At 48.4% G+C, this 57,671-nt stretch carries 44 protein-coding genes (1 of these 44 running past the window's edge); 17 read left to right on the top strand and 27 right to left on the bottom strand.

Features of this window, described 5'->3' with window-relative positions; genetic code table 11:
* The 3 genes from VGN67_RS21150 to VGN67_RS21140 all read right to left on the bottom strand — a co-directional run.
* Positions 1-576 carry the 5' portion of a hydroxypyruvate isomerase family protein gene (locus tag VGN67_RS21150; RefSeq protein WP_327488907.1) on the bottom strand. Its footprint begins 315 nt before the window's first position, so the window shows 576 of its 891 coding nt (coding positions 1-576); the start codon lies at positions 574-576; the stop codon falls past the left edge of the window.
* Between the two features lie 71 nt (positions 577-647).
* Positions 648-2,090 carry a DUF1501 domain-containing protein gene (locus VGN67_RS21145; protein WP_327488906.1) on the bottom strand — a complete coding sequence of 481 codons (1,443 nt, stop codon included), beginning with the start codon at positions 2,088-2,090 and terminating at the stop codon, positions 648-650.
* A 49-nt stretch (positions 2,091-2,139) separates the two neighbouring features.
* A complete protein-coding gene (locus tag VGN67_RS21140; protein WP_327488905.1) occupies positions 2,140-4,644 on the bottom strand; it encodes a DUF1549 domain-containing protein in 2,505 nt (834 codons plus the stop codon).
* A gap of 107 nt (positions 4,645-4,751) precedes the next feature.
* Between VGN67_RS21140 and VGN67_RS21135 the strand changes: the two genes are divergently transcribed.
* Positions 4,752-5,969, top strand: a complete 1,218-nt coding sequence (locus tag VGN67_RS21135; protein WP_327488904.1) for an RtcB family protein — start codon at positions 4,752-4,754, stop codon at positions 5,967-5,969.
* A 70-nt stretch (positions 5,970-6,039) separates the two neighbouring features.
* Here VGN67_RS21135 and VGN67_RS21130 read toward each other — a convergent pair whose 3' ends face one another.
* Positions 6,040-6,825, bottom strand: coding sequence for a hypothetical protein (locus VGN67_RS21130; RefSeq protein WP_327488903.1), 786 nt, complete (start codon positions 6,823-6,825; stop codon positions 6,040-6,042).
* A gap of 231 nt (positions 6,826-7,056) precedes the next feature.
* Here VGN67_RS21130 and VGN67_RS21125 point away from each other — a divergent pair, with 231 nt between their 5' ends.
* Positions 7,057-8,064, top strand: coding sequence for a hypothetical protein (locus VGN67_RS21125; protein ID WP_327488902.1), 1,008 nt, complete (start codon positions 7,057-7,059; stop codon positions 8,062-8,064).
* Between the two features lie 191 nt (positions 8,065-8,255).
* On the top strand, positions 8,256-8,540 hold the full coding sequence (locus VGN67_RS21120) for a hypothetical protein (protein WP_327488901.1): 285 nt from the start codon (positions 8,256-8,258) through the stop codon (positions 8,538-8,540).
* A gap of 57 nt (positions 8,541-8,597) precedes the next feature.
* On the opposite strand, the gene VGN67_RS21115 is transcribed toward VGN67_RS21120, so the two are convergent.
* From VGN67_RS21115 to denD, 4 genes are all read right to left on the bottom strand, one after another.
* Positions 8,598-9,617: an LLM class flavin-dependent oxidoreductase gene (locus VGN67_RS21115; protein WP_327488900.1), complete on the bottom strand. Its 1,020-nt coding sequence runs from the start codon at positions 9,615-9,617 to the stop codon at positions 8,598-8,600.
* 82 nt (positions 9,618-9,699) lie between these two features.
* Positions 9,700-10,560, bottom strand: a complete 861-nt coding sequence (locus tag VGN67_RS21110) for an aldo/keto reductase (protein ID WP_327488899.1) — start codon at positions 10,558-10,560, stop codon at positions 9,700-9,702.
* A gap of 103 nt (positions 10,561-10,663) precedes the next feature.
* Positions 10,664-12,133 (bottom strand): gluconate:H+ symporter, encoded by a 1,470-nt coding sequence (locus tag VGN67_RS21105; RefSeq protein WP_327488898.1) that lies wholly within the window; start codon positions 12,131-12,133, stop codon positions 10,664-10,666.
* Positions 12,130-13,086 carry a D-erythronate dehydrogenase gene (denD, locus tag VGN67_RS21100; RefSeq protein WP_327488897.1) on the bottom strand — a complete coding sequence of 319 codons (957 nt, stop codon included), beginning with the start codon at positions 13,084-13,086 and terminating at the stop codon, positions 12,130-12,132. Before denD ends, VGN67_RS21105 begins: the two co-directional genes overlap by 4 nt.
* Before the next feature lie 271 nt (positions 13,087-13,357).
* Here denD and VGN67_RS21095 point away from each other — a divergent pair, with 271 nt between their 5' ends.
* Entirely contained in the window at positions 13,358-14,518 is a 1,161-nt protein-coding gene (locus VGN67_RS21095; RefSeq protein WP_327488896.1) for an MFS transporter, read from the top strand.
* Between the two features lie 22 nt (positions 14,519-14,540).
* Here the strand turns inward: VGN67_RS21095 and VGN67_RS21090 are convergent, their stop codons facing one another.
* From VGN67_RS21090 to VGN67_RS21060, 7 genes are all read right to left on the bottom strand, one after another.
* Positions 14,541-15,761, bottom strand: coding sequence for an acyltransferase family protein (locus VGN67_RS21090; protein ID WP_327488895.1), 1,221 nt, complete (start codon positions 15,759-15,761; stop codon positions 14,541-14,543).
* A 134-nt stretch (positions 15,762-15,895) separates the two neighbouring features.
* Positions 15,896-17,917, bottom strand: coding sequence for a heavy metal translocating P-type ATPase (locus VGN67_RS21085; RefSeq protein WP_327488894.1), 2,022 nt, complete (start codon positions 17,915-17,917; stop codon positions 15,896-15,898).
* A gap of 20 nt (positions 17,918-17,937) precedes the next feature.
* Positions 17,938-18,555, bottom strand: a complete 618-nt coding sequence (locus tag VGN67_RS21080) for a hypothetical protein (protein WP_327488893.1) — start codon at positions 18,553-18,555, stop codon at positions 17,938-17,940.
* Positions 18,556-18,600: 45 nt separating this feature from the next.
* On the bottom strand, positions 18,601-19,929 hold the full coding sequence (locus tag VGN67_RS21075; RefSeq protein WP_327488892.1) for an NAD(P)/FAD-dependent oxidoreductase: 1,329 nt from the start codon (positions 19,927-19,929) through the stop codon (positions 18,601-18,603).
* Between the two features lie 535 nt (positions 19,930-20,464).
* A complete protein-coding gene (locus VGN67_RS21070; RefSeq protein ID WP_327488891.1) occupies positions 20,465-22,564 on the bottom strand; it encodes a right-handed parallel beta-helix repeat-containing protein in 2,100 nt (699 codons plus the stop codon).
* A gap of 245 nt (positions 22,565-22,809) precedes the next feature.
* A complete protein-coding gene (locus VGN67_RS21065; protein WP_327488890.1) occupies positions 22,810-24,219 on the bottom strand; it encodes an alkaline phosphatase PhoX in 1,410 nt (469 codons plus the stop codon).
* Positions 24,220-24,442: 223 nt separating this feature from the next.
* The gene (locus VGN67_RS21060) at positions 24,443-24,913 is read right to left on the bottom strand and encodes a response regulator (protein ID WP_327488889.1); all 471 of its coding nucleotides are present in this window, start codon (positions 24,911-24,913) and stop codon (positions 24,443-24,445) included.
* A 417-nt stretch (positions 24,914-25,330) separates the two neighbouring features.
* Here VGN67_RS21060 and VGN67_RS21055 point away from each other — a divergent pair, with 417 nt between their 5' ends.
* From VGN67_RS21055 to VGN67_RS21045, 3 genes are all read left to right on the top strand, one after another.
* Positions 25,331-25,903, top strand: a complete 573-nt coding sequence (locus VGN67_RS21055; protein WP_327488888.1) for a hypothetical protein — start codon at positions 25,331-25,333, stop codon at positions 25,901-25,903.
* Positions 25,904-25,954: 51 nt separating this feature from the next.
* A complete protein-coding gene (locus tag VGN67_RS21050; protein WP_327488887.1) occupies positions 25,955-27,487 on the top strand; it encodes an MDR family MFS transporter in 1,533 nt (510 codons plus the stop codon).
* Between the two features lie 293 nt (positions 27,488-27,780).
* The gene (locus VGN67_RS21045) at positions 27,781-28,908 is read left to right on the top strand and encodes a mechanosensitive ion channel family protein (RefSeq protein WP_327488886.1); all 1,128 of its coding nucleotides are present in this window, start codon (positions 27,781-27,783) and stop codon (positions 28,906-28,908) included.
* 54 nt (positions 28,909-28,962) lie between these two features.
* Here the strand turns inward: VGN67_RS21045 and VGN67_RS21040 are convergent, their stop codons facing one another.
* Positions 28,963-29,418, bottom strand: coding sequence for a DUF1801 domain-containing protein (locus VGN67_RS21040; protein WP_327488885.1), 456 nt, complete (start codon positions 29,416-29,418; stop codon positions 28,963-28,965).
* Between the two features lie 240 nt (positions 29,419-29,658).
* On the opposite strand from VGN67_RS21040, the gene VGN67_RS21035 reads away from it, so the two are divergent.
* From VGN67_RS21035 to VGN67_RS21025, 3 genes are all read left to right on the top strand, one after another.
* A complete protein-coding gene (locus VGN67_RS21035; protein ID WP_327488884.1) occupies positions 29,659-29,997 on the top strand; it encodes a PadR family transcriptional regulator in 339 nt (112 codons plus the stop codon).
* Positions 29,994-32,660, top strand: coding sequence for an ABC transporter permease (locus VGN67_RS21030; protein WP_327488883.1), 2,667 nt, complete (start codon positions 29,994-29,996; stop codon positions 32,658-32,660). The genes VGN67_RS21035 and VGN67_RS21030 overlap by 4 nt, the downstream gene beginning before the upstream one ends.
* A gap of 518 nt (positions 32,661-33,178) precedes the next feature.
* Positions 33,179-33,655 carry a hypothetical protein gene (locus VGN67_RS21025; protein ID WP_327488882.1) on the top strand — a complete coding sequence of 159 codons (477 nt, stop codon included), beginning with the start codon at positions 33,179-33,181 and terminating at the stop codon, positions 33,653-33,655.
* 305 nt (positions 33,656-33,960) lie between these two features.
* On the opposite strand, the gene VGN67_RS21020 is transcribed toward VGN67_RS21025, so the two are convergent.
* The gene (locus tag VGN67_RS21020; RefSeq protein WP_327488881.1) at positions 33,961-34,746 is read right to left on the bottom strand and encodes an SDR family oxidoreductase; all 786 of its coding nucleotides are present in this window, start codon (positions 34,744-34,746) and stop codon (positions 33,961-33,963) included.
* 232 nt (positions 34,747-34,978) lie between these two features.
* Between VGN67_RS21020 and VGN67_RS21015 the strand changes: the two genes are divergently transcribed.
* The 3 genes from VGN67_RS21015 (at position 34,979) to VGN67_RS21005 (ending at position 38,904) form a co-directional block, all read left to right on the top strand.
* Entirely contained in the window at positions 34,979-35,128 is a 150-nt protein-coding gene (locus VGN67_RS21015) for a hypothetical protein (RefSeq protein ID WP_327488880.1), read from the top strand.
* A gap of 568 nt (positions 35,129-35,696) precedes the next feature.
* Positions 35,697-37,982, top strand: coding sequence for a sensor histidine kinase (locus tag VGN67_RS21010; RefSeq protein ID WP_327488879.1), 2,286 nt, complete (start codon positions 35,697-35,699; stop codon positions 37,980-37,982).
* A 253-nt stretch (positions 37,983-38,235) separates the two neighbouring features.
* Entirely contained in the window at positions 38,236-38,904 is a 669-nt protein-coding gene (locus tag VGN67_RS21005; RefSeq protein ID WP_327488878.1) for a hypothetical protein, read from the top strand.
* Between the two features lie 69 nt (positions 38,905-38,973).
* Here the strand turns inward: VGN67_RS21005 and VGN67_RS21000 are convergent, their stop codons facing one another.
* From VGN67_RS21000 to VGN67_RS20990, 3 genes are all read right to left on the bottom strand, one after another.
* Positions 38,974-39,900, bottom strand: a complete 927-nt coding sequence (locus tag VGN67_RS21000; protein WP_327488877.1) for a replication initiation protein — start codon at positions 39,898-39,900, stop codon at positions 38,974-38,976.
* A 1,182-nt stretch (positions 39,901-41,082) separates the two neighbouring features.
* Positions 41,083-42,033 carry a hypothetical protein gene (locus VGN67_RS20995; RefSeq protein ID WP_327488876.1) on the bottom strand — a complete coding sequence of 317 codons (951 nt, stop codon included), beginning with the start codon at positions 42,031-42,033 and terminating at the stop codon, positions 41,083-41,085.
* Between the two features lie 58 nt (positions 42,034-42,091).
* A complete protein-coding gene (locus tag VGN67_RS20990) occupies positions 42,092-43,051 on the bottom strand; it encodes a ParA family protein (RefSeq protein ID WP_327488875.1) in 960 nt (319 codons plus the stop codon).
* A 190-nt stretch (positions 43,052-43,241) separates the two neighbouring features.
* On the opposite strand from VGN67_RS20990, the gene VGN67_RS20985 reads away from it, so the two are divergent.
* Positions 43,242-44,003: an NUDIX hydrolase gene (locus VGN67_RS20985; protein WP_327488874.1), complete on the top strand. Its 762-nt coding sequence runs from the start codon at positions 43,242-43,244 to the stop codon at positions 44,001-44,003.
* Between the two features lie 72 nt (positions 44,004-44,075).
* Here VGN67_RS20985 and VGN67_RS20980 read toward each other — a convergent pair whose 3' ends face one another.
* The 3 genes from VGN67_RS20980 to VGN67_RS20970 all read right to left on the bottom strand — a co-directional run bounded on the left by VGN67_RS20980 (position 44,076) and on the right by VGN67_RS20970 (position 47,414).
* Positions 44,076-44,603, bottom strand: a complete 528-nt coding sequence (locus VGN67_RS20980; protein ID WP_327488873.1) for a YceI family protein — start codon at positions 44,601-44,603, stop codon at positions 44,076-44,078.
* Between the two features lie 63 nt (positions 44,604-44,666).
* Complete coding sequence (locus tag VGN67_RS20975) at positions 44,667-46,013, bottom strand: NAD(P)/FAD-dependent oxidoreductase (RefSeq protein ID WP_327488872.1); 1,347 nt, start codon at positions 46,011-46,013, stop codon at positions 44,667-44,669.
* A gap of 231 nt (positions 46,014-46,244) precedes the next feature.
* Positions 46,245-47,414, bottom strand: a complete 1,170-nt coding sequence (locus VGN67_RS20970) for a HAMP domain-containing sensor histidine kinase (RefSeq protein ID WP_327488871.1) — start codon at positions 47,412-47,414, stop codon at positions 46,245-46,247.
* Between the two features lie 381 nt (positions 47,415-47,795).
* Between VGN67_RS20970 and VGN67_RS20965 the strand changes: the two genes are divergently transcribed.
* Positions 47,796-48,242, top strand: a complete 447-nt coding sequence (locus tag VGN67_RS20965) for a response regulator (RefSeq protein WP_327488870.1) — start codon at positions 47,796-47,798, stop codon at positions 48,240-48,242.
* A gap of 75 nt (positions 48,243-48,317) precedes the next feature.
* Here VGN67_RS20965 and VGN67_RS20960 read toward each other — a convergent pair whose 3' ends face one another.
* From VGN67_RS20960 to VGN67_RS20950, 3 genes are all read right to left on the bottom strand, one after another.
* Positions 48,318-50,588, bottom strand: coding sequence for an NADP-dependent malic enzyme (locus VGN67_RS20960; RefSeq protein WP_327488869.1), 2,271 nt, complete (start codon positions 50,586-50,588; stop codon positions 48,318-48,320).
* 150 nt (positions 50,589-50,738) lie between these two features.
* Complete coding sequence (locus VGN67_RS20955) at positions 50,739-52,256, bottom strand: sodium:solute symporter (protein ID WP_327488868.1); 1,518 nt, start codon at positions 52,254-52,256, stop codon at positions 50,739-50,741.
* A gap of 42 nt (positions 52,257-52,298) precedes the next feature.
* Complete coding sequence (locus tag VGN67_RS20950; protein ID WP_327488867.1) at positions 52,299-53,240, bottom strand: dihydrodipicolinate synthase family protein; 942 nt, start codon at positions 53,238-53,240, stop codon at positions 52,299-52,301.
* Positions 53,241-53,489: 249 nt separating this feature from the next.
* Between VGN67_RS20950 and VGN67_RS20945 the strand changes: the two genes are divergently transcribed.
* A complete protein-coding gene (locus VGN67_RS20945; protein WP_327488866.1) occupies positions 53,490-55,913 on the top strand; it encodes an ABC transporter permease in 2,424 nt (807 codons plus the stop codon).
* A 13-nt stretch (positions 55,914-55,926) separates the two neighbouring features.
* Here VGN67_RS20945 and VGN67_RS20940 read toward each other — a convergent pair whose 3' ends face one another.
* Complete coding sequence (locus VGN67_RS20940; protein ID WP_327488865.1) at positions 55,927-57,024, bottom strand: acyltransferase family protein; 1,098 nt, start codon at positions 57,022-57,024, stop codon at positions 55,927-55,929.
* Between the two features lie 84 nt (positions 57,025-57,108).
* Here VGN67_RS20940 and VGN67_RS20935 point away from each other — a divergent pair.
* Positions 57,109-57,671: carbohydate-binding domain-containing protein (locus tag VGN67_RS20935; RefSeq protein WP_327488864.1), on the top strand; the 563-nt coding region annotated here is incomplete at its 3' end.

Genomic DNA, 57,671 nt, shown 5'->3' with positions numbered 1-57,671 from the left:
GGCTGTTTTGTCGCACATATAGTCCGGATGGTTCACCTTGCTATTGAGCAGTTCCATAATCACGGTTACCTTATGTTTTTCCGCTGAGGGCATTAGGCGTTTCAGGCCAATGGCGGCGTTTTCAAGTCCTTTTTCATCCGCCATGCCATTCCGGTTTCCCGAAAAACAAATGACGGTATTGTAACCCGCCTCGACCAGTTTGGGGAAGAGCGCTTCGTAGCTCTCCACCAGGGCATCGTGGTACTGCGGGTCGTTGAAGCCCTTGGATATACCCATGCCGGCTCCGTTAGGCAGAGCGCAGGTTAGGTCGTATTTCTTAAGCGTAGGCCACTCTTTGGGGCCAAGTAGTTCAACGGATGAAATACCCATGGCTTTAGCCTCCCGGCAAAAATCATCCAGCGGTATTTTATTATAGCACCAATGGCACACGGAGTGATTAATTTTTCCTTTCAGTTCCGGGCTAAGGAGGTTGTCAGGGGCGGCGAAAGCTTTCGACAGTGTAAGGGGGGCCGAAAGTACAGCAGCACTCCCCACAATGTTTTTCAAAGCCGAGCGGCGGGATGTGTTTGGTTTCATGTCTATTGGTTAAAAATTAAAAGTAGCTTTCAGCTAAGGTACTATTAGTAAAGCAGGTACCTGTGGTAATCTCATGATAATAATTCAAGGACGGCTTCACCCTTTCCGTCGGGGGTTGAATAAAACGGACGTTTTTCAACTTCATAATGCGTATCCGGGGCTATACCCAGCGCGTGGTAAATGGTCTGATGTATCTGGTCAATCTTAATAGGTTTTTCAATGGTCTTGCAGGGCCGTTCGTCGGCGGTTTTACCGTATACATACCCTTTTTTTACGCCTCCCCCAAACATCAGGACCGAGCAGCCATCGGTAAAATGGCGGTGCATACCGTAAAATTTAGGGTCAGTCAGAATATCGGGTTGATTTACCTGTTCAAGTACCTTGGCGCCGGGCCTTCCTTCCACCATCATGTCCCGGCTGAACTCACTGGCCAGTATGACCATGGTCCGGTCGAGGTGCCCCGTTTTATCCAGGTCCTTTATCAGCTGCGCAATGGGTCCGTCAATCATTTTTTTCATTCCTTCCAGCCGGGTATGCCCGTTTTCGTGGGTATCCCAGCCCATAAAAGGCTCGTATTCGGTAGTCACGCTGATAAAACGGGCACCCTGCTCGGTCAGGCGACGGGCCAGCAGACACCCCAGCCCAAAGCGGCCGGTATTGTAAATATCGTAGCTTTCGCGGGGTTCGGTACTTAAGTCAAAGGCTTTGGCTTCGGGCGAATTCAGCAGCATATAGGCCTGCTCCATGGAGCGCTTCAGCGATTCCTTCTGGTAATCGCTGCCGTACTCACCGACCGGACTGTTGCTGACGAGTTCTTGGTAAAGTTGGTTTCGACGTTCAAAGCGCCGGGCATCCATTCCAACCGGCGGACGTACACTTTCAAGTCCGGAACTCGGGTCTGGAATCAGGAAGGGGCCAAATTCATTCCCCAAAAAACCCGACGTATGAAAGGCCTTCAGTTCCTCGGCCTCACCTACCGTAAAACGCTGCCCAATGTCAATAAAGGCCGGAATCACCGGATTCTTCGGGCCCAGTTCCTTGGCAATCCAGGCGCCCAGGTGGGGAGCCGCTACGGTTTGAGGCGGTTCGTAGCAGGTATGCCAGTGGTACTGGTGCCGGGAATGCAGAATATGCCCCATATCGGCCGCCACGTAGGACCGTATCAGGGTACCTTTATCCATAACCTGCCCGATGGACTGGAGGCCCTCCGAAAAATGGATACCATCAAGTACGGTGGGTACCGGTTTAAAGGTACTTAGTACCCGGTTTCCTTCCATGTCTTTCTCGTAGGGCGTGTACCTTTTCGGGTCGAAGGTTTCGGTATGGGCCATGCCTCCGGCCATCCAAAGCAGAATTACCGTGTCGGCGGTGGCGTTTTTACGTAATTCATCTACTTGGCTGCCGGTACGGCAGCCCGTGAGCAGGCTTGCCACCGGAGCACCAGCGGCCAGGGCAGCCAGGGAGGCGGCGCTTGTCCTTTTCAGAAATTCCCGTCGGTTCCAATCTTTTTTCATTGCCTGAAAATCTGTTTTCTAAGATAAGGTACTTGTTCGCCAAATGCTATTAAAAAATCAGCTGAAATTCGGGATGGAGGGCCATGGCCCAGGCCAGGTCCTGAATGCTTTCTTCGCTGGGCGTACTACCCAGAATTTTGCGGGCCGTAGCCAATTCATCCGACTGTGGTTCCCGCCCCAGGGCCTTTCGGTATAGTTCCCGGACTATCTCATCACTGTTTTTAAATACCGACTTCCACCGTTTTGCTCCCTGCTTAAGGGTTTCGTTGAACAAAGTACCGTTTGTCAGTTCCAGGGCCTGAAGCAGATTGGCCTGCGACGACCGGCTGGTCGACACCGTTTCCCGGTTAGGACGACCCAGCGCCGTGAGGAAGGGGTCATTCTTAACCAGAGCCGCCCGGGGAAATGGCAGGGTTGCTTTTATATTGGCAGGAAACACCTTGTCAACTACCGCCGAATCACCATAGATGGGTTGAATTGCTACACTCACCGCATCAGCAAACTGTTCGGCGGTCAGCCGACGCCGCAGCATTCCCCGGAACTGGTAGTCCTGGGCGGCAATCAGCGCCGCATCTTTGACCCCAACCGAGGGCAGCTGGTAGGTTTTGGAAATTAGGATCTGGTAAATCAATCTTTTAACATCATAGCCATTGGCCACAAAATCCGACGCCAGCCAGTCGAGCAGGTCCTGGCTCCAGGGTATATTGTCCATGACATCCACCGGCTCCACCATGCCTCGCCCCATCAGCTGCGCCCAGATACGATTTACCAGGGTCCGGTAAAGACGTCCGTCTTTGGGCTCGGTCAGGTACTCAGCCAACTGCCGGAGGCGCTCGGGTGTCGGTGCCTGAGCATCAATTTCGCCTAACTCCGTAAATAAGATTCGAGTCGTGGCCATTTTGCCCGTTGGCTTGTCACAGCGGTTAACCTCAAGGGTTGAATCCGCAAAGATATTGGCGAACCCGTAGGCATCTTCCAGTTTCCAGTCACTGATAAAGCTGTCGTGGCAGGAGGCACATTTCAGGTTCAGGCCGAGCAGTACCTGCGCCACATTTTGGGCGGCCTGCATTTCGGTACGCTGGCTGGCATTGATGGTACCCCGCCATTTTATTCCCCTGATAAACCCTTCTGATTCTTTGGTGGGGCTAATCAGCTCCTTCACAAACCAGTTGTAGGGCTTGTTTTTCTTCAAAGAAGTATACAGCCAGCTGGTGATATTGGAGCGCCCGCCCGTAATGTAGCCGGTACCGGTATAGTCATTGCGGAGGGCATCGTTCCAGAAGGTCAGCCAGTGCTGGGCGTAATCGTCGGGCCGGTTCAGCAGGGTTTTTACCAGTACCTCCCGTTTATCGGGACGCGTATCCCGGATAAACGTTTCAATTTCTTCCGGAGAAGGTAATAACCCTACTACGTCAAGGTACACGCGGCGCATATAAATCCGGTCATTGACCACACCTCCCCACCTGATTCCCTGCTTTTGAAAGTAATCATTCACCAGCCGGTCGATGGGATACACCAGCTCGCCCGTAACCGGAGGAAGCTCAGGCGTACGCGGTGCCAGGGAAGCCACCCGGTATATACTTTTTTCGGCTCCGTCGGGCCAGGGAGCCCCCTGCTTTATCCAAAAGTTAATAAGGGCGATTTCATTTTCGGTTAAACGCTTTCCCTTAGCGGGCATCGCTTTTTTGTCGGTATGGGGCAAGGTAATGCGCCGGTAAAGCTCACTTTCTTCGGGTTGCCCGGGTACCAGTACTACTCCCCCCTTACCGCCCTGAAAAACAAATTCTTTTTTATCCAGCCGGAGGTCACCCTTGCTCTTGGCTTCGCCGTGGCAGTTGTAACAATTGTGCGCCAGAATGGTCCTGAGTTCCAGATTCAGCTCCTCTATTTGCTGGGTACTCAGGGGTTGGTTGGTACTGGCGAAGGTAAAAGTACCAGTCGGAGCAGCGGAATTACTGGCCTTTCCCCAGGGAAGTACTTCGGTCAGGTAGGTGTCGCCGTGGGTCAGGGAAGAGCCGTAATGTCCGGCTACCATAACACCCATTACCGTCAGAGTCAGCAGGGCCCGGTACCATCTTTGGTAGCTATTTAGCAAGGCCAAGGCCGTACCTATACTCAGGACCATGGTGGCCAGGCCCGTCCATTGGTGTACCTCCAGGCTACTGCCCCCGTAGTCTTCCTGCGTGGCCAGCAACCAACCAAAAAGGGCAGTAGGTACCGCACTGAAAGCGCCCAGTAGTACCAGCGCCCGGATTCCGACTTTCAAATCCCGGGATTTTCGCTTCCAGGCTACCACTTCCAGTAACAGGGCCACACAAAGCAAACTGACCGGAAAGTGTACCAGCAGGGGGTGGAGCCGCCCCAGTAACTGCCACAACCAAAAGGTTTCGGTAGCCGCTTCTTCCAGGGGTGCCGTTTCCAGGCTCTGCGCTTTGCTCAGCTGGCTGCTCAAAGTTACCAAAACCAGCCCCACTACCCGGCCGTAGCTGTTCTGCATAAAAAGACGTAGCGTCGGGTAAAATGATAATCTGGGAAAGTACCTGATTTTCTTCATGCGGGAAGGATGTAGCTGGTACCAAAAAAGTACTGGACTAGCCACTATATACTGCTATGGTACAGCTTTTTTGTAAAACAGGTACTTCAAAGGAAAACTCCTGAGTTATGGAAAATCTAACCATTTTTGGTCGGGAGATTATTGATGAAAACGCTATCCGGCAAATCCAGCGATGTATCTCCGAAGAGGACCTGGGGGTACTTACCGCCGACGCTCATTACGGTTACGGGCATCCCATCGGGGGCGCAGTGGCTTATAAGAACAAAATTTCCCTCTCGGGCGTAGGCTTTGATATAGCCTGCGGGAATAAAGCCGTGCGTACCGATATTCTGGCGCGTGAGGTGAATATTGCCAGAATCATGGATGAAATATTCAGCCGTATCTCCTTTGGGGTGGGCAGGTACAACCATGAGCCCGTGGACCACCCGGTACTGGACAAAATTGCAACAGCTGAATTTAAACCACAGCGCAAATTTCTAAATGAACTCGCTAAGCCACAGTTAGGCACCGTGGGCAGCGGCAACCACTTCATTGATCTTTTTGAAGATGCGGAAGGGTACCTCTGGATTGGCGTTCACTTTGGTTCGCGGGGCTTTGGTCACCGAACTACCACCGGTTTTATTGCCCTCTCCCAGGGCCGCGATTTCACGGAAATGGGCCGGGAAGGTTCCATGGATTCCCCTCCCATTCTTTTTGACCTGGATTCCCAACTGGGTCAGGATTATATTGAGGCCATGAATCTGGCCGGGGAGTATGCCTACGCCGGACGCGACACAGTAGTTGAAAAGGTACTTGAGATACTGGACCAGCCCACTGTGACATTCTCAGTACACAACCACCACAACTTTGCCTGGCAGGAAGAACACTTTGGCGAGAACTACTGGGTGGTCCGGAAAGGCTGCACCCCTGCCTTCCCGGGTCAGCTGGGTTTTATTGGTGCCACCATGGCCGATACTTCCGTAATTGTGGAGGGTGTAGACTCCGAGGATTCTAAAAAAGCGCTTTACTCCACTGTGCACGGTGCCGGTAGGGTTCTGTCCCGCACGCAGGCAGCCGGTAAAAAGAAATGGGCGCGGGATAAAAATGGTGTCAAGCGACCGACGGTAATAACCCAGGGACTGGTTGACTTTGGAAATGTAAAGGAGGATATGGCACAGGCCGGCATTGAACTCAGGGGGGCGGGGCCGGATGAGGCTCCCGAATGTTATAAAAAGCTGGAGGAGGTGCTGGCCTATCAGGGAGATACCATACGGGTACTTCATCGCCTAAAGCCCATCGGTGTGGCCATGGCCGGCAACGAAACCTATGATCCTTATAAAGATTAAATTAAAAGAGCGGGCGCCCGAATCACGGGTGTCCGCTCTTTCCTTTTAGTAAAAGATAAAAGCTGGTCTCTTACCGGGTACGGTATAAGGTACCATTCTCAATAGTAAACAGGTAGTTGTTCAGGGCGGCCAGGTGCGTCATGCTGGAGTAAGTACCTTCTTCGCCCACCTGCTCATACTGCCCCTGGGCATTTGATTTATACAAAGTACCATTGCTCTCGAGGCTCCAGATAAAGCCCCGGTCGGTGGTCCAGCCGATGGTACTTTCCCAATCACCGGCTTTACCCAACTGTACCCAACGGAGCGATTTAGGGCTGGTCCGGTACAAAGTACCGCCTTCCACCGTATACAGGTACCCATCCAAAGCGCCCAGCAATTCGGCATTTTTGAAACTACCGGCGGCACCAATCTGCTTCCAGGCTCCCTGCTTATCGGTTTGGTATAGGGTACCATCCGTTTCAATACTGTACAGGTACCCTTCCAGTGCGACCATCGCTACCGTATTCTTCCAGTCTTTCCCCAGCTTTTCCCACCGCAGGGTTTTGGTATTGGTTCGGTACAGGGCACCGTCACCTTCGAGCGTAAACAAGTACCCATCCAGTCCAACCAGCAATCGCACATCATTGAAACTACCCTCACCCGCCAGTTTTTCGTAGTTGCCCTCCTGGTCGGTTTTCCATAAGGTACCATCGGTTTCTATGCTGTACAAAGAGCCATTAACAGCCACCATATCAACGGTGTTTTTCCAGTCACCGGCTTTGCCCAGCTGGGTCCACCGACTGCGCTGCGCATGAGCACTAAATTGAATTAAAAAAAGGGTACACAGAAGTACTGCAACGGGTAAAATTCGATTCATGATTAGGTTGATTAGGAGAGTTAATGCTTAATTTTCGTGCAAGGTAGGCGAAATATTACAGTATTTAATAAGGTCTATAAAAGAGGGAATTGGACACAACCAAATCGGGAAAGCCAGGCTCCCACATTCAGTAGCAAAAGGAGAATCAATGCTTTCATTTCAGAGGGTACCAAAGGCCAGGCTTTGCCCCATTTCAAATTCCCATTTACCTACTATATCTGTTTTTCGCTGATGAAAACCTTCAACTACGCGGTAGCCTATACTTTTTTGGTTGTTTTTCTGTTTATCCTGCCGGTACAGGCCCAGTCTGTAGGGGAGCTAACCGTGCAGGGTACCGAAATTTGGAAGGACGGCAAGCCATTTCCCTTTACAGGTATCAGTTTTTTCAACGCTATTTACAATCCCACTTTTAATAAGGATAGGGTGGAGCGAAAAAAGTGGCTCGAGAAGTTTGACCGTTATGGCCTCAACGTTCTCCGGATTTGGGGACAATGGGATAATAAGCTGGGCTTTGTGGATACCTGTCCCGGCTGTACCCTTTACAACCCGGACGGCAGCCTGCGGCCGGAACACCTGACTACCCTGAAGACAATTATCCGGGAGGCGGCTGAACAGAATATGGTCATAGAACTGGCGCTGTTTGCCCGCGAAAGCTACAATGAGAACATCCGGCTGGGCCAGCCGGAAGCCGACCGCGCCGTAAAAACCTTAACCCAGGAACTACTGCCTTATCGAAATGTGGTTTTTCAGGTGTGGAACGAGAATTCTGTACGGGTAATTGACCACCTGAAAATAATCAAATCCGTTGATCCCAAACGCCTGGTGACCAATTCGCCCGGATACGGAGGTGACCTGGGCGACGATAAACAGAATCAGGCGCTGGATTTCCTGACTCCACACAGTAGTCGGCAGAACGTAGGCCGACACTGGGAAATAGTACCCCTGGAAATTAAGTACCTGCAGCAACGCTTTAAAAAACCCGTAGTCGACGACGAGCCCGCCCGAAACGGTACCGCTGAATTTGGCGGACCGAAAGAAACCCCCTCTCCCTTCGACCAGATCTTACAAATATTCCAGGTGTGGCAGGCGGGTGGGTATATTGTTTACCACCATGACATGTTTCAGAAAGGCTACGGTCATCCCTCGGTACCACCTTCCGGTATCCCCGACCCCGAACACAATCCTTATCATCGTACGGTTCTGGAGTTTATTTCCAAACGGCCCCGGTACCAACATTAACTCCATCGCTACTCAGAGGTACTTACGGCACGCTTTTTATCTTTATTTAGGTCATGAAACTATTTTGATTTAAGGAAGACAAAAAATAAAACTAGAAAAGCACGTAGAATTACTTTTATTTCATGAGCCTGGCACGTATATTTACGTGCTATTAAAAAATAGTACTACACACACTTTATTTACTGGAGATTATGAACAGATTCAATGAGTCCATCTCGCTTGCTGAAGAATTAGTCGATTATTTCTCCGAAAAGGAGCCCTTCACCGTTCAGTACACGCTTTCCAAAAATCACGTTGGTACGCTTGCCATTCAACTTTGTAACGAAGATTATTTCCGTATGGCTCAGCTTTTTGGTTCTCCCTACGTGACCGAAGTACTGCGGTTTTTTGAGCAGGCAGAAGATTATGAACGTTGCGCTACCATTCTTCAACAGTTAAAAAATTACCAGAAAGAGCTGGTTTCCAAACTATTTTAATTGCTATTCCAACTACTATTCCTAATTACCACTTTAATTAAGGGCTTGAAATTTTTTTCAAGCCCAAATTTTTTGCACAAGCTCATAGGACTGCAACCGGGCCTGGTGATCAAAAATGGCGGTAGCCACCATTAGTTCATCCACCTGCGTAGTATCCAGAAACCGCTGCAGGTCTTTTTTTACTGTGGTTGCACTGCCAATAAAGGAGTACTGCAGCATTTGGTGTACCGCATATTCTTCCGCTTCCTCCCAGATCCCATCCATCTGCTCCACGGGCGGTTTGAGTCGCCCGGGCTTTCCCCGGATAACATTCAGAAATGCCTGGTATAAGGAAGTAGCCAGGTAGTTGGCCTCTTCGTCGGTTTCGGCCGCAATGACATTGACACAAGCCATGGCGTAGGGTGTTGCAAGGCTTTCGGATGGCTGGAAGTTTTGCCTATAGGCCGAAAGTGCCGCGTGTAGATTCGTGGGGGCAAAGTGGCTGGCAAAGGCATACGGTACCCCCAGGTGCGCCGCCAGCTGGGCACCGTAAGTACTTGACCCCAGTAGCCAGACCGGTACCTGCAACCCTTCGCCGGGAATAGCCCTTACGCGGGCGGTGGGGTCGGGTGGGCCAAAGTACTGTTGTATCTCCTGTACATGCTGCGGAAACTGCTCCACATTTCCTTTCAGGTCCCGCCGCAGCGCTATGGAGGTAAGCTGGTCGGTGCCGGGAGCCCGACCTATTCCCAAATCAATCCGTCCGGGAAATAAAGATTCCAGCGTACCAAACTGCTCGGCCACTACCAGGGGCGAGTGGTTGGGAAGCATTATTCCTCCGGAGCCTACTCGGATCGTAGAGGTACCTCCGGCAATATGACCTATAAGTACCGCTGTAGCCGAACTGGCAATGCCGGGCATGTTGTGGTGTTCGGCCAGCCAGTACCGCTTATAACCCAGTTGCTCCACATGACGCGCCAGGTCCAGACTATTCCGGAATGAATCAGAAGGGGTTTGACCGGACAGGACGTGGACCAAATCAAGCACTGAAAAGGAGATGTTAGAAAGCTGCTTATTTTTATTAACTAAATCATTCATGGGAAAACAGGAAAGCTATTACAAAAGAACCCCAACCAACCGGCCGGGGTTCTTTCAAAGCATATTTTCTTAATTCTCTTTCTTAACCTAATCCATTCAACTCTTCCAAATCTTCCGGTTCCAGGGATATTGACGCGGCCTGCAAGTTTTCTTCCAGATGTTTGACCCTGGAAGTACCCGGGATAAGCAGGATGCTGGGTGAATGATGCAGGAGCCAGCTCAATGCCAGCTGATGTACAGTCACATCGTACTTCTGCGCTACCTTTTCGAGCTTTTTAATGGCCTGATCATTGCCACCGCCCAACGGGAACCAGGGAATAAAAGCCAGGTCATTCTGCTCACAGTAGTTGAGCTCGTTTTCCCACTTGCGGTTATCAATACTGTACATATTTTGAACCGACACCACCTTTACATACTCTTCGGCTTGCCTGATCTGGTCAACCGTTACTTCCGAAAGACCAATGTGCTTAACCAGTCCCTCTTCCTGTGCCTTTTGCAGAAACCGGAATGTATCTTCAAAAGGTACTTCGGGGTCAATCCGGTGCAGCTGGTAGAGGTCAATGTGGTTGAGCTTCAGACGCTTCAGGCTTCCTTCCAATGCTTCCCTCAGGTGATCCGGGTGGCCGTTGATGGGCCATTGATTGGGTCCGGTTCGCGTCAGGCCTCCTTTGGTAGCGATAACCAAACCTTTGGGGTAAGGGTCCAACGCCTCCGCGATCAGTTCTTCGGAAACGTGAGGGCCGTAGCTATCGGCGGTGTCAATAAAATTAATACCTAATTCAACGGTTCGTTTGAGTACCCGAATGGCCTCTTCTCGATCCTTGGGTGGTCCCCAAACACCTTCTCCCGTAATTCGCATGGCCCCAAATCCCATTCGGTTTACGGTCATCTCTCCCCCAATGGTATAGGTTTCGGCTATGCTGCTAGTGGTTCTTTCTGCCATTTTTTTTCCGTTAAATTTTACAAAAATAGTTCTGTAAAATAAACTGCCCCCGGACCCAAAAGTTATGAAAAGAGAAAAGATGGTGAATAAACCAGCGGAGAAATTACCTGGGCGTGCTTCTGCCCACTACCCATAGTATTACCCCAAGTACTACCAGAGGAAAAAGGGGGTCGAGTAGTGTTCCTCCCGAGCCAACGATTAGGTTCAGAATGGCGACTGCACTGCCCCCGATGCCCCAGGCCACCGTAGTGGTTACGGACCAAACCGTCATCTGCTGACGGACCTCCACGATGCCCATCAGGCGGTTTACCACCCAAAAAAGACTATCGTTAAAATAGCTGAAAAATAAGGAGCCCATGGCTGCCGACTGAGCCGCCAGCAGCATGTTGACGCCCGGCAACTGAGCCAGGATGGGAGCTGAAATAGAAGCGGCGGTAATCATAGCTACCGTACCGGAGCCCTGAATCAGGCGAATCATAGTAGCAACAACAAAGGGAATCATGACCGGAGAAATGGGCAGGCTGGCGATTTGTCCGGCTAGCTGACTACCGGCTCCGCTTTCACGTACCACGGCTCCCAGCGCCCCGCCCGCGCCGGTTACCATCAGGATAATACCCGCCGACTGCAGTCCTTCTTCCAGCCGGGCAATGGCAGCTGGTCGGTCCAATTCGGGAGTAAGGGTATACACCGCCAGCAAGGTACTAATGGAAAGCGCAATGATGGGACTGCCCAGGAAAAGGAGTACCTGTACAACCACGCCGTTGGCCGGTGCCTCCTGACCAGGTAGCTGAGTTAAGGTCGATACAAGAGCCCGGATAAATATAAGGATAATGGGTACCAGTATGGGTAGCAGGGACAACCACAGCCCCGGTAAAGGCTTTTCGGCTTTTTCTTTCAGGTAGTTGTCCCGGGTGGCCTGTAAATCCTGCGCCGGAAGACCAGCCGTGGGAAATTGCGGGTACTTACTATGGAGCCATCGCGCGTATAGGATAACACCAAGCAGGCAGGGCAAAGCCAGCCCCATTCCCAGCAGGAGCATGGCCCCGATATCCACCCCAAACAAACCCGCCACCCCCAGCGGGCCGGGCGTGGGAGGTACCGTAGAATGCGTAATGACCAGTCCGCCCGCCAGTGCTACCCCCAGCGTAATGAGTGACCGCTGGCTCCGGTTAGCTAAGGCTTTGGCCACCGGGTACAGTATAATAAAGGCTGAATCTACAAAAATGGGAATACTCACCAGGTAACCGGTCAGGGCCAGGGCCCACTCCTCCTTCCGCCGGCCCAGCCATTGAATTAAACTATACGCGATTTGCTCTCCCGCTCCCGACACTTCCATAATCCGCCCCATCATCACCCCCAGGCCAATTACAATACCGATGCTGCCCAGGGTAGAACCAAAGCCCTGGGTAATAACCGCGATGGTTTTTTCACCCGACATACCCCCGATAATACCGGCCAAACTGGCCGCAATCAGCATGGCAATGAGGGCGTGTACCCGCGTGTGCAGCACCAGAAAGATAAGCACCAGAACCGCCACCATCAGGCCAATGACGGGAGTTGGAAGCCCACTCATATTGTCTTCTGCCAGTCGTTTTGCATGAATTGGCGGATAAAACCATCAAAGTCACCGTCTACCCGGAAGCCCAGTTGCAGCGCCCGGCTGTTGTCAATCCGGCCCGGCCAGCTGCTGACAATTCGGTTTATATTTTCATCGGGTTCAAACCGGACCCGCGCCAGGGTCGCCGCACCGGCCTGACGCTCCAGGGCTTCCAGCATGTCCTGTACCGTTACGTGAATACCGGGCAGATTTACGGTGCGCCACGCCCCCAGCTCCTGTGCCGGAATGGTAGCCGCATGGAGAATATTTTCAATAACGGTTTCCGGACTCGAAAGCCAGAGGGACAAATCCGTGGAAACCGGACAAATCGCTTCCTCGCCCTGCAGGGGCTCCCGAATAATACTACTCACAAAAGAAGAGGCGGCTTTGTTGGGTTTGCCGGGACGTACACAGATGGTAGGTAGCCTAAGTACCCGCCCGTCTACAAAACCTTTCCGGCTGTAGTCATTCACGAGCAGTTCCCCAATGGCTTTTTGAATACCATAAGACGATTGGGGGGTAACGGCGGTAGTATCCTTGACAACTTCGGGTAATGGTCCACCGAAGACAGCCAGCGAACTGGAAAAAATAAACCTGATTCCTTCTTTCGTTTGCCGGCACGCTTCCAGAAGCCTACGGGTGACGTCCAGGTTTATCTGGTACCCCAGGTCAAAGCTGCTTTCGGCGTGACTGCTTACTATGGCCGCCAGGTGAAAGACAATCTCCGTCCGGGGCGTAAGCAACGATTCGGCCACGCCCGCTTCGGCCAAATCTGCCTGTTGACACCGTACCCGCGCATCCCCTACCGGATTGGCGGGTTTATTGACATCTACCAATACTAGTTCATCAAAGGGCAGAGTAGTCTTGAGAAGTGCTTTGGCTAACCGCTGTCCCAGAAATCCACCGCCACCGGTAATAATAATCTGCATAATTTTATCAGGCCTTTCAGATTTAAAATTTATTTTCCTTCAAAGGGTAAAGGGCCCGGGCCTATTTTCTACTCCACTTTTCCGATGAGAGGAAGCAGGTACTTTGCTGCCTATGATTTTCCTAAAAAAGCGAGACAGGTTGCGGTGAAAGGTAACTAAGTTGAGAATAGATTGGATAAAATAAATTTACCTAAAAAATACCTTTACCTAAGTGCGACATATTGCTCGTAAACTTGTTAGTTAGGAAAATTTGGATTTGAGTTGAATGGTCATGGATTTAAAAAATAAGCAGCGAATATTCCTTAGTATATTCTTTTTTCTTTCAGGATTTAGTTTCTCCACCTGGGCTTCCCGGATACCTACCCTCAAGACCTTCTTTGGGTACAATGAAGCCGAGATGGGTTCGGTGCTGCTGGCTATGCCGGTAAGCTCCCTCATCGGGTTGCCCATATCGGGCTGGCTCATTGCGCGTTACGACAGCCGGATTCCGCTGTCCATCGCCTTTGGCCTCAATGCGATTGCGCTGGCCTTTATCGGACTGGCCCAAAGTACCCTCAGCCTCATTGCCGCGGTCTGCGTCTTTTCTTTTACCATGCGCATTTTCAGCATTGCCGTCAATACCCAGGCTATTGCCCTGCAAAAGCAGTTTGATAAAAAGATCCTGGGTTCCTTTCACGGTCTCTGGAGTACCGGTGGTATAGCGGGCGTGGGATTTTGTACCCTCATGATAGCTACCAATGTACCCATTGAGCAGCACCTTGCTATTGTTTCCCTAATTTGCTTTACCATTACCATCTTTTCTTTTCCGTATCTCTTAAAAAATGACCGCACTAAGGAAGGTAATAAATTGATTCTTGGTAAACCTGATCCCTACATCCTTTACCTCGGGCTACTAATATTTTTCGCGGCCGTTTGTGAAGGCGGCATGTTTGACTGGAGCGGTATTTATTTCCGGGAGGTACTTCATGTCCGGATATTTACCTACGGCTACCTCATCTTTATGATTTGTATGGCTATTTCCCGGTTTCTCTCCGACCAGGTCATTGAGAAAATCGGCATGCCGACCACCTTCCTCCTGAGCTCCCTGCTGATTGTAGCCGGCATAGGGCTGGCGGTTTCCATTCCTACGTTCTGGACCGCCATGGCTGGTTTTTCGCTGGCGGGCCTGGGCACAGCCTCGGTGGTACCTATGACCTACGCGCTGGCCGGTACTTCCAAGAAATATTCGCCGGGACTGGCCATATCCATTATAGCTACCTACGCTACGGTCGGTATGCTGGTTGGTCCACCGCTTATCGGGTACCTGGCCCATGCCTTTGGTCTGCGGACTTCTTTTGTGGCTTTTGCCATAGCCGGCTTTGTATTTATACCTATTTCGCAGCTTTTTTTCAGACAGCAGAGCCGGGAAAGTCAGCAGGAATTAACTACCTAAAATTCTAAAAAGGAGTCTACACCTAAACTCGGATATACATTTTCCTTTTGTCCATCCAGTAACCAATCCCCCAAAGGAGAAGCAGGAAGGAGAATCCAAAAAAGAAGGAGCCGAATTCGGGCGGTCCGGGTACCTGGGCTGCTACGTACTTATAGTACCAGCTCCAGGGAGTTATATGAGTAGGTTCTCCGGTTTCGTTCAGTCCATCGGACAGCCGGATAATGGAGAGCAGCCGCGGAATAAGTCCACTGAGTGCGTAAATAAACAGGGGATTTTTTCCGAATACATCAAAAAACCGGGTCCACGCTCCCCGAACGTTATGGATTTCGATGAGGTAAATCAATACCGAAAGCAGAGCGATGGCTAAGCCCAGCGTGACGGCCACGTACGAACTCGTCCAGATTTTCTTATTGATGGGAAATACCAGACCCCAGGCATACCCGAGAAACAGGAGTACTGCCGAGGCAATGAATAGTACTACAAGGGTTTTGAAAACCGGATGCCCCTCCTGATTTACGGCACCGGCCGGGAGGGCGGTGGTTGCTTTTTCCCGGTTCAGGATGTAGTACCCAACCAGGTACCCGCCTATAACCTGCACTATGGCGGGCAGGGTACTTACGATTCCTTCCGGATCAAAGGCTATTCCTTCGCCCCGGTACATGTGTGCCTCGCCCAGCAGCATCCGGTCAATGGAAGTACCAAACCAGCCTTCCAGGCTGTAGGGATCAATTGGGTTTCCTATGAGGCACAACAACCAGTAAACTAAAAGGAAAGCGGCTCCGGTCCAGAAGGCTCCGCGTGCTTTGCCGTAATAAACTATAATAGAGGCAAAGAAATAGCAAAGTGCAATGCGTTGAAGTACCCCCAGAATACGGACGCCCCGGAGCTCCCCCTCGCTGGTAGTCCAGGTCCAGGTTTTAAGAACCAGCTGATCGTCCTGCCACATCAGAAAGGGAAACCAATTTATGAAAAGTCCAATTAGAAAAATCAGGGTCGCCCGCTTTAATACCTTTTTCCAGAAAGCACCGTCGCCCGCCTCCTGAAAACGGGGCATGACAAATGCCAGAGCGTTACCTACGGCAAACAAAAAGAAAGGAAAAACAAGATCAGTGGGGGTAAGTCCGTGCCATTTGGCGTGAAGGAGAGGGGAAAAGGTCTGGGGCCCGGCGTGGTTATTCACCAGAATCATAAAGGCTACGGTTGCCCCCCTGAACACATCAAGAGAGTAGTAACGCTGTTTCATATAGGGAGGTAAAGATGAGGGTTTAACCGCCTAAATTAATGATTCGGACACAAAATAAATGCTGCTTATGGAAATAATCCCTCTTTTTGGCTCCTACCTCTGCTTTTGCTCCTTTTTATTCCATTTTTATTATGCTAAGAAAAAGTAATGCGCTGAATCCGGATGGCGTTCAGGATGGCCAGAAATGCAACTCCAACGTCCGCGAATACGGCCTCCCAAAGACTAGCGACGCCAAATGCTCCAAAAAGCAGAACCAGGGCTTTCACCCCGAAGGCCAGCGCGATGTTCTGCCACACAATCTGGTTGGTCTTTTTTCCGAGCCGGATGGCGGTCGCAATTCGGGTGGGCTGGTCGGTCTGGATCACTACGTCGGCGGTTTCGATGGCCGCGTCGGAACCCAGGCCACCCATAGCCATTCCTACGTCGGCGAGGGCAATGACCGGGGCATCGTTAATGCCGTCTCCGACAAAAGCTACCGTATTTCCCTGCCTCTGCAACTCCTCCACCCGGGTGACTTTATCCTCGGGCAAGAGCCCTCCGTACGCCTGGTCAAGCCCTAATTCGCCCGCTACTTTCTGCACTATGGAGTCTTTATCACCCGACAGCATCACTAATTGTCGTACTCCCAAGGCACGCAACGCCTGTACCGCCTGCCGTGCGTCCGGCTTTACCTGATCCGCAATGGTTACGTAGCCGGCATAGCTACCGCCTACCGCTACCAGTACTATGGTTTCTACTATTTCATTCAGTGATTGGTCATAAACAATGCCGAACTTATCGAGGAGACGGGCATTACCAGCCAGTACTTCGTGGCCTTTGACCCTACCCCGCAACCCATAACCCGGGATTTCTTCTACGGATTCTATGTCAATTCCGACGGAGCCAGCACCGGCATAAGCCACTATTGCCTGCGCAATGGGATGTGTAGATTTACTTTCCAGCGTTGCCAGCAGGGTTAGCATCAACTCGCGGTCAAAGGTTTCGGCCTTTACTTCCTGGACCTTAAATACCCCTTCGGTAAGGGTACCGGTTTTGTCCATCACGACGGTATCGACCTTCCGCATCTGGTCAAGGTAGTTGGAACCTTTAAAAAGGATACCATTGCGCGAGGCCGCACCGATTCCGCCAAAGTACCCCAGGGGAATAGAAATGACCAGGGCGCAGGGGCAGGAAATAACCAGGAACACCAGCGCCCGGTACAACCATTCCTCAAATTGGTAATCGGCGGTAAAAAAGTAAGGCAGGAAGGTCAGTCCCAGCGCCATGAATACGACGATGGGGGTATATACTTTGGCAAATTTGGTAATGAACTTTTGAGTAGGAGCTTTGCGCCCACTGGCTTGTTCAATTAGTTTTAAAATTTTGGAAAGGGCACTGTCTTCGAAAGCCGACGTAACTTCAATATCGGCCACCTGGTCCAGGTTAATCATACCTGCCAGTACTTTTTCGCCCGTAGTTTTGGTGTCGGGGCGGGATTCACCGGTCAGGGCGGCGGTGTTAAAGCTGGACCGGTCGGTCAGCAAATGGCCGTCCAGCGCTACCCGTTCTCCGGCCTTTACCTGAATTACGTCCCCAATCCGGACTCGCCGGGGATCGGTTTCGACGGCACGTCCATTTTGTAACACATTGACCAGCTGCGGCCGGTTGTCTATCAGGTTCCGGATTGATCTGCGGGAACGGGCCACGGCCGCTTCCTGAAAATGCTCCCCTACTACGTAAAACAGCATGACAGCTACCCCTTCGGCGTATTCACCAATCCAGAATGCGCCAATGGTAGCCAGCGACATCAGAAAAAATTCATTGAACACCTCTCCCCGCGCAATGTTGGTAGCGGCGTGTTTTACTACCTTCCAGCCTACCAGTACATAAGCCAGCCCGAACCAGGCCAGCCTCAGGTACCCGGCAAACCAGTCGCTTTCCAGGTAGTCAAGTACTATGCCCGAAACCAGCAGGAAAAGACTAATACCGGTAGGTAGGTAGGAATTTCCCCCTTCCTCGTGGTCGTGGTCGTGCCCATGATCGTGGGAGTGGGTGGGGCTGCAGCAGGCGTCTCCGGTCACCTCCGGAGTGGGACCGGGCTTTTCGGCCGTGCGGGGCGATGTTATTTCCATCGGCTGCAATCCGGTTTCTTCTTTATCTTTTTCCTGATTCGACATAGGTGAAGCTGGTTAAGTACCTAATGAAAAAAGTAGGTAAATATTCCCAAAAGTATTAAGGTAATGCCGGTGATTTTTTTCTCGTGATTTTCCAGAAACTGAAAATTTACTTTTTCCAGACTTCTCCCTCCCACAGCCACCAGGGCCATAATGCCCGAGACGGTCACCAGCAGATATACCAGCGAAATGGTAAGTATACCTTCCCAACCGTAGTGGCCGGCGCTGAAATAAAACGTTTCGATTTCCAGGCAGGGTGAAAAAAACATGGCCACACACACGCTGATTACAATACTTCGCTTGGATTTCTTGGCGACTTCTTTTTCCGAAATAGGGGCATGGTGCGAATGGCCCATGTCCATACCAAAGTAAATGAGTCCCATAAAGATTAACACCAGGGGAGCAACGATAGTTGGGAAAAGGTGCAATTGATCCGAAATTTCTACGCCAATCAGCCCAATAATGATTCCCAGACCGATGGTACTTGCGGTATGGGCCAGAGCCGCCACGCCTGCCACCAGCATCGTTTCGGATTTTTCCCACCCTTCCGACTTCCCAATCAGCACGAGCGGCAGCCAGTGATTAGGAATGGCCGCGTGCAGCAGGCTCAGGAGCAGACTTCCTAAAACAAGGTGAGTCACAATAGATTTTTTGAAACCAATCTATAATTTGTTTAATAATACAAGTTACACCAGCTTTTTACTTGTTACCTCTTCCACCGGTTTATGCTCTTTGATGTCGCCCATGATCAGGCGAATGCCCTGGTTAAAATTGAGGTAGCTCCACAGCCAGCTCATAAAAACGGTTAGCTGGTTTTTAAATCCAATAATGGAAATCAGGTGAATGAACATCCAGATTAGCCAGGCAAAAAAGCCCTGGGTGCGGTACTCCCTGGAAAACAGTTTCAAATCTGCCACCGCATGATTTCGACCAATGGTAGCCATAGCGCCCTGGTCGTGGTACCTGAATGCCTCCACCGGCTCATTGTTGAGCAACCTTTTCAGGTTTTTTCCCAGCAATTTTCCCTGCTGAATGGCCGGTTGGGCCATCATCGGGTGCCCGTAGGGGTACTGCTCGGTAATCATGGCGGCAATGTCTCCAATTCCAAATATATTGAAATACCCCTCAACCTGGTTATTTTCGTTGACCTTCAGGCGGCCTCCCAGCCAGCTTTCCTCCCGAATTCCTTCAATAGTGGCCCCGGTTACCCCCGCCGCCCAAATCATGGTCCGGGAAATAATCTGTTCGCCCGTATCCAGCATGACCGTATAGCCGTCGTACGACTTCACCCGTCGGTTCAGCCATACTTTTACCCCAAAGTTTTCGAGGTATTGTAAGGCCTTAACGGATGCCTTCTCCGACATTCCCTTCAGCAATTGCGGGCCACTCTGAATCAGGTGAATATCCATGTACTTAAAATTCAGTTCCGGGTAGTCTTTGGGGAAAACGTGCTTCCGCAATTCACTCAGGGCCCCGGCCAATTCAACCCCGGTAGCTCCGCCTCCCACTATAACGTAGTCCATCAGGCTGTTTAGTTGCTCTTCTTCCCCAATCTGAAGGGCTTTTTCAAAATTACTAAGTACCGTGTTCCGGAGGGTAATCGCGTCCTGTATGTCCTTCATCGGAATGGCCTTCTGCTCAATCTCCCGGTTGTTGTAAAAATTGGTCGTGGCACCGGTCGCTATGACCAGGTAGTCATAATGCACCAGCCCGATGGAGGTTTCCACTACTTGTTTTTCTGTATCGACCGAAAGCGCCTCGGCCATGCGGTAGTAAAGATTCTTCTGCAACTCAAAAAGCTCACGAAAAGGTTGAGCGATGGAAGATGGCTCAATGCCGGAAGTAGCCACCTGGTACAGCAGGGGCTGAAAAGTATGAAAATTATGCTTGTCTATCAGGATTACCTGTACATCAACCTCGTTTAAGGTTTTAGCTAATTCCAACCCGCCAAATCCTCCCCCGATAATTACCACTCGTCGCTTGCCGGTTTCGGCGATTCGGGCATTGTGAAGCATAGTTTTTTCCTGTCAGTTAGTACCAAAATTCTATCTCCAAAAGCAGTTTTGGCCTCCAAATGTTTTTTACCAGCAAAACACTGACCGGTGAAGGAGACAATGCCGGAGAAAAGACCTGAATAGTTCTGGGTCTCTCCTTTTCGCCCTTTTCGGACAGGAGGTAAAATCCCCAAAATGAAAATACTCTGCCGACAAGGTCAGCAGAGTATATATCCACAACACTAAGATTAGCTAGAAAATCTTAGTGTTTAAACTTACTAATTTTTTTAAATAAAAGGAGCTCTTTACGTAATTTTTTAATGGAATGGCGCTTACAAAAACACTGTCCTACTAGCGGTTAAAAGTTAACTCTTATTGCCCTAAACGAAAAAAACACCATCCCAGGAAGCCCCGGTAGGTGTTTAAATACACACACTAATTGGGTAAATATAGGCCGGGCAAAAATGAAAATCATTACCGTTTACGTAACCGCTTTAAAATTTTTTCAATCTTTTGGCAGTTAAACAAAATTTTTGGAGGCCGAAGAGCGAAAAGGTCATGGTTTTACTTTTGACGGCCCGACTTTGCTCATATCTATGGCTCTAAACCCAAGTCCAAAGGCGGGCGAATTGGCCTGGAGTCGAAAATCGAATTGCGCGGCATCAATAAAAAGCGGGTCAGCATACAGCGAGTGCTGGTCCTTTCCGAGGGCACGCCAGTCTTGCCAGTTTTTACCGTTGAAGGTAATCTGGTCCAGCGGTTGGGTAGGATTGTAATAAAGATTCCAATCCATGTCGAAAGTACTTGTTACCTCCTGGGTACCCTTGTCGCCAATGGGCCGGAGGTAAAACTGGTAAGGCTTGTCCGTCCAGTTTTTGCTGAGCAATTCGCCTTCTTTCCAGTAAATGATGTTGTTTTCAAAAAACACACTTTTGTGGGGTTCTAAGCGGGTTCGGCTCAACTGCTCCAGCCGCCCCAGCGCGAAAATGTTATTCCGAACCGTAATCTCCTTGGCGAAATGGATGTTGTAACCCGCAAATTTGGTATTATATACAATATTGTTCTCCACCAGGATATGGGTGGAGCCTTCGTCATTGTAGATACCCCACCCCCCATAATGGTTGGCCTCCACATCGTGAATCAGGTTGTTCCGAATAACCGTCCCGGGCGATACCCCCAGGGTATAAATGGCCCCCATGTCGGAGAGCAGCCCCTGCCCAATGGTATGAATATGATTGTACTCGATGCGGTTATCCCGGCTGATGCTGCGCTGGTACCCCCACCGCCACCCAACCGAAATACCCGTATACCAGCCATTGGAAATTTCGTTGTGGAGAATCTGGTTACCGGAGGTGTGCATCAGGAGGATACCTACCGCCGAGGGGTATACTTCACCAAAGTGGTGGATTCTGTTATCACGGATAAGATTATTACCCGTTCGTAACAGGGGTGAGTCCGCTTCGGTACCGCCGTTTATGCGAAAGCCTCCGGCAGCAATGTAGCCCAGTTCGTTGTTGGTAAAGCTGTTGTCTGAACAACCCGTCGATATCTCCACGGCAAAGGTACCCAGGTTCCGGAGGGTACAGTTTGTAAACCCGATGTGGCGCGCCCCCGTCAGGCTGATGGAGGCCGGTACACTGGCTGAGCCCTGGTTGTCATTGGAGTTACCGGGGGGCAGGTCCCAGTTCGTGTACATGAAATCCAGACCATTAAAATTCAGGTACTCTACCAGCTTTCTTTCCTGTGGCAGCCCCTCAAACGCTACCAGTTTTTCGGTAACGGGTGCTACCGCCTCCACCCTGGACATATCTTCCCCCGGAAGCGGAATGTAATAAAGCGTACCGGTAGGACGGTCGAGGTACCATTCGCCGGGCTGGTCCAACCCTTCAAAAACATTTTCTACGACGTATCGCGCGCCCTTGTTCGTAAAATCATCGGTAAATCGTTTCCCCGCCTTATGCTTGAATGTGACAATGTTGGTAGTAGTATCAATGGACTGTATGGGGAGGTGGGAATCCGTCCAGAAGTGGTAAACGATTACTTCCACATCGTCCAGGTTTTTCCAGTTGGCGTTCAGGTCCCCTTTCGCGAACTCGAACCGTTGGCAATCGGTATGGTAGTGTACCTCTTCTCCCCCGTCCGGAAAGCCTTTGACTATTTTAAAACCGGTGTTAGGTATCCGGGCCCGCTGGCGCAGGGTACCATTGATATAAAGCTGCCGGAACTTCCACTTTCCTTCCTTTACCTCAGGCAGCTGAGTACTGTACCAGTTGCCGGTTGACTTTTTCCAACCCCGGATTTTCCGGCCGCCGTGAATAAGTACCCTGCCGTTGTAGGAAGTATAGGTAACCGGACTTACTTCGGTACCTGAGTCTTCATGAGTGAACAGAAGGGGCTTTTCCAGGTAGTACTCCCCGGCCGCTACCGACACTTTCACGGGACCTTTGATTTCCCCTTTCCTTCTCATGTTACGAATCGCCGCATGCGCCCGCGCCAAAGTACCCCACGCCTGGTTTGGGCGCAGGCCGGTTTGGCTGTCTTTTCCGCCGGGGGAAACATACAGGTTGAGGGTATCGGTAGGGGTTGCCCAGGCCTGGGAAATTAACAGAAGGCATGCGAAGCCGCTGATGATTCCCGAAAGTAGCTTTGTTCCCATAACAAGGTAGAACTTACATTGATCCTATCCCTGAAAGGTACTTTGAAGACATTTTTACCGTTTTTTTATGGTTAGATTAATGAAGTGCAAACCACAAACTACCAAAAAACAAACCCCAGGATTCAGACAATACGGAAGGTACATAATAGTAAAAAAGTAGGTACCAGGAGGAATTGTAGGAATTCCTCCTGGTACTCACAAAATAAAAATCCTATTGAGAAAAAGTATTGATCAGTGTTTGCCCATCAGGCTATTTTCCAGGGGCCGGTAATAGCTACGGTCAGACCCGCCCCCTGAATATTTACAAAAAAGGTTTCGCCCGTGGGGGAAAATACGCCTCCGGCAAACTCCGATTTGAAACCGACGTTCTCCGCCAGCCGGTAAAACTCGCCTTTTGGAGTTACACCAACGACAAATGGATGCGGATGGTCTTCGCAGAGGACGACGTCACCCCAAGGGGCTACCGTCAGGTTGTCGCAGCTCTTTACCAGTTCTTCGTCGTTGGGTTCTATGTATAGTTCCAGTTGTCCGGGCGCGCTCTTTTCCTGCGATTGCCCCTCGTGCTTACTGGGTATGTACCTGTACACCTGCCCCTTGCCGTTTTTCCCGCCGCTGGTACAAGCAAAAAAGATCTCATTGTTGCCAAACCACATACCTTCTCCGCGAGCAAAACGAGCCGCTCCCTTGTCAAACCCCTGGTAGCGCAGGTCATCCTGCGGCGATTCCACATTCTCGATATCGACCCATTCCACCTCCATAAGCTCCCTTACCGGAAAAACCGGAGTAGTAAGCGACGCCCAGTTGCGGGTATCGACACTTTTCTGGCCGCGTATCATCAGCGCCTGTAGTTTTCCTCCTTTCAGGAGTTTACCAGGTACTTGTGGAATGTAGCGGTAAATGAGGCTGTCGCCGGTATCTTCGGTGAGGTACACAATGCTGGTGCGCGGGTCCACGGCAACGGCTTCGTGGTTAAAGCGTCCCATGGCCTTGATGGGAACCGCCGCATGCAACTGCACCTTGTCAGTAGCCGGTACTTCAAACGTATAGCCGTGGTCTTTTTCGCAGGAGTTGTCCGGCCCGGACTTCTTGGTTGTTTCTTCGCAGGTAATCCAGGTGTTCCAGGGGGAAGGTCCACCGGCACAGTTGCGGGTGGTCCCGGCCAAGCTCAGGTACTCTTTTTCTACTTTGCCCGTTGCCGGATTGTAAATTATCGTGGTGGTTCCCCCCAGTTCTGGCATCACGCCTTTCCCGTAGTCGTACAGTTTGTTACGGTCAACTTTGGAAAGCAGCTCATTATTCAGTCCAAATGGTCCTCCCCCGGCCGGATTCGGGTTCATTTCGTGATTACGGATGAGAATGGTTCGCCCTTTGGCCCCTTTAAAAGCAGCCATACCGTCCGGGGCACCCGGTACCAACAAACCGTCGCTCATGGTACTACCCTTACGGGAAATAATTTGATACGAGAATCCTTTGGGTAGATTCAGGACTCCTTTGGGGTCGGGAAGCAGGGGGCCGTAGCCAAATGCTGATTCAGCCGACCGCTCCATAGCCGAAGCCGGATTGGTAACAAATGACATTAATCCGAAAAATCCAAGGGAGGCGCTTCCGGAAAGTTTTAAAAAATCCCGGCGGGTGGTTGGAGATAACTGGGTCATAAAAATTGTATTTTTTAAAATGGAGAAGTGGCAATTAGGAAAAAGAATGTCAACCCGGTAGGTTGGCAAGGTTACCATTTTGTTAAGTAAGCAGCTCAAGTACCCTTTATACTACTTAAAAGTGCCCGAGATTTTCCTGGCAGGTCTAAATGGGATTGTTCAGGTAAATATAAAAACACCCTAAGTACTTAGGGTGTGGGAGGCATGGCTTAACAGTCCGGGATTAATTAACCGACAGGGCTAACTCAAGAAGCTGGCGGTAGTGGGGTGCTCGTTTATGAAAGAAATGTACAACCTGCTGGTCGGAGTACTTGATTATTTTCTGCAGGATTTCTTTTAAATTTGCGTAGGCTCCCGGCTTGACAATATACCCCGCCGAGCCTAATAGCCGGGTCTCGATTACATCCTCCGGATTGGGAGAAGTAGTATAAACAATAACGGGAATGTGGCTCGTGCCTTCCAGTTCCTTTAACATTTTCAAACTCTCTCTTCCGTCCGTACCAACCAGGTGCAAATCCAGGAAAATCAGCTTCGGGAGTAAAGTACCGCTTTGGAGAAGGTAGTCAATGGCATTTTCGACATTAGAAAAACAACGGCAGGCGTAGGAGGAATTAATATCCTGCAGGGCCATTGAAAAAAGCAGGTGTTCTTCTAATTCATCATCAATCAACAAAAAGGTAGAGCGTACTTTCATAGTGGCTTGATTAGTGGGGCAGAAGGGAGACATTTTCTCTTATTTTCCCACACAAATCAAGCCATACTTTTCCTGGTACTTCACCACCCGCCTTTTATTTCAGAAAGTAGTCAACAAGCCACATGACTACGGCCAGGAGCACACAAAACAGGAAACCGTACCCTACTAATTTTGCCCCCTGACTGGTACGTTTAAAATTAATACGCCTCCACCCGGTCTTTGCACTACTCGGCTCATTTATTTTCATTGGGATCTACTTATGGTAGGGTGTATAGTTGGTACTTAAAAAATTGTTTATTACAGATTCGATGCTATAACCTATTTGTACCCTGTAAGTTTTTAAATGGAAGGAATTAGGCCAATTATTGCAAAATAATAAACGGATAGATCAAATTTGGGTGGTGGAATAGTTATTTCATGTTGAAAATTTCACTGGTTTTTCACTTTGACCCAATAAATATAGTAGGGATGTTTTCAACTGCATTTCCTTTTGCTCCAACCGGGAGCTGGTTGTTTGAACCGTCGGCACTACTGGTAGAAGGAGTCGTAGGGACGCTCCTGATGACGTTGTTCATGTATGGTATAGGGTACTTCACCAAAAATAGGCTGAAAGTGGTGAAGATACTCGGCACCATGCTGACCTTCAGTACCACCTCCTCCGGCGGGTTATCTGACCGGCCGTTAGCGATTGGCGTGGGTTGGGTAGCCCATTTATCCGTTGGATTGCTATTTACCTGGTGCTTCCACCTGCTTTGGGAATGGGGGGTAGGTAGCCCGACCCTGTTGCATGGGTTGCTTTTTGGGTTAGCCTTTGGACTTATTGGGATTATGGGATGGTATGCGTTTTTCACTGTTTACCCCCATCCACCGGACATTTCCCTGCCGCCGTACCTGCTCACGCTGCTGGTAGCCCATGTAGTATTTGCCTTTGGCGTAATTTTTACGCATCATTGGGTGCATATAGTGGTTATTCCCGTACCACCGGTTTAGTTTTACAATTTTCTCCGGGTTGAATTTAGGTATCAACCTGCTATTTTTTTGATGGACGCCCGAATTCTTACCCTGATTGGAATATTACTGGCTCTCTTTCTGGGGGCCCTGGACCAAACTATTGTTGCCACGGCACTACCCCGGATTGTACAGGATTTGCAGGGGCTGGAACGTTACGCCTGGGTAGCTACCTCCTACCTGGTTGCCTCCACTGTACTGGTACCTATCTACGGCAAACTCGCCGATATGTACAGCCGAAAAAAAATAGAACTGGTGGCGGTCCTGATTTTTCTCACGGGCTCTTTCCTGTGCGGTCTGTCGGGCGAATTTGGCCCGCTTCCCCTGTTTGGTGACGGCATGAATCAGCTGATAATTTTTAGGGCCATCCAGGGCGTGGGTGGGGCGGGGCTGTTTTCTATGGCCTTTATTATCATCGCTGATTTATTCCCACCGGCTGAACGGGGTAAGTATCAGGGCTACGTAGCTGCGGTTTTTGGGTTATCGAGTGTTATCGGCCCCTGGATTGGTGGCTTGCTGACCGACTTCGGTGGCAACCTGCTGCCCGGCGTAGAAGGCTGGCGGTGGATATTTTATGTCAATATTCCGCTCGGGGCTCTGGCGTTGTGGTTTATTATTACCAAAATGCCTCCCCTGCTGCCAGCGGGGAAAAAACAATCCTTTGACTACTGGTCGGCGGTGTTGCTCATTGTGGGATTGATACCATTTATGATTGGCCTACAGCAGGACAAAAGCCAGTACGGCTGGACTTCCCCACTTACTCTGGGGTTACTGGGAGGGGGTGCCTTCTGCCTGACTCTTTTTTATGTCCGGTCGGTACGAATTGAAAGTCCTATTCTCAACCTGAACTTATTCAGCAACAAGGTTTTCAGTACTTCCAATGCCGCCTCCTTTTTATTGGGAGCCGCCTTTATGGGCATTATCGTGTTCCTGCCCCTTTTTATGGTGAATGTTCTGGGGGTAACGGCTACCCGGGCGGGGGCCAGCATGGTACCCTTGTCCTTAGGATTGGTAGTGGGTTCGGTGGCGGGCGGGCAGGTCGTGTCCAGATTTGGAAACTATAAGTACATTTTGTTGGTGGGTATAGCGGTACTGGTGGTAGGTGTACTGCTCCTCTCCCGCATGACTCCCCAAACTCCGTTCAATTCGGTCCTGATTTACATGGCGCTATGTGGCATTGGCCTGGGCCCTACTTTTCCTCTGTTCCCTTTGGCTATTCAAAACGCCGTGCCCATTCAGAATATGGGGCAGGCTACCAGTGCCAACCAGTTTTTCCGGCAAATAGGAAGTGTAATTGGTACCGCAATAATGGGTGCCCTGCTGGCGGCCTCCCTGGCTGGTACTCCCCTACCCGCCGTAGTACCTACGGGTGAAGGTGTGCCCGAAGCGGTTAGGGCTACCGGTACAGCCCAAACCCAGGAACCAGATGCGGCCTTCGCTCAGGCCATTACCGACAATTATTTTTACCTGCTATTTATAGTACTGCTGGCCTGGGTAGTCACCTGCTTTGTACCGCAACTACCATTGCGAAAAACAAATACACCTCCCGCATTTTCGGAACCTTAAATTAAATTGGAGTATATTGAGGTCTGTTTGGAAGCATTCAGGAAAATTGAAAAGCCACAAACAGAAAGGAGGAAAAGCCTGTTGGACGGTACAAACAAAGTACCTTCAGAATTTATGGTAGCCTAGTCTGCAAAAATTGTTTTGCCTACCTTACAGGTTGAATACAATGAACTTTCATTTTCTCTACTTCCACCGTTATTTCTATTTAACCGTTATTTCTATTTATAAGCTATACCTTCCATTTGGTTGGGATGTCCCAATCTGGTTCTATCGTTTCATTAATCTTATTGAGCATGTTTGAAAACTTCACCGTACAACTGGATAGAGTCTACTTCCGAAATACTGTTCTTGATTACCTGTTAGTCGCCGGAGGTATTCTCTTCGGCATTCTGCTGGTTTATATTTTTAAGCGATTTGTTTTAAAAAACATAAAGAGACTTTCGGGCAATACCGAAACAAAAATTGACGACTACCTGGTACACGGCCTGGATCGTTACGGTATCCCCGCCCTGTACCTGATGGTGGTTTATTTGGGCATTAGCTACCTCCGGTTAGCCCCGCGCTTTTCCCGTATCCTAGACGTGGCCGTAACCGTAGTGGTTACATATCTTATTCTAAGGGTCGTGTCCTCGGTTATTCTGCTCCTGTTGCAGTCGTTTGTACGCAAACAGGAACGGGGCGAGGAAAAAGTAAAACAGCTGGGCGGCCTGATGATTGTCCTCAACGTATTTATCTGGGGTATTGGTTTACTTTTCCTTTTTGATAATCTGGGGTACAACGTCACGACGGTCATAGCGGGTTTGGGTATAGGTGGGGTGGCCATTGCGTTGGCTTCTCAGAATATTCTGGGGGACCTATTCAACTACTTTGTCATCTTTTTTGACCGCCCTTTTGAAACCGGTGATTTTATTATTGTTGATAACAAAATGGGTACCGTCGATTACATCGGCGTAAAATCAACCCAAATCAAAAGCCTGACGGGCGAGCAACTGATATTTTCCAACAGTGACCTGACCGGTTCGCGCATTCACAACTACAAACGAATGGAAAAGCGCCGGATCATTTTTAAATTTGGCGTAGTGTACCAAACTTCCCTTGATAATCTCAAAAAGATTCCGGATTTGGTGAAGAATTTAATTCTCAGCCAGGAAAATACCTCCTTTGACCGCGCCCATTTTGCTGCCTACGGCGATTCCAGTCTTGATTTTGAAGTGGTATACCACGTATTAAGCGCAGACTATACCGTGTACATGGATATTCAGCAAACAATCAATTTCCGGTTGTTTGAAGAATTTCAGAAAATGGGGGTTGAGTTTGCCTATCCAACCCGGACCCTGTACGTGGTGGATCAAAAAAAAGAGGAGCCGGAGGAAAAAGAGTCCGATGCTCCCGAAATTCAAGCCATTATAAAACCGGAATAATATTTCTAATAAAAAAAGGAGCCGCTGAAATTTGCGGCTCCTTTTTTTATTTGCCTACTTTTTTAACTCCTTCTCGTACTTCGTTACCCATTCTTTGACTGTCATTTTTCCGGCCAGTGCACCAATTAACTCGTAGGGTATCGCATCCGGTTTTTTAAAGCGCAAACAGCTTTTGCCCACGTCCGGTTTAGTTGTGCTATACTTTGGGTATTCAGCCATATACCATTGCAATAGCTCCTGATCAGCATACAGGCCCATATGGTATACCGCCACAAAATTCTTTTGGGAAGCTACGCTCATAAAGGGCAAGGGTAGTTTGGGATTACAATGGTACCCGGCCGGGTAAATAGAATGCGGAACTACATAGCCCAACATCCCGTAGCTAATTGTCTCGACAAATCCTGTGGGCAGGTTTGTAAGAATGGAATCCCGGAGGTTGGAAATGACCCGTTTTCGATCTTCCGGGAGCTGGTCAATATATGCTTGGGGCGTGTCAGCTTCAAAACGCATAGCAGTGATGGTTTAGGATGGTGGCCTTTCAATAGAAGGAAAAGCAACTGCCACAAATTACTACTTTACCCACAGTAAATCAATACACTGTACTGTCCACGGATGAACGTAAACTGTTCATTTTCGGACAAAAACTCCTACCTACTACTGCATGTAATCCCTTAAATATCAGCACATTAATTTACTACTAAACGCCTTGGTACGTTATTTTATCTACAAATATGAAACATATCGTTTCTTATGGAAAGAAATTACCTCGGAGAATTTGAAGAACTTGTTCTGCTTACCGTGGCAGTACTACATGACTCAGCGTATGGCGTGGCCATTGCCGAAGAAATTGAGAAACAAACGGGCCGTCAGGTAACCATCAGCGCGGTACATGCCGCCCTGCACCGCCTGGAAGAGAAAGGTATGCTCCAATCGCGCCTGGGAGAGGCAACGGCTGAACGGGGCGGACGCCGAAAACGCCTCTTCTTTCTCCTGGCCCAGGGGAGTCAGGCCTTACAGACCATCCGGGATACCCGCAATCGGCTTTGGGATTCCATCTCGCCCCAGGTTTTACCGGCTTTTAGTATATGAAGCTCCCTCTTTCCCCTCCCCGTTGGGCCGACCAGCTTCTGGAATGGTTCTGCGCCCCGCACCTTCTGGAGGAGGTACAGGGCGATTTGTACGAACGCTTTCAAAGAAGGATAGTGCTGTACGGTGAAAAATCAGCGCGTCAGCAGTACGTGTGGGATGTACTAAGCTTTCTCAGACCCTTTGCCCTTAAACGTAAATCCGAAAACCTAACTTCACCCTTTTTATTCAGCCATGGTATGCTAAAAAATTATCTGAAAATCGCACTCCGCAACCTGCAGCGGCAAAAGCTGTACGCAGTCATCAACATTCTGGGCTTATCCGTTGGGTTAGCTTGCTGCCTTACCATTTTCCTGTTCATTCAGGATGAATTACGGTACGATACTTTTCACGAAAAAGCGGATCGGGTATACCGCCTTGTCAACGACCGAACTTCGGAAGGACGGGTGAACCACATGGCCCGCACCCCGCCCCCCTTTGGCCCTACGCTTAAGGCGCAATTTCCGGAAGTTGAGCAGTCGGTTCGGATATTTTCTTTCAGTGAACCTCTGGTTACCCACGAAACCAATAGATTCAGGGAAAAAGGTTTTATCCTGGCTGACTCTACAATATTTGACGTATTTACCCTGCCCCTGGTACGGGGCAACAAGTCCGAAGCACTGCGTGGACAAGGTACCTTAGTTATTAGTGAAACGGTAGCCAGGCGGTACTTTGGCAACGAGGACCCCTTAAACAAAATACTTACGGTAGATGGCAACCTGAAATTCAGGGTGACGGGCGTCATGAAAGACCTTCCATCCCACTCCCACCTGGAACTCAGCTGCATTGGCTCGTTTAGTACCATGCGTGACATATTCAGCGACTACGACCGCATGGAAAGCTGGGGTTGGCAGCAATTCTATACCTATGTACTATTAGCTCCCGGTGCTAATCCAGACCAGCTGGAGGCCAAAATTCCGGGCATGTTAAACCAGTTCGCCAAGGATCAATTGGATAAAAGTGGTATGAGCTATAAAACCAGCCTCCAGCCACTCCTGGATATATACCTGCATTCAGCCGAGTTGGAATACGATATCGCCAAAAAAGGTAATATTCGGTATGTATACGCCTTTGCCATTGTGGCCCTCTTTACGCTCCTCATTGCCTGCTTTAATTTTATGAACCTGTCTACGGCCCGGTCCATGCAACGGGCCAAGGAGGTCGGGTTACGTAAAACCATCGGGGCGGAGCGCAGCCAGCTCATTGGGCAGTTTCTGGGTGAGTCGATGGTATTTACTACCCTGGCTATGGTCCTGGCGGTACTCTTAACAGCGGGAGTCCTGCCCCTATTCAATAACTGGGCGGGCAAATCGCTTTCACTACTTGATGCCATGTCGGTCCGGCTATTTGCTCAGATTATCGCCACTATGCTGGTGGTAGGTTTATTAGCGGGCATTTACCCGGCCTTTTTCCTTTCCGCTTTTCAACCCATCAAGGTACTAAAGGGAAGCCTTGAATCAAAAGCCAAGGGTGGTTACGGCCTGCGTAAAACTCTGGTAGTGGTTCAGTTTGCGGTGTCTACTGCGCTAATCATCGGAGCTGGTATTGTGTATACCCAGCTTAATTATATCCAGCAGAAGAACCTCGGATTTAACAAGGAACAACTCATAATCCTGCCGTTCGCTAACGAGAGCATGCAGCAGGATTTCCAGGTTATTAAGGACGAACTCCTGCAAAATCCCAATATTATAGCAGCAACGGCCTCTTACGGGCTTCCAGGCGGCGCTTTTGCCGGCGATGGAGTGAAGGTACCGGGAAAAGCGGAGGACATTGGTATCAATATGTTCTTAATTGATCATGACTATATCCCTACTCTGGACATCAAATTGGTAGCTGGCCGAAATTTTTCCACTAAATATGGTACTGATGAAGAGGAAGCGTATATTGTCAATGAAGCTACCGTAAAATCTTTTGGCTGGAGAAGTCCGCAGGAAGCCCTGGGAAAAGAGCTGTTGTGGAATAAATGGGCACCTTCCAATCCGGCCGATACCATAAAGCGAGGCAAAGTAATTGGTGTGGTAAAGGATTTCCACTACAAATCGTTACATCATAAAATTGAGCCCTTAGTACTGCATATTCATAAACCCGCCTACTACGCTATGGTAGCCAGGGTAAGGCCCGAAAATGTAGCTGCCGCTCTGGAATTCCTGAAATTAAAGTGGCAGGAACGAGCACCGGAATGGCTGTTTGAATATGAACTACTGGATCAGCAGTTTGCCCGGTTTTATGAGAATGAGCAAATATTCCGCAACCTGTTTGTGCTGTTTACTTCGCTTTCCATTTTCATTGCCTGCATGGGTCTTTTAGGATTGGCCACTTTTATGGCCCAGCAGCGCACCAAAGAGATTGGAATCCGAAAGGTAATGGGTGCCTCAATTGCGGGTATCATAGTCCTGCTCTCCAAGGATTTTCTCAAACTTGTATTAGTCGGAATTGTAATTGCTACCCCTCTGGCCTGGTACTTCATGAACGAATGGCTCCAAAGCTTTTCCTACCGCATTGATGTCGAATGGTGGATGTTCCTGCTGGCGGGTCTGCTGGCAATAGGAATTGCTTTGCTGACGGTATCTTTCCAATCCATCAAAGCAGCCGTTATGAATCCGGTAGATTCGTTGCGGGGAGAATAAATTTCAACACCCAAAAAGCCGCTGCCACTCTCCAATACTTTTGGGAGTGGCAGCGGCTTTTTAGTGCCATTACAACTTTATTACCAAATCGGAATCAAAATTAAATCGAAGGACGGCAAAGAACACGGGCTATTTTTTTTCTGACCCGTTATTTTATACTAAACTCACCTGGCATCTTAAGCAAAGCAAACAACTTTTCATTTTAAACGTTTTACCAGTGAAAGGAAATTTTTGCATTTGTGACTATTGACTTTCCCCGGTTTTATCCATACCTACCTATCTGGTAAAGAAAGGGGCCGGGCTTCATTTCCACTACACACCAAAATGTCCAACGTCTCAAGTTCTTTTTTGACCTAAATCAGCGGAGAAGTACCTATCTAACTTCTATTATTTGGCACAATTATTCAAAATGGGCTGACCAATTTTTGATTTTACCTACCATAACGCTTAAAAATTTCAGAATATTAATTGAAATTTCAATATTTATGTAGTTTTGCACAAAACATAACCTTTACAAAATGAAAGCAAAAGCAATAAAGTTTTTTTCGCCCGAAGAAAATAGTGAGCCCAAATCTAAAAGAACTGAAAAAGCACCAGCCCTGAAAGGGTACATTTCCGGCGCAGGAAAATTAGTTTTTCCTTCTAAAACTATTGAGCAGCTCGATTTCAATCCGGATCAAAGTCGGTTTATGATCGGAGCTCAGGAAGGAAAGCGCAAAATAAAGTCTTTGTTTTTGGTGCCCACTACCGACGACCAGGCGGTATCATTTGAAATGGCAAAAGGAGCCAAAAATTATTCAATTTCGTTAGCCGTAATTCTCCAGAAAAATGGGGTAGATTATGCTAATAACAAATACAATTTTACGGTTGCACCTTTTGATTATGAAGAAGGTACAACCGGCTATGAGCTTCAGCTGGAAAGTCAGGCACCCAAAGCCGAATACACCGGGAAGCGTCGAGGCCGTAAACCAAAAAATGAAAATCAGGAGGGATAAAGCACCCACCGGAATTCAGCTTTTCGTTGGTCTGGTATTCATGGTACTCCTGATAATTGCTTGATAGTAAGCCAATCAAGTAAAACAGCTGAGAATAAAAAAATAGGCTTTTTAGAAAATAAATGAAAGCATTCCCGACTTGGGAATGCTTTCATTTATTAGTGGGGTACTTTGATTTTTGGGGTTCAATCAAATTAATTCTTTACCCAAAGAAAAGGCTAGCCATGAACAATTGGAGGTAAAGTTTTTCCCAAATGAAAAAGAACTTCGGGCTAATCTGAACCCAAAAAGCAGGGCCATCGGTACTAGCTCATGATGGCGCGGTCCAGGTGGACATAACCGCCGTCAACGTGCAGGAGTTGCCCGGTAATATGGCTGGCCCGGTCCGAAAGCAGGAAGGCCGCCATGTTGGCAATTTCAGTCGCGGTGGTCATGCGGTTTTCCAGGGGAATGCGGCGGGTAATTTCCTGAAGCCTTTCCTCCGGATCTTCCTGCTTACTAATCCAGTCTTCGTACATGGGGGTCCAGCATTCTGCCACAATAATTGAATTGACCCGGATACTATAGGGAAGTAGTTCAACGGCCCACTCGCGGGTAAGGGCATTTCGACCTCCATTGGCTGCCGCGTAGGCGGAAGTACCACCCTGGCCGGTTTCGGCCGTTTTTGAGCCAATATTCACAATCGACCCTTTGGATTTTTTAAGTTCGGGCAGCGCGTGGTGGGCCATCAGGTAGTAGTGTACCAGGTTTTTGTGGAGCGAAGCCATAAATGCTTCGTAGCTTCCACCAGCCAGGCTAACGCCGTCGTTGACTCCGGCGTTATTGACCAGGCCGTCTATCCGGCCAAACTCCGAAACCGCCTGCCGGACGGCCCGGGTGCATTCTTCAGGTTGAGATAACTCCGCCTGAATGGCAAAGGCCTTTCCACCGGCAATCTCAACGCTGGAAATTGCTTTTTGATTGTCTTCGGCGCTGCGGCCTACAATGACCGGCAGCGCACCTTCGGCGGCAAGTACCTGAACAATTCCCTCGCCAATTCCTTTGGCTCCACCGGTAACCAGGATAATTTTATCAGTCAGATTCAGATTCATTGGGTTTATTTTAATACAACAATGGAAGTTAGTTAAAGGGAATTTCTAAATCGTGTTTCCCCAGGCACCGCCCTATTTTCCGGAACCGGAATAATCCGGGATTTTCATCTAATAAAGAAAAGCCGGGGGAGTATTCCAAAGAAAAAGCCGCTACTTTTTTACAGTAGTTCAACCATTTAGTCTACTTACCTGTTAGTAGGTAAATGAAACTGATTTAACAATCCCAATTACTATGCTATTTTCCCTTCTGAACTTTTTCAAAGGCCGGGTTACCAAAGAGGCCATTAACGATGCCCGAAACAATAAGAGTCGTATGTCCCGTCAGGAAGCGCTTCAGCAAATGAGAAACCTGGCCAGCAAACGCACCCCCAAAGACTCCTAGTCAGGTACTCCTGGTTTGATCATGCTTAATTGGGAAGTTGAATGGGTACTTTTACCAGGGGTACTTATCAATGCCTTTGCCTGAATCGTAGTTGTACGGCTGGTAAGGGCACGCTTTCGTCCACTTTAGGTTAACCTTCGAAATATTTCTTAATGCATGGCAGGGGCTCCTAATCATTGCCACTGCCATAGTTCCTTGCGGCTTGCTCGCTGCCAGATTTCCCTAAGTTTTAAAATTTGTCCTTCATTAAATTAAATATTGCTTCAAAATGCAGTATTATTTTTAATTTTAGTCATAAAATTTCCTACATCACGCTAATCTTTACTAATCTGGCAGTCGGGGCGCCCTTTTCCAATGGGAATGGGTTGAGGTAGTGCAGTTAGATCAATTTCAGAAACATTGGCAAATACAGATAAACGGCTATAATGAAATGCAGGAGGTTAAACTTCAAAGGGATCAGAAAAGGCAAATGGTTTATTTACCGGATTTTGCAAAATATTTATTGGAACAACAGCTCGAAGCTTTTCAGGAGGCCGCTTACCGCATAATTCGGGAACAGCAGGTACCTATGTTGAAGTATTTTAGCGAAAGTGAACTTTTACCCCTGGCCAACGCTACCAATCTGGAGCTTTTACAGGCCATGGCCGATAATGACCTTATTGCCTATACCCGGAAATCATTGGAACGCTGGAAGGCCAACCAACTACCCAATGTGGAACGTAACCAGGTCATTGTTGATGATATTACTTTAATTACCCGGTCGCGCAGGCTGACATTTCTGGACTTTATACCCGCTTATACCTCCAACCCATTTCATATTATTGAGCTCATCAAAGAAATAGACACCTATTTCCACGACTATACTTCCACCGCTTTCAATGTTTTTATTTCGCTATTAGACAGCCGGCTCAACGACCAGGTAAAAAAGTTAGAACAGAGCGACCGTTTATATAAGCAGGCCCAGGCCATAACCCATATCGGCAGCTATACCTGGGACCTGAACAAAAATCAGCTTAGTTGGTCAGAGGAATTATACCGCATTTACGGGCTTGACCCTACTACCGACAACATCAGCAATGATTTTATTGCCTCCTTTAATCACCCGGAAGATGCCGAATTGATTAAGGCCAATATTCTGGTGGCCAGAACCCAACAAAAACCATTTGATTTTTATTTCCGGATAATCCTGAAAGATGGTTTCGTAAAAACCTTACATGCCCTGGGCGAATTGATACTCGATGAAAATGGGCAGGTCCACCAAATATTCGGGACCACCCAGGATGTGACCGAGCGGCAAAATTTAATAAATAAGCTTCAGCAAAACGAACAACTCTACCGGCAGGTAGAAACCATGGCCCAGGTAGGAACATGGAGTTGGGACATACTGACTAATCAGGTAAGCTGGACGGATGAACTGTACCGTATATATGATCTGGAGCCAAACTCCGAAGAAATAAATTTTGAAAGGTACCTTGATTTAATCCATCCGGACGACAAGGAATTAGTCACCCAAACTGTAACCCTGGCTTTGGAAACGAAAAAGCCCTACACTTTTTATCACCGAATCCGACCCAATCAATCTAAAAAAACAAAAATACTGCACGCCTGGGGCGATGTTATTACGAATAATCAGGGGAAGGTAATTCAACTGATTGGTTCTGCGCAGGATGTAACGGTACAAAAGGCAACTGAAAAAAGGCTGCTGGAAAACCAAAATTTTATCAAGAAAATTACGGATGCCACACCCGCCCTTATTACTTCCTATAATATCCATACAGGTCGGTATTCTTTTCTAAACGAAGCTCTGAAAAAGCTTTTAGATTATGAACCTGAGCAGGTTCTGGAAACCGGCGTCCAGTTTTTTATTGATCTGGTTCATCCGGATGACCTGGAAAAATTAATGACGGAAAATGCTGGCTACATGGCCCTGGCCAATGAACAGGTGCATCCGGACGGAGAAATGGTAGCTGAATTTCAATACCGGATGAAACACCGAAACGGCGAATACCGCTGGTTTCATACCTTTGGTACCGTCTTTGAGCGTAACAGCCAACACCAGGTAGAGCAGATACTTAATATTTCGCTGGATATTACCGAGCGAATAAAAGCGGAACAGGTGTTATTGCAACGGACTAAGGAGCTGCAGCAGTCCAATACCAGTCTGGAAGAATTTGCCTATATAGCCAGCCACGATTTAAAGGAGCCGCTGCGTAAAATTTCCCTCTTTGTGGACCGACTGTACACGCTCCGGGGCGCCTACTCTGAGGAGGAACGGCGGTACCTTGAAAAAATCATGAATTCATCGTCCCGAATGAATCAAATGATTGAGGATATATTATCGCTTTCCTTACTTTCAGAAACCAATGAAATCGAAAATATTGATTTGCAGGAATTGCTGGACGAGGTACTTTTTACTTTTGACCATAAAATCGAACAACTTAAGGCTTCCCTACAAACCGGTACCTTACCTTCGGTCCGGGCTATTCCTTCTCAATTCCGTCAGCTTTTTCAAAATCTGCTTAGCAATGCTCTTAAATTCAGCCACCAGAATATCCCTCCCGTTATTTCCATTTCACACAGCTACCTTACCCCCGACGAAGTAAGCCACTACCAGCTACGCCCTGCTGCCAGGTACTTTAAACTGGTTTTTGAAGATAATGGCATTGGTTTTGACAATTCTTTCCAGGAAAAAATATTTGCCATTTTCCAACGGCTTCACCACAAATATGAGTACGAGGGTACGGGTATTGGTCTGGCGATCTGCAAAAAAATTGTGAATAACCACGGCGGTATTATTCAGGCCAGCGGTCAAACCAATAAGGGAGCTGTGTTTACAATTATTCTACCCCAATAAGTCCGGGAGGAGTCGTAGTACACAGCAAGCGCAGTCCAAAAACATCGGGCTATTTCTTTTCCCAATCAAGGGCTGTTGTTTTAGCCCCTGCGGCACACCATTTTTAGTAGTGGTCAGTTTACTCATATATCTGCCATGTACCTTTAACCTTACAGAGTAGCTAATAACCCCTACCCACATGCAACACTATGTATCCTTCTGGCCCATATTACTACTGGGGTTAATTCACTCTTTCGGTGCTAAATTGAAGTTCTTGACTGTTTTACCCAGGAGTATCTGGCTTTCGATGGCCGGAGGTGTATCGGTATCCTACGTTTTTTTGCACCTCTTCCCCGAACTTAACGCCGGACAGAAGCATATACAGAGCGAATTTGTCGGGGAAGCTTTTCTGAGGCACCACGTTTACCTGATGGCGCTGCTGGGACTGTCTGTTTTTTATGGTTTGGAACGTCTGGTTTCGAAGTCCAGCCAAAAAGGAAAAAGCCATGTTGATGAAGATCAGAAAAAAAGGCCTGAGCCGGGTATGTTCTGGCTTCACATCACCTCATTTGGCATCTATAACGCCCTCATAGGGTACTTGCTGTTCACGCGGGAGGAAGGCCCCTTAAAAGAACTTATTCTTTTCTCAATTGCAATGGCCCTGCACTTTCTGGTCAATGATTTCGGATTATATGAGCACCACAGAAGGAAGTACTCTACTTCCGGGCGCTGGGTCCTGGTTGGAGCATTGGTACTTGGTTGGGTTACTGGTTTTTTTATTGAAATTTCCCACACGCTGTTTGTGCTGGTACTGGCCTTTATTGGAGGAGGAGTTATCCTGAATGTACTGAAAGAGGAGTTACCGGAGGAACGTGAAAGTCGGTTCTGGGCCTTCCTGGCAGGTTCGCTGGCCTATAGCGTATTGTTACTCTCGCTGGGTTAACCATAAAGGAACGTGCAGGTCCTGGTTGACCAAGTGACAAAGTACTTCAGAGCAGGCTCCTCTCCTACCCTAGCTTACATTAAAAACCTTGGCCGTGTAAGCGCCCACGTTGCCCACGGTACCATCGGCTACTTTTAGACTAATATCGTACAGGGCTTTATTAATTTCGGGCACCGAATAGCGTTCTACAATAACCGCCGCCTGGTCGCGCCGAAGCCGGAAATCATTTACCAGACGGCTGAAGAGTACCGTGGTAGTATCATCAATGGTGAGAGGAATTTGCTTTCCTTCCTTCAGCTTTATGGAAAACTCCACCTCCACGTACTTCCTCCCCTTTTTTATGCCTTTATAATCAACCCTAAGGTCCGTCTTTTCATTGATTTCCTTTTTTGCTACGTTCAGGATCCGCCGCACAAAGTCATTCCAGTTTTGGTACTGTTCCTCGCCTTTCTTCTCGTCGTACAGGTGAAGCCTTTTCTTTATTTCAAGCAAATTCAACTTCAGGTACCCCAGGTCCTTAAACTGAGAAAGCATTTCGTAGATTCGTTTGGCATATTTGCTGTTCAGGCTCAGCGCCATGTGAAGCTGGAAGGTGGTAAAGTTTTTCTTGAGGTCAAAAAAGTAAGGGCGAATTTTGGGGTCCAGGCTAATTTCAATAATACCCTGTCCGTAGATATATTCAGCCGAAGAAATTAGGGAAGCCTGAAGAAGGTTTCCGTTGGGACGTGGAATGCTCAAAACCCGCCCTACCAGGCTTTCAGTCGCCCGCTTTAAGTCTTCGTAAGAGTTCTTGGTATGGGTAAGGTCCATGAGCTCCCGTACCGAAATAAAATACAGGGTATCTGACTGATCACTTTGCTTCAGCTGCCCCATCAGCAGGTACACAATGTTTTTCTCAAGGGCTGACATTTCATAACGCGCACTTGTAATAGCATTGTCCTGCGTAATAAGTTTGTGGGATACTTCCTGCGTCAGACTTTTTTCCTTAGATTTCATAGGATGTTGGAGCTTTTCCACCGCAATATAAAAAAACAAAGCTATAACTACGACAGTGGATAACTTTTGTCGCAATTAACGAGGAAAATGACGCAGCACAACGAGGAATATGTCGTACGTAACGAGGTTTTTGCCGTAGTTCTTCGAGGAAAATGTCGCAGCAGACGAGGAAAGTGTCGCACGTAACGAGGAAAATGTCGCAATTAGTCACATTAACCAGCTGTCTATTAAACAGATACGGGCCTTCAAATAACAAGTAATAATTACCTAAATAAATACACAATTGATTGATGTGGCTATTTTTTAAGTAAAATAGTGTGGATAACTCTAAAACAGCTGGAAATGGGCGAAGAAAAACAAAAAAAGAACCAAAACTCATTGAGTCATAAGTAGGGCCGTGACGAGGATTTTGTCGTAATTAGGCAACAGTATTCCGCCCCTTCTGAAATAAACGGTCGTCCGGTTCACCGGTTCGGTAGCAGTTAGTTGGTTGAAGAGTACTTGTTTATTCCCGGTAGTCCTCAGCTTTTTCTTATACGAGCCTTTTTCCCACCACTGAAATCGAATTACCTAATCTTTATAATTATACCTGGAAACCAAACAACTATTACAGGATTAGCCTTGCTTCTCTCTAGGAAAAGCACGAGGATTTTGTCGTAATTTGCCCAGAATGAGACCTGATGAAACCCGACATTCACGAGGATTTTGTCGTAAATGAGGTGTCCAGTATAGTAAACTTTAGAAAGACTTTACTAGGATTTTGTCGTAGTTCCAATACCACAGATACATTTAAAACCTTTATTGAAGACCTCTGTAGTAATGAAAATCTACTCCGAAAAGCACGAGGATTTTGTCGTAATTGGGCTACCCTGGCTTGCCTTGCACTTACTATCCAAGGTACCTCCTTGTCCCTCGTTCGCGAGGATTTTGTCGTAGTTCGGCCTTTTTACCTCCATCTTTTCCCATAACTTGTCCGGGACTGATTTAATTTCGACGAATTCACGAGGATTTTGTCGCAATTAGATGAAAGCCTTCTATTACCGTAGCTAAAAAGTACCCAGAATAGGTACACTCAACGAGGATTTTGTCGTAGTTCACTTACAAATAAAATATATAAAAACAGGTGAGGGAGCATAAGGGACAATCTGACCCTTATGCTCCCTCACCTGGGCAGAATTCTATTTACTTTTTCCCTAACAGAACTTTAAGGTCTGTTGCACAGGAGATTATGTCGTCACAAACTTTCCCATTTATACTACCTTTCTCAAGTTTGGCAACCAGCGCTTTCAGTTTCTTTTTCAAATGCGCCTGTTGTTCGGCAGCAGCTCCCGACAAAGTTTGGCGTTCAGCGGTAGCCGGTTCGGTTGGGGTAAGTACGCCGTTCAAATCAGAGATAGGTTCGCTACTTCCCGTAGCAGACTTTGCCAGCTGCTGAATATCCGATTTTTTAACCCCGGCTTTTCCACTCAGGATATTCTTCCGTAAATCTGGTGCCAGTTTATCCAGACCTTCGGCAAATTCTGCGTCTCGCTTAATGGTCTTTTCGCTGACATTAAACTGCTTTGCCAATCGTTTGGAAGTTGAGCCGGAAGCTTCTAGTCCATAAGGGTCATTTTGACCTGTTTGCTCCTCCGGTTCATAAGGGACATTTTGACCTTTATGCCCGGAACGGTCATATTTACCGCGACTAAGCTTTTGGGCCAGGTACTTTTTTCCCCTCAGGTAAGAAATTTGCTCAGGTGAAAGGTTACGTCTACCCAACTGGTTATCAATCATGTAGTCCCTGACCTCGGTCATGGAAGGAAAAGAAACCAGATGAATCTTGAAGTCAAGCCCGTTTTTCTGGCATATCCTATAGCGGTTGTGTCCATCAACTAACACAAAGGTACCTGCCGTGGAATCACTAGCGGTATCCACTATGTTTTCGGTAGTTTCCCAGATCAGCAAGGCCTCCCGGCAGCCTTCCCTGATTATGTTTTCTTCCAGTTGCCGGAATTCATCCGCCTGTAACGGTGGAATAAGCTCTTCCAGTTCTGGCAGTATCTGTATCTGGCGACGGATTTCCTCGTGGCGGAGCAGCCCCTGATCTTTTATCATCTTTTTCTCACCGAGAAAACTTTGGTATTTTTTCATTTTTATCGTTGATTGTAAACCTGTTCTTCCCCTTCCCTGCTATTTTTTAATATACGTTTTACACTTTCCGGTAACTGCCGGATAACAATTCTTTGGCAAGATTCATGTAGTCCTCGGCACCGTTGGAATTGGGCGAGTAGGTAAAAATATCCTGTTGGGCAATCTGCGATTCCTTGATGGTGACGTTATTCCGGATTTCGGTTTTGAATATGGGAAAGTCACCCAGGGTAGTGTTCACATAGTCAATCATATCGCGGTGAACCTTTAACCTTTTATCAACCATGGTAAGTACTAGTCCTTCTACTTTCAGTTCATAGTTAATACGGTCACGAACCTGAAAAATCCGGTCAAAAAGGTTGCTGACTCCTTTCATGGCCGATGCTTCGGGTTGTAAGGTAATGATACACGAATTGGACGCCACCAGGGAGCAATTTGTAAAAATATTGAGCGCCGGGGGGCAGTCAATGAGAATAAAGTCGTAGTTGGGCCTGAGCGGGGCAAGCGCGTTTCGTAGCTGATTAACACCGCCGACTGCCTGTACCAATTCCAGATCGGCATAAGCCAGTTCCAGGTCGCTGGGAGCCAGGTCGTAGCGTTCAGCAATGGAACAGAGGGGAAGGGGTTCGCTTCTCAGCAGTGAATCAACTACCTGTCGCTGGGGTTCATCAATGCCCAGCGCCTGAGTTAGGTTTCCCTGAGAGTCCATATCAATTAAAAGAACCCGACTGCCCAAAACGGAAAGAGCCTTGCCCAGATTGATGGTAGTGGTGGTTTTTCCTACGCCGCCCTTATGATTTATAATAGAAATTACCCGGGCTTTGGTAGGCTGCTGTTCGCGAAAACCATACTTGCTAAGTACCGGATGAAGGGCCTGAAGGTGCTTCTCGTTCAGATTTCGCTTGCCGGCAACGGCCTTGGATAAAGTACTGGAAGGTAGTCCGGCTTCCTTCTCGATGACCGAAAGGGATAGCGCGGGATTCTTTTGAAAAAACTCTATTGCCTTTTCAGGAGTGAGCATACGAAAGGTATTGGGTTAGGCTTGTTTTTTAGACAAATAAATGTTTTTGGCAATACAATGTCAAAAAAAATAGACAATAATTTTCATTTTCTGTTTGGCCAAATAAAGAAGTAAGTAGAAATTATTGATATGTTATTTAGTTTTACACTTGGTACTTTACTTACCAATGCAATGGCCAAGGGCTTCTCACATGGAATATACACAGCAGCTTGAATTTCACTTTGACCGAATTGACAAGGAAGCGATTCCTTATTTATCAGTAGATTGTATCATATTCGGCTTCCACGAAAACCAGCTAAAGGTACTTTTGGTACGCTGGAAAAATACGGAGGAATGGAGCCTACCGGGAGGATTTATTCATAAAACTGAGTCGGTGGATGATTCGGCCCAACGGGTACTTGAGGAAAGAACCGGGCTGAGAAATATTTTTCTGCGCCAGTTTCAAACGTTTGGTGCCTCGGTCCGCTACGATACAGCCGATACCTGGAAGAGGTTGAACCTCCCGATTGACCACTTCCGCTGGACCAACCGTACCATTTCCATTGGGTACTACGCACTGGTTGATTTCTCGAGGGTCAACCCAACGCCGGATTTTATGACGGAGGCCTGCCAGTGGTGGGACGTTGATATGGTACCTCCGCTACTATTTGACCACAACGATATAATTGATTCAGCCTTAAAAACCCTGCGGATTCAGCTCAACTGGCAACCAATCGGCTATAACCTGCTGCCGGAAAAGTTTACGATGCCCGAATTACAGAAATTGTACGAAACGATTCTGGGGCGGACGCTGGATCCCCGAAATTTTCAGAAGAAGATACTGGGGTTGGAAATTTTGGACCGCCTCAAAGAGCGTCGGCGGGGTGGGGCACACCGTTCGCCCTACCTGTACTCATTCAACAAGGAGCAGTATGAGGCGGCTCTGCAGGAAGGTAGCCTGATGTTTTTATGAACACTAAAGAGCAGAAACCCCTGACACTAAGGTAGTAGCATCAGGGGTTTCTGCTTGTCTTTTTTATTTTCACTACTGTTTAACCAGCTGTACTTCACCGTGCAGGCGAATGTCGTCACTGACCACCACACTTCCCGCTTCGGTAACGGCGTTCCACGTCAGGTTGAACTCTTTCCGGCTTATTTTGCCGTCAACGGTAAATCCGGCCTTGGTCTGCCCGTAAGGATCAACCACCATTCCGCCGTATTCTACATTGACTGTGATGGGTTTGGTTACTTCCCGAATGCTTAATTCACCGTGAAGTTTTGCCGTATCATCCCCGGTTGGCTCATAGGTTGTACCCACAAATCTTACCTGAGCATGATTCTCAGCATCAAAAAAGTCAACTGAACGCAGGTGGGTATCGCGCTGCTCATTATTTGTATTGATACTGTCAACATCAGCGGTAAAAACCAGCTCAGTTACATTTTCAAAATTATCACCTTCGGTTTCAGCCTGTATATCAAACGTTTTGAAGTAGCCGGTCACGGTGGTTATCATCAGGTGTTTTACTTTAAACTGGATTTCACTGTGCGCCGGGTCAACTTTCCATCTTGCCATTCTTACAAAGATTAATGGTGGAACATAGTTTTAAAAAATTAATATCTGGCAGAGGTTTCTTAGTTATTCAATCCTGAACTTTTCGATGAAGTCTTCCGAGGCTCGGTCTCCCTTTCGTACAAATGGTCTGATAATCAGCCGGGTGCCATTTTCGTAGGTGAAAAATTTATAAAGCCAGTTGCTAAGTACTACCAGTTTATTCCGGAAGCCGATCAGGTACATAATGTGTACAAAAAGCCAGGTTACCCAGGCTAAGAAACCACCCAGGTGGATATTGCCGGGCAGGTCGGCCACAGCCCGGTTACGGCCTATAATGGCCAGTGAACCTTTGTCGAAGTACTCAAACTCTTCCAGCGATTCATTTCTGATTTTTCTTTTCAGGTTTTTGGCCAACAACTTTCCCTGCTGTATCGCTGGCTGAGCCACACCCGGATGTCCCTTAGGGTACTTGTCCGTTTTCATCAGGGCCACGTCTCCAATGGCGTAGACTCCTTCACAACCGAGTACGCCATTGTACCGGTCTACCAATATTTTACCCCGCTCTACCGATTGGACTGGTAAACCGTCCACCACGGCCCCGGTAACACCAGCCGCCCAAATCAGGGTATGTGCCTTTATCTGTTCGCCACCTTTGAAGGTAACGGTATGGCCATCATAGGATTCAACCAGGGTATTCAGCCTGATCTGGATTCCCATTTTATTCAGGTACTTGTAGGTTTTCTCGCTGGCCTGGGGAGACATGGGGGGAAGTACTCGGTCCAGACCTTCCACCAGGTAAATATTCATCTTGTTAAAATCCAGACCCGGATAGTCGGTTGGAAGAATGTATTTGCGCATTTCTGCGAGCGCGCCTGCCAGTTCCACCCCGGTGGGGCCACCCCCCACAATCACAAAATTGAGCAGACTTTGCCGGGTTTCCGGGTCAATAATCATGTTGGCTTGCTCAAAGCATTGCAAAAACTGGCTTCTCAGATTCAGGGCATCGGTGACCCGCTTGAGGGGAAAAGAATTTAATTTGATTTGGTCATTTCCAAAATAGTTGGATTTGGTACCGGTGGCAATTACTACGTAATCATATTTGATATCACCAATCAGGGTTTTGACCGTTTTTGTGGCCGGGTCAATGGAGGTTACCCGTACGTGGCGAAAGTGAAAATCTTCGATTTCATCACTCCCAAACATTTTTCGGATTGGCTCGGCAATGGAATCGGGCTCGAGACCGGCCGTGGCTACCTGGTACAAAAGGGGCCAGAAACCGTGGTAATTCTGGATGTCAAACATAACTACCTGGAAATCTTTACCAGCCAGTTTTTTGGTCAGATTTATTCCCCCAAAACCTCCACCTACTATTATTACTCTGGGTTTGGTTGTATCGGGTATATTAAGCGATAACTTATCTATCTCTAGCATATTTGAGCGGTTGAATAATGAATAAATACACGTTAGACATAGGCATAAAACCTATGCCATAAAGTAGGAGGGAGGTAACACACCTGACTATAAGAAGCCTATGGGCAGTAGAAATTTTTGGGTGATGTAAGTGTCATGTCAGAGGCAATGTATAGCCTGTTATGGATAATTTAAAGTCTGTTTTGTTGGAAAGCTACAACGAATTGATAACCATAGGGTTACTGGCCAGGATTATTGATTATCCTGATTCATTAAAAATCTGATTCTGAAGATAGTACCTTTACCGGGTACCGATTCTATATCCATAGAGGCCTGCAAAATTTCACAGAGTCTTTTTACAATGTAGAGCCCCACTCCTTCACCACTGGATTTGGAGGAATAATTACTACCTGCTTGCTCATTAATGACGCTCAGGGCCTTGGGTTCATAAACTATTGGATCCTGGTCTTCAATCTCAATTTTGCCTTTTACACCCGTGTTTTCTTCGATCGGCTGAAGGTGGTGCGATAGTAGTGAAACCAATCCTTTGGGGAGTCCCGGACCCGAATCCTGTACAGCCACCGTCCAGCGGGCCTCGTTTTCATTGGCCCAGGTAACCGATACCACCCCGGAAGGGGTATAATTGATAGCGTTTAACAACAGGTTTTGAACAATGCGACGTAACTTAATTGGATCAGTCCTGACAAGAAGCTTTGTGGGGCCGTCGGCCATTAGTACCAGGTTACGTTCGTTCGCTAACGTGCGGGCCCCATCTATCAACTCGTTTAGGACCTGGCTGGCGTCAAACGATTGAATTTCAACACTCTCCTGACCCGCTTCCAGACGAGCCAGATTCATAAGCTGCTGCATCATGATTTGGACGTTCTGCAGGTTGCGGTTCATCATTTCCAGCAGCTGCTTTCGCTCATCCGGCGTGGTGCCTTCCATATCCAGCATAAATGCAGTACTTTGTATGACGCTCATGCTGCCCCGCAAATCGTGTGAGGAAGTGCGGAGAATATCACCCCTTTGGCGGGTTAATTCATTGAGTTTTTGGAGGGCAATTTCCAGGTTAGCCGCCCGGCTGGCGGCCTCCATCCGCTCCAGCTCGTCGAAGCGGTTGGCGCTACCCTCAATGTTTTCATTCAACAATTCTATTAACAGATGATAAGCCCTTTGAATTACTTCGGGGCTGGTATCAGGATATAATTTCCAGAATTGGTCCAGTTCGTTCGCCAGGCAGGCATACAAAAATTTGATTTCGGTGAAGAGCGTCCTCAAAGAGAAACCATAGTGCCACCGGTGCAGACCGTGTTCACTGCTTATCCGAACCGGATCTTTTGACTGTTCTTCCTCCTGTAAACGCTGATTGTAAACCTCCAGCAGGAGGGGGGTCAAATCAATGAATTCCTGACGTGACATGGCTTGTAAGGATGCCAAAGAAGTTTTCTCCTCTAAGTCTCTTCGCCAATTGTTCAGCAAAGCTTCCCGCCGACTGAACAGGTAGGCAGCCAACTGCTTTTGTTGGTCTAAATGATCAACGGATAAAGTAGACATAGGCAAGGGATAAGATAAACTATTTACTTTAACGGGCTTATTCCTGGAAAAATCAATAGTACATACAGGATGAAGGAATAAGGTAGAGGTTTACTTTTAACCAGGAACTAAAAAAAAGGTTAGAAATTTGCAGTTATTCCCTTTTCATTAAAAATTTGTTTTACCTTACTTTTATCTCTACCCTAGGCTTCCCTATGACAAAATAGTTGTTTTTGGGAAATTTAACTTTTGAATTAGAAACCTTCTATGCAAAAAATACGGCAGTCACAAATATTGATTGTAGAAGATAATCCGGATCATTGGGCTATAATTCAATCTGCGATAAAAGAGCGTTTACCCGGGATACAGGCCATATTGGCTACCACGCCCGATGAGGCAAAAAAATACCTTACCGATTGCCTACGCAATGAATCGCGACTACCAAACCTGGTTTTACTGGACCTGTATCTGCCCAAGCGGGAAGATGGCTGGGGCTTGCTCGCTGAGTTGAAAGGCCAAGGTTCTCCGTTTTTAACACTTCCGGTAGTAGTACTTAGTTATTCTAATGAAATGTCCGATATATCAGAGGTTTATAAGTACGGAGGTACTGCCTACCTGGTAAAACCAATGGATTACAAAAAATGGCTGGACTATTTCGAAACCTTACGCCAGTACTGGTGGAATACCGTAACTTTACCCGGCGACAATATTTAATGCTGGCCGAATTAAAAAGTAACAATTTGGAAACAGGATTCAGAACAAGTACCTTCCCGTTCTGAATCCTTTATATTACAGGCTTTTGTGGTAATTTTGGGCATCTACAACAGCAATGGATACCATATTGACAATATCCCGGGTCGACGAGCCTAACTGGAGTATATGTACTGGCTTGCGCATCCCCATCAGCAAAGGTCCGATAGTTTCAGCGCCCCCGATTTCCTGTAGGAGTTTATAAGCAATATTTCCGGAATTCAGATCCGGGAAAATAAGCGTATTGGCCCCTTTTTCCGCCAACTGACTGAACGGATAATGCTCCTGCAACAGGCCGCGGTTTACGGCCGTATTGGCCTGTATTTCCCCATCAATAATCAGGTCAGGGTACTTCTTTCTGGCCTGCCTGACTGCCTCAGCGGCTTTGGAAGGAATGGGTCCCCGGCTGGAACCGAAGTTAGAATAGGAGAGTACCGCCATGCGGGGTTCGGCGTCAAAAAAACGAACGGCTTTGGCCGACAGACCAATAATATCACACAACTCCTCGGCGGTTGGGTCAACATTTACCGTTGTGTCGGCCAGAAAATAAGGTTCCTTTCGGGTCTGGACTATGTACATACCGGCTACTTTATTGACACCTTCCTCTACACCAATAACGTGCAGCGCGGGCAGGATAGTTTTGGAGTAGTCGCGGGTCAGGCCGGAAATGAGTGCGTCGGCCTGGTTCGTTTCCACCATGAGGCTCCCGAAGTAGTTGCGGGAAAGTACGGCCTGCCGGGCATCAAAAATGGTCATCCCTTTACGGTTACGCTTTTCGTATAAAAGACGGGCAAACTTTTCACGGGTACCTTCTTCTTTAACAGGGTCAATAATGGTTGCCTCCGTCAGGTCCAGACCATGTTCTTCTATGAGGGCTTCTATTTTTTCATGATTTCCCAGCAGAATAGGGTAGGCGATTTTCTGTTCAAGTACCTGCTGGGCGGCTTTTAAAATTTTGATGTGGTCGGCTTCGGCAAAGACAATCCGCTGCGGGTGTTTTTTTGCCTGGGTAATGATGCGGTTCATCAATTTCTGATCAATCCCAATCCGTTCCTGTAGTTCCAGGTCGTATTGTTCCCAGTTTTCGATGCGGAGTCGGGCTACTCCCGAGTCCATCGCCGCCCTCGCTACCGCCGGACTCACGTGGGTAATTAGTCGGGTGTCCAGGGGCTTGGGAATCAGGTACTCTTTACCAAAGGTAATGGTACTGTCCCCGTAAGCTTTGTTAACTATCTCAGGTACAGGTTCTTTCGCTAACTGCGCCAGCGCCTTTACCGCGGCCAGCTTCATATCTTCGTTGATTTCAGTTGCCCGTACATCCAAGGCTCCCCGGAATATATAGGGGAAGCCGAGTACATTATTGACCTGGTTGGGATGGTCCGAGCGCCCCGTGGCCATAACAAGGTCTTCCCGGATGGACATGGCCAGATCGTAGGCAATCTCGGGGTCCGGATTGGCCAGGGCAAAAATGATGGGGTCGTTGGCCATGAGCTTTACGTAGTCGGGAGGGAGTACATTCCCCGCCGACAGACCGATAAAAACATCCGCCCCGGCCATGGCTTCCTCCAGCGTAGTTATGGCCCGCTTCGTTACAAACAGGGAGCGGTAAGGGTCCAGGTCCCGGCGGTCGGCGTTGATAATTCCATCTTTGTCAAAAACCACCACATTCTCCACGTTCAGGCCGAGCGAGACGTATAGTTTAAGGCAGGAAATAGCGGCGGCCCCGGCTCCGTTCATGACCATTTTTATGGTACTTATATCCTTGTCGACCAGTTCGAGGGCATTCAGCAGGGCGGCACTGGAAATAATAGCCGTCCCGTGCTGGTCGTCGTGCATAAGCGGAATGTTCACCTGTTCCCGCAGGGCCGTTTCAATCTGAAAGCATTCGGGTGCTTTGATATCTTCCAGATTAATCCCGCCAAAAGTAGGTTCCAGTGAACGCACAATCCGGATGAATTCGTCCGGGTCGGTACAGTTTATTTCAATATCAAAGACGTCAATACCCGCGAATTTTTTGAAAAGTACCCCTTTCCCTTCCATAACGGGCTTGGAGGCATCGGGACCAATATTGCCCAAACCAAGTACGGCCGTACCGTTAGAAATAACCCCCACCAGGTTACCCTTGGCGGTATATTTATAGACATCTTCTTTATTGAGGGCAATTTCTTTACAGGGTTCTGCCACGCCCGGCGAATAAGCCAGCGCCAGGTCCAGCTGCGTGCTGAGCATCTTGGTAGGAACTACCTCAATTTTACCGGGTTGCCCCTGCTGATGGTAGTTTAAGGCATCCTGCTTGTTAATTTTTATCATGGTTTTGGTTGGATGAAGTGCTCCAATACTACGAATTATTAGGGCCAAAAATAATTATCTCCGGGCAAAATTGGATTTTTTGCCCGGAGAACCTCCGAATTAGTAAGCTTTTATGTCAACGGTGGCCCAACAAAGGAGAAGACTCCCATTTTATTCCGGTTCGTAGACCGGAGCCGGTTGGGTGGATTTCCCTTTGAGGAGGAAAGCCGAGAAAAATCCGACCAGGAAGATTGCCATGGTACCAAAAACAATGGTCAGATACCCATGAAACGGGCTGGCCAGTTCTTTGAGCGAACCTTCGGTGAAGAGGAGCGGGGAGAGGCTCATCCATAAGATTACCAGCAGGCCCAGGATAACCCCGGCGATGGCCCCTTTTACGTTTATCCTTTTGACAAAAGCGCCCAACAGGAACAGGCCCAGCATGCCTCCGCTGAAAACCGAAGCCATTTTCCACCAGGCATCCAGTGCACTTTTGACGTTGATCATAGCGACACCAATCAGGATACCTACCAGACTTATGACTAACGAAGTCAGGTAAAGTACCCGTAGTTCGGCCTGGTCCGAAATCTCCTCCCGACTAAATCGCTTGTAGTAATCCGTTAGGATAACGGTGGCTGAGCTATTGATACTGGTTGAAATGGTACTCATACCGGCGGCAAAAATGGAAGCAATCAGGAGGCCGGTGAGGCCGGGCGGGAGTTTGTTGACGATAAAATAGGGAAACACCCGGTCGCTCATGGCCGGAGTACCAAGCTCGGCGGGCAAATCGCCCGGAACTGCGTTATAGTAGGCGAACAGGGAGGTACCAATTAGAAAAAACAGAAACGATACCGGCAGGTAAAGCAGTCCGCCAAAAAAGGCCGAACGTTTGGCTTCCTGGTCGGAGCGGGAGGCCATGTAGCGCTGTACGTAGTTCTGGTCGATACCGTAGTTCTGTAAATTGATAAAAATCCCGTAGATAAGTACTACCCAAAAGGTAGATTCGGTCAGACTTAACCCAAAGCTCCCCAAACTGAATTTTTCGTACTGCTGCCCAATGGAAAATACCTGCCCGGTGCCTTCGGGCATCAGGTACCAGATGTAAAACAAACACAGCAGCGCCCCCGAAATAAGTACTATGCCCTGGATGGCGTCGGTCCACATAACGGCCTGTATTCCACCCAACAGAGAATATACCATGACCGTCAGCCCCGTAACAATAATAATGGTTACGATGTCCCAGCCCAGCAAAGTCGTGACCGGCAGGGCCAGCAGGTACAGGATGGTTCCAATGCGCATCACCTGCGTAAGAATATAACAGGCCGAAACGTAAACCCTGGCCCACAGCCCGAACCTCGTTTCCATGTAGGCGTAGGCCGAGGGGCTGTTTATTTTACGGTAGAGTGGTACAAAAAACTTCACTGCCATAATGGAGGAAATAGGCAGAGAAAGACTGAATACGAAGGCGTTCCAGTTGGAGAGGTAGGCAGTACCCGGCAGGGCCAGAAAGCTGATACTACTGACGAAAGTAGCAAAGATAGACATGGTAATTACCCAGGGAGGGAAGTTGCTGTTGCCCAGAGTAAAAGCCGAGGAGGATTTGTTTTTGGAATAAAACGAACTACCAAATAGGGTAATCCCACCCATGTAAATGAGAAAAACGACCAGGTCAGTAACTTGCAGATTCATAGGCTCAGAGGTGGTTTAGGTCAGGAAAAATGGGCAGGACGATTAAAGTACCAGGGGGAAACCATGCAAATCGGCCAGCGTTTTGAAAGAATCCCGTAGGCCCTGTAACCGAAGCTTATCCACCTGGGCCATAGTCTCGGTTGGTACCCGGCTGTTCGTTTCTATTTTCAGGCCACGCTGCTGTAAAAATACCTTGGCGGCATAGGGGTAAAAACTATGGGTAACCCGGTCCATCATAGAAAGTATAGCGTGCAGGCGAATAACTTCCTCGTTTCTTCCGTAGAGCTGGTACTGGTCCAGCAGGTACCGGTAGGGTTCGGGGTAGTAGTTGGCCGAAATCGGTGAAATACCACTACCACCCGACTCCAGCGAATCAAGGGCCGTGGTGGTGTCGGCATTGTAGAGGTTAAAGCGGGTACCTTTAATGGCCTTTGCCTTACGGTCAATGGCCCCGGAATGGCAGCTGGTATCTTTGTGGTAGACAAACCGCCCGGTGGAGGCCATCCAGCCCATCAGCGAAGGGCTCAGCAGCCGCTTGTAAGGAACGGGACACTCGTATACACCCAGGGGAATTTGCCCCGTTTGTTCCAGTATCTCTTCGAGCCGACCTTTTAGCTGATCTTCACTTTCGTCCGGCTCTACCAGCATACTGGTAATCAGTATTACCGCGTGGATTCCGGTATCGTATATTTTCTTAATAAAATCAATATTTTCGGACACCGAGCGGCTGAAAGTACCCGTGGCTACTACCGGCACCCGGGCCTGGGCTATTTTAACTACCGAGGAGGTTACCAGCAGCCGTTCCTCATCGGTCATCTGGTACATTTCACTGGACAGACAGTTAGCAAAAAGTCCGTTGGAACCAGCCTGCAGGTACATCTCCGTCAGTCTTTCCAACCCTTCCAGGTCAACTTCGTTATTTTTGGTGAACGGGGTAAGCATGACGGGCCACAGCCCATCGGGTAAGTTTTCGGTTACTGACATGCTATTCGGTTAATAAAACGTAGAAGATTACCGGGTACTATACCCTAAGCAGTAGTACCCGGTATACTACCTTTCAGGCTATTCGGGCGGCTGGATTTTTTAGGTACTTTCCCAACGGTGATCCGATTTATAGCCGCAGAAGGGTACTTTTTGCATCATGAAATTTTATAACTATTTAATTAGTTTTATAACTAATATTTTAACTATATTTACCCAAACAACCACCACTCACCACCGTACTAATCGGCTATGCTACGTAACTATCTGAAAATTGCCCTGCGAAACCTGCTCAAGCAAAGGTACATTTCCCTGATTATGGTGGTTGGGCTGGCCGCCAGCATGACGGCCTTTCTGCTGATAACCCGTTTTGTATTTTATGAACTGAGCTACGACGCTTTCCACGAAAATGCGGAGAACATTTACCGAATCCGACTGGATGATTATAAAAACGGGGTACTGACCAACAGCAGTGCCATTAGCTACTATGCCGAAGCTCCGGCTATAATGGAGGCTTTTCCGGAGGTACAGGATTTTGTGCGGCTGCACGAAGCCGACGGCATGGTCAGCTACCAGAACAGGGTAGGGGAAGTAGTTAGTTACCACGAGAAAAAAGCGTTTTACACCGATTCCTCTTTTTTTAACGTGTTTTCATTCCCCCTGATAAAGGGCTCGGCGGATCGGGTGTTGCGTCGGCCGGAGTCGGTGGTTATATCGCAATCCATGGCGCAGAAGTACTTTGGCCGGGAAGACCCCCTCGGTAAAACCCTGACGTTAAGTTCAAACTGGGAAGGAGGTACCTATGTGGTAGAGGGGGTATTTGCTGATTCTCCTTCCAATAGCCATTTTCATTTCGATTTTCTTTTTTCCATCCGTAATCTGCTCACCAACGACCAATTTGCCAACGGTGGCTGGTACTGGACCAACTTCTATACCTACCTGCTTCTCAAGCCCGGTACCTCCGCGGAGTCCCTGGAAAACCGGCTACCCGGCCTTGTCGAAAAGCACATTGGGAAAATGCTGAGAAAGTACCAGGTAGAGCAAAAATTCATTTTGCAACCCCTTCGGGACATTCACCTCTACTCCCGAATGCCTTCTGAAATTGAACCCAACGGGAAAATAGAGACCGTATACATCCTGGGGCTGGTGTCCCTGCTCATCCTGGCCATTGGTTGGTTAAATTACATTAACCTTTCCACCGCCCTGGGTATTGAACGAACCAAAGAAGTAGGCATCCGGAAAGCCCTGGGGTCGGGTCGGCGGCAGCTGGTCCGGCAGTTTTTATTTGAATCCTTTGTGGTCAATGTCAGCTCGCTCCTACTCGCCGCCGTCCTGTTCGTCCTGGTACTTGCCGCCTTTGACAGTTGGGCCCAAAGCCAAATCGGCTACACGCTGTTTCAGCGGCCCCTGTTTTGGGCAGTTGCCCTTACAACCTTTGGCCTGGGTTTCTTTCTGTCCGGCTTTTATCCCGCTTTTATACTTTCTTCCTATAAGCCCATTGCCGTGCTGAAAGGGCGTATTTCCCGGCAGATTGGGGGCGAATTGCTCCGCAAGGGTCTGGTGGTGTTTCAATTTACCGCTTCGGTAGCCCTGATTATAGCTACCATCGTGATAAATCAGCAGCTCAACTTTATGCAGAACCAGGATCTGGGCATGAACATTGAGCAGAAACTGGTAGTGAAAGCTCCCAAGGTCTTGCGGTCGGAAAGTTTTATGAACGAGCTGGCCCTGTTTAAGGAAAGGGTAGGAGGGAAGGTGGGGGTCAAAAACGTTACGGCTTCCTCGGAAATACCCGGCCAGGAAATTTTCTGGACCCAGGAGCTCCAGCGGTTTCAGGATACCGGTGACGGTTATAAACTGTGCAGTGTTCTGGCGGTAGATGAGGATTTTATTTCAGCCTACGAAATAAAAGTACTGGCGGGCCGCGACTTCTATAAAAATATAATGCTTGACGACGGTGCCGTTATTATTAACCAAACGGCACTGCGTGCCTTCGGCTTTCCTACGCCCGAAAGTGCCATCAATCAGGAAATTGGCGATGTAATTCCTAAGAAAATTGTGGGAGTCGTGCAGGACTTTCACCAGCAATCCCTGAAAATGGCGAATGGACCCATTCTGTTTTACCATATCCCCTGGAATAGCAACTACCTGACCATCACCTTACAAGGGAAAAGCCTATCAAGTACCCTACCCGCCATTGAAGCTACCTACCAGGAAGTATATCCGGGCAATGCGTTTGAATCTTTTTTCCTGGATGACCACTTCCAGCAGCAGTACGAGTCGGAGGAGCGGCTGGCTGGGCTATTCAGTTGGTTCTCGCTGCTAGCCGTAGGTATAGCTTGCCTGGGGCTGTTGGGACTGGCCATGTACACGGCCAAAAATCGTACGAAAGAAATCGGGATTCGGAAAGTGCTGGGTGCCAGTGTTACCAGTATTGTCGTGTTGCTGTCAAAGGATTTTCTCCGACCCGTCGGCCTGGCCGTTGTCCTGGCTACCTGCCTGGCGTGGTACGCCATGGACCGCTGGTTGCAGGACTTTGCTCACCGGATTGACCTGGCCTGGTGGGTGTTTGCTTTAGCGGGTACATTGGCGGTTGGCATTGCCTTGCTAACCGTCAGCTTTCACAGCATCAGGGCAGCCCTGATGAATCCGGTAAAAAATTTACGGTCTGAATAGGTACTGATTTGACTTAAAGCTTAATGAAGATTTTTTTCCGGTAAAGAATATAAGCCGGGATAAAATTGATACCCACAAAAATAAGCGCAAAAATCAGGCTCGCTAACCTGGGGGCCACGCCCGACTGGATGAGTGTCGCTACAAAATGTTCGTTTAAGGTAGAAGTACCCACAGGTACCTGATAAAAAGGAATGGAGAGGATATCACCCAGCACGTAAACTGTTATGGCATTGGCTCCAAAGATAACACCTGCCTGCATTCCTTTACGGCGCTGAAGAATATCGACCAGGAAGTACATGGCCCCCAGCAGCAGGGCCGCCAAGCCGGAGGTTACCAGTACAAAGGAGCTGGTCCAGAGGTTTTCATTGACCGGAAAAATAAGCCCCCAGAAGTAGCCAACCGCGGCCGTCAATAGCCCGGCGGTCATCAGGTAATTCACTTTTTCGTTCCGGCTGTACTTACTAAGCAGCAGCTTTCCCGCCAGTAATCCGGTTATGCCCGTCCCGATGGAAGGCCAAGTACTCAGAATCCCCTCCGGGTCCCAGGTACCCTGCCACATTTTTCCGGGCAGGTACTGGGCATCTACCCAGGCCGCCAGGTTCACACCCGGTTCCAGCATTACCCGCCCCGTACCGGGGGTAGGTATCAGCGTCATGGCCAGCCAATAGGTAACCAGAATCACCGCCGCCAGAACGGCCTGGGTTTTCCAGGTACTATGCAGGAACAGCAGCGCACAAACCAAAAACACTATCGCAATACGGTGGAGGGTACCGGTCCACCTTAGTTCGGCAAAATCAAAGTTGGGCAGCAGGTTCAGGAACATACCCACGGCAAATATCTTCACCGAACGTACCAGTATTTTTCTGTGTAAGCCACTGTCAGCTACACCGGCTTCTATTTTTCCGGAATACGCCAGCGCAATGGATACCCCCACAATAAACAAGAAAAAAGGAGCTATAAGGTCAGTGAAGGTGAGACCGTTCCAGACCGTATGTCTCAATGTAGGATAAACGTGGTCGCCGTGGCCCGGGAAATTTACCATGATCATGGCCGCAATGGTAAACCCACGGAGGACATCCAGTGAAATTAATCGGCTTGCGGAGGGCTCCATCGAAAAAGTTATTGATATTTATTGAAAAAATAGTAGTTTAAATACTGATTTCAGTACTGTAAAGACTACTTAACTAGGCAGATCATGCTAAAAAATATATACTATTCCCTACTCCTGATGGGCGTACAGTTTTTGACCGGGTGTTTGTCGTCCGGAAAAACCGCCTCCGAGACCGAACCGCACATTACTGTCACCTGGGAGCTGGTCAGTAATCTGACCCCGAAGAAAGATGGATTCGAGGCTATGTTTATTCTGACGAATAATAGCAAATTATCCCTGGATGACAAAAACTGGGCCTTATTTTTCAATATGGCCCCCCGGCCCATCTCCGAAAATTCCACTTCTCAGCCGGCCATTATTCAACATATTAACGGGGACTGGTATAAGCTAATACCCGAAAAGGGCTTTAAACTGGAACCGGGTGCCAAGATCGAAATCCGGTACATGGGTACCGAAGGGGTCATCAAGGAAACCGATGCTCCCACGGGTCTTTACTTTGTGTTTTATGGGAAAAAGGAGCAAATCGTGCAGGTGGATGATTATTCCATCCGGCCCTTTACCCGAACCGAACAGGTACGCCGCAGCGTGGATGATGAGGAGCCGCTGCCTTCGCCGGCGCAAACCTACCGCGACAACCTGGGCATGAG

It is taken from the genome of Telluribacter sp., assembly GCF_035998675.1.
Classification (GTDB): Bacteria; Bacteroidota; Bacteroidia; order Cytophagales; family Spirosomataceae; genus Telluribacter.
Note: the sequence above shows the minus strand (reverse complement) of the source record. Positions and strands in the feature narration are given on the sequence as shown.

Bases quoted from the DNA above. Each gene is read 5' to 3' on its own strand.
- VGN67_RS21145 (WP_327488906.1), bottom strand. From the start codon at position 2,090: ATGAAAAAAGATTGGAACCGACGGGAATTTCTGAAAAGGACAAGCGCC.
- VGN67_RS21140 (WP_327488905.1), bottom strand. From the start codon at position 4,644: ATGAAGAAAATCAGGTACTTTCCCAGATTATCATTTTACCCGACGCTA.
- VGN67_RS21135 (WP_327488904.1), top strand. From the start codon at position 4,752: ATGGAAAATCTAACCATTTTTGGTCGGGAGATTATTGATGAAAACGCT.
- VGN67_RS21130 (WP_327488903.1), bottom strand. From the start codon at position 6,825: ATGAATCGAATTTTACCCGTTGCAGTACTTCTGTGTACCCTTTTTTTA.
- VGN67_RS21125 (WP_327488902.1), top strand. From the start codon at position 7,057: ATGAAAACCTTCAACTACGCGGTAGCCTATACTTTTTTGGTTGTTTTT.
- VGN67_RS21120 (WP_327488901.1), top strand. From the start codon at position 8,256: ATGAACAGATTCAATGAGTCCATCTCGCTTGCTGAAGAATTAGTCGAT.
- VGN67_RS21115 (WP_327488900.1), bottom strand. From the start codon at position 9,617: ATGAATGATTTAGTTAATAAAAATAAGCAGCTTTCTAACATCTCCTTT.
- VGN67_RS21110 (WP_327488899.1), bottom strand. From the start codon at position 10,560: ATGGCAGAAAGAACCACTAGCAGCATAGCCGAAACCTATACCATTGGG.
- VGN67_RS21105 (WP_327488898.1), bottom strand. From the start codon at position 12,133: ATGAGTGGGCTTCCAACTCCCGTCATTGGCCTGATGGTGGCGGTTCTG.
- denD (WP_327488897.1), bottom strand. From the start codon at position 13,086: ATGCAGATTATTATTACCGGTGGCGGTGGATTTCTGGGACAGCGGTTA.
- VGN67_RS21095 (WP_327488896.1), top strand. From the start codon at position 13,358: ATGGATTTAAAAAATAAGCAGCGAATATTCCTTAGTATATTCTTTTTT.
- VGN67_RS21090 (WP_327488895.1), bottom strand. From the start codon at position 15,761: ATGAAACAGCGTTACTACTCTCTTGATGTGTTCAGGGGGGCAACCGTA.
- VGN67_RS21085 (WP_327488894.1), bottom strand. From the start codon at position 17,917: ATGTCGAATCAGGAAAAAGATAAAGAAGAAACCGGATTGCAGCCGATG.
- VGN67_RS21075 (WP_327488892.1), bottom strand. From the start codon at position 19,929: ATGCTTCACAATGCCCGAATCGCCGAAACCGGCAAGCGACGAGTGGTA.
- VGN67_RS21070 (WP_327488891.1), bottom strand. From the start codon at position 22,564: ATGGGAACAAAGCTACTTTCGGGAATCATCAGCGGCTTCGCATGCCTT.
- VGN67_RS21065 (WP_327488890.1), bottom strand. From the start codon at position 24,219: ATGACCCAGTTATCTCCAACCACCCGCCGGGATTTTTTAAAACTTTCC.
- VGN67_RS21060 (WP_327488889.1), bottom strand. From the start codon at position 24,913: ATGAAAGTACGCTCTACCTTTTTGTTGATTGATGATGAATTAGAAGAA.
- VGN67_RS21055 (WP_327488888.1), top strand. From the start codon at position 25,331: ATGTTGAAAATTTCACTGGTTTTTCACTTTGACCCAATAAATATAGTA.
- VGN67_RS21050 (WP_327488887.1), top strand. From the start codon at position 25,955: ATGGACGCCCGAATTCTTACCCTGATTGGAATATTACTGGCTCTCTTT.
- VGN67_RS21045 (WP_327488886.1), top strand. From the start codon at position 27,781: ATGTTTGAAAACTTCACCGTACAACTGGATAGAGTCTACTTCCGAAAT.
- VGN67_RS21040 (WP_327488885.1), bottom strand. From the start codon at position 29,418: ATGCGTTTTGAAGCTGACACGCCCCAAGCATATATTGACCAGCTCCCG.
- VGN67_RS21035 (WP_327488884.1), top strand. From the start codon at position 29,659: ATGGAAAGAAATTACCTCGGAGAATTTGAAGAACTTGTTCTGCTTACC.
- VGN67_RS21030 (WP_327488883.1), top strand. From the start codon at position 29,994: ATGAAGCTCCCTCTTTCCCCTCCCCGTTGGGCCGACCAGCTTCTGGAA.
- VGN67_RS21025 (WP_327488882.1), top strand. From the start codon at position 33,179: ATGAAAGCAAAAGCAATAAAGTTTTTTTCGCCCGAAGAAAATAGTGAG.
- VGN67_RS21020 (WP_327488881.1), bottom strand. From the start codon at position 34,746: ATGAATCTGAATCTGACTGATAAAATTATCCTGGTTACCGGTGGAGCC.
- VGN67_RS21015 (WP_327488880.1), top strand. From the start codon at position 34,979: ATGCTATTTTCCCTTCTGAACTTTTTCAAAGGCCGGGTTACCAAAGAG.
- VGN67_RS21010 (WP_327488879.1), top strand. From the start codon at position 35,697: ATGTTGAAGTATTTTAGCGAAAGTGAACTTTTACCCCTGGCCAACGCT.
- VGN67_RS21000 (WP_327488877.1), bottom strand. From the start codon at position 39,900: ATGAAATCTAAGGAAAAAAGTCTGACGCAGGAAGTATCCCACAAACTT.
- VGN67_RS20995 (WP_327488876.1), bottom strand. From the start codon at position 42,033: ATGAAAAAATACCAAAGTTTTCTCGGTGAGAAAAAGATGATAAAAGAT.
- VGN67_RS20990 (WP_327488875.1), bottom strand. From the start codon at position 43,051: ATGCTCACTCCTGAAAAGGCAATAGAGTTTTTTCAAAAGAATCCCGCG.
- VGN67_RS20985 (WP_327488874.1), top strand. From the start codon at position 43,242: ATGGAATATACACAGCAGCTTGAATTTCACTTTGACCGAATTGACAAG.
- VGN67_RS20980 (WP_327488873.1), bottom strand. From the start codon at position 44,603: ATGGCAAGATGGAAAGTTGACCCGGCGCACAGTGAAATCCAGTTTAAA.
- VGN67_RS20975 (WP_327488872.1), bottom strand. From the start codon at position 46,013: ATGCTAGAGATAGATAAGTTATCGCTTAATATACCCGATACAACCAAA.
- VGN67_RS20970 (WP_327488871.1), bottom strand. From the start codon at position 47,414: ATGTCACGTCAGGAATTCATTGATTTGACCCCCCTCCTGCTGGAGGTT.
- VGN67_RS20965 (WP_327488870.1), top strand. From the start codon at position 47,796: ATGCAAAAAATACGGCAGTCACAAATATTGATTGTAGAAGATAATCCG.
- VGN67_RS20960 (WP_327488869.1), bottom strand. From the start codon at position 50,588: ATGATAAAAATTAACAAGCAGGATGCCTTAAACTACCATCAGCAGGGG.
- VGN67_RS20955 (WP_327488868.1), bottom strand. From the start codon at position 52,256: ATGAATCTGCAAGTTACTGACCTGGTCGTTTTTCTCATTTACATGGGT.
- VGN67_RS20950 (WP_327488867.1), bottom strand. From the start codon at position 53,240: ATGTCAGTAACCGAAAACTTACCCGATGGGCTGTGGCCCGTCATGCTT.
- VGN67_RS20945 (WP_327488866.1), top strand. From the start codon at position 53,490: ATGCTACGTAACTATCTGAAAATTGCCCTGCGAAACCTGCTCAAGCAA.
- VGN67_RS20940 (WP_327488865.1), bottom strand. From the start codon at position 57,024: ATGGAGCCCTCCGCAAGCCGATTAATTTCACTGGATGTCCTCCGTGGG.